This is a genomic window from uncultured Intestinimonas sp. (genome assembly GCF_944387725.1).
In the GTDB taxonomy this organism is placed as follows: Bacteria; Bacillota; Clostridia; order Oscillospirales; family Oscillospiraceae; genus Intestinimonas.
In genome coordinates this window covers 1-53,202 of record NZ_CALXGA010000006.1, presented here as the reverse complement: position 1 = coordinate 53,202, position 53,202 = coordinate 1, and the positions used below count along the sequence as shown (strand labels likewise).

The 53,202-nt window shown below is 65.1% G+C and carries 47 protein-coding genes, 1 pseudogene, 1 riboswitch and 1 other annotated feature; of the genes and pseudogenes, 8 read left to right on the top strand and 40 right to left on the bottom strand.

Translation table 11 applies throughout. The features are described 5' to 3' along the window. Nucleotides 1-361 precede the first annotated feature (361 nt). Nucleotides 362-661, bottom strand: a complete 300-nt coding sequence (locus Q0K09_RS01960) for a hypothetical protein (RefSeq protein ID WP_294472210.1) — start codon at nt 659-661, stop codon at nt 362-364. A 114-nt stretch (nt 662-775) separates the two neighbouring features. Here Q0K09_RS01960 and Q0K09_RS01955 point away from each other — a divergent pair, with 114 nt between their 5' ends. The 4 genes from Q0K09_RS01955 to Q0K09_RS01940 all read left to right on the top strand — a co-directional run bounded on the left by Q0K09_RS01955 (nt 776) and on the right by Q0K09_RS01940 (nt 7,020). Beyond that, the gene (locus Q0K09_RS01955) at nt 776-1,813 is read left to right on the top strand and encodes an ABC transporter substrate-binding protein (protein ID WP_365931192.1); all 1,038 of its coding nucleotides are present in this window, start codon (nt 776-778) and stop codon (nt 1,811-1,813) included. Nucleotides 1,814-1,919: 106 nt separating this feature from the next. Further along, a complete protein-coding gene (locus Q0K09_RS01950) occupies nt 1,920-2,867 on the top strand; it encodes an ABC transporter permease (RefSeq protein WP_294472206.1) in 948 nt (315 codons plus the stop codon). Beyond that, nucleotides 2,860-3,654, top strand: coding sequence for an ABC transporter ATP-binding protein (locus Q0K09_RS01945; protein WP_294472204.1), 795 nt, complete (start codon nt 2,860-2,862; stop codon nt 3,652-3,654). Before Q0K09_RS01950 ends, Q0K09_RS01945 begins: the two co-directional genes overlap by 8 nt. A 372-nt stretch (nt 3,655-4,026) precedes the next feature. Beyond that, the gene (locus Q0K09_RS01940; protein ID WP_294472203.1) at nt 4,027-7,020 is read left to right on the top strand and encodes an S-layer homology domain-containing protein; all 2,994 of its coding nucleotides are present in this window, start codon (nt 4,027-4,029) and stop codon (nt 7,018-7,020) included. A 74-nt stretch (nt 7,021-7,094) separates the two neighbouring features. Here Q0K09_RS01940 and Q0K09_RS01935 read toward each other — a convergent pair whose 3' ends face one another. The 13 genes from Q0K09_RS01935 to Q0K09_RS01875 all read right to left on the bottom strand — a co-directional run bounded on the left by Q0K09_RS01935 (nt 7,095) and on the right by Q0K09_RS01875 (nt 17,397). Further along, entirely contained in the window at nt 7,095-7,544 is a 450-nt protein-coding gene (locus Q0K09_RS01935; protein WP_294472200.1) for a MarR family transcriptional regulator, read from the bottom strand. Between the two features lie 64 nt (nt 7,545-7,608). After that, nucleotides 7,609-8,037: a 3-hydroxyacyl-ACP dehydratase FabZ gene (gene fabZ, locus Q0K09_RS01930; RefSeq protein WP_294472198.1), complete on the bottom strand. Its 429-nt coding sequence runs from the start codon at nt 8,035-8,037 to the stop codon at nt 7,609-7,611. Nucleotides 8,038-8,040: 3 nt separating this feature from the next. Next, a complete protein-coding gene (gene fabF, locus Q0K09_RS01925; RefSeq protein ID WP_294472196.1) occupies nt 8,041-9,282 on the bottom strand; it encodes a beta-ketoacyl-ACP synthase II in 1,242 nt (413 codons plus the stop codon). Between the two features lie 15 nt (nt 9,283-9,297). Then, a complete protein-coding gene (fabG, locus tag Q0K09_RS01920) occupies nt 9,298-10,041 on the bottom strand; it encodes a 3-oxoacyl-[acyl-carrier-protein] reductase (protein WP_294472194.1) in 744 nt (247 codons plus the stop codon). Nucleotides 10,042-10,044: 3 nt separating this feature from the next. After that, nucleotides 10,045-10,974 carry an ACP S-malonyltransferase gene (fabD, locus tag Q0K09_RS01915; RefSeq protein ID WP_294472193.1) on the bottom strand — a complete coding sequence of 310 codons (930 nt, stop codon included), beginning with the start codon at nt 10,972-10,974 and terminating at the stop codon, nt 10,045-10,047. Then, on the bottom strand, nt 10,974-11,912 hold the full coding sequence (locus tag Q0K09_RS01910; protein WP_294472192.1) for a nitronate monooxygenase: 939 nt from the start codon (nt 11,910-11,912) through the stop codon (nt 10,974-10,976). Before Q0K09_RS01910 ends, fabD begins: the two co-directional genes overlap by 1 nt. Nucleotides 11,913-11,994: 82 nt before the next feature. After that, on the bottom strand, nt 11,995-12,936 hold the full coding sequence (locus Q0K09_RS01905; RefSeq protein WP_294472190.1) for a beta-ketoacyl-ACP synthase III: 942 nt from the start codon (nt 12,934-12,936) through the stop codon (nt 11,995-11,997). Next, nucleotides 12,933-13,745: an acetyl-CoA carboxylase carboxyltransferase subunit alpha gene (locus Q0K09_RS01900; protein ID WP_294472188.1), complete on the bottom strand. Its 813-nt coding sequence runs from the start codon at nt 13,743-13,745 to the stop codon at nt 12,933-12,935. Before Q0K09_RS01900 ends, Q0K09_RS01905 begins: the two co-directional genes overlap by 4 nt. Beyond that, entirely contained in the window at nt 13,738-14,625 is an 888-nt protein-coding gene (gene accD / locus Q0K09_RS01895; RefSeq protein ID WP_294472186.1) for an acetyl-CoA carboxylase, carboxyltransferase subunit beta, read from the bottom strand. The genes Q0K09_RS01900 and accD overlap by 8 nt, the downstream gene beginning before the upstream one ends. Then, a complete protein-coding gene (gene accC, locus Q0K09_RS01890) occupies nt 14,622-15,995 on the bottom strand; it encodes an acetyl-CoA carboxylase biotin carboxylase subunit (protein WP_294472184.1) in 1,374 nt (457 codons plus the stop codon). The genes accD and accC overlap by 4 nt, the downstream gene beginning before the upstream one ends. A gap of 4 nt (nt 15,996-15,999) precedes the next feature. Beyond that, nucleotides 16,000-16,428 carry a biotin/lipoyl-containing protein gene (locus Q0K09_RS01885; protein ID WP_294472182.1) on the bottom strand — a complete coding sequence of 143 codons (429 nt, stop codon included), beginning with the start codon at nt 16,426-16,428 and terminating at the stop codon, nt 16,000-16,002. Nucleotides 16,429-16,431: 3 nt separating this feature from the next. After that, nucleotides 16,432-16,662, bottom strand: a complete 231-nt coding sequence (gene acpP, locus Q0K09_RS01880) for an acyl carrier protein (protein ID WP_294472213.1) — start codon at nt 16,660-16,662, stop codon at nt 16,432-16,434. Nucleotides 16,663-17,040: 378 nt separating this feature from the next. After that, nucleotides 17,041-17,397 (bottom strand): hypothetical protein, encoded by a 357-nt coding sequence (locus tag Q0K09_RS01875; RefSeq protein WP_294472180.1) that lies wholly within the window; start codon nt 17,395-17,397, stop codon nt 17,041-17,043. A gap of 390 nt (nt 17,398-17,787) precedes the next feature. Here Q0K09_RS01875 and gltX point away from each other — a divergent pair, with 390 nt between their 5' ends. Continuing rightward, nucleotides 17,788-19,257, top strand: a complete 1,470-nt coding sequence (gene gltX / locus Q0K09_RS01870) for a glutamate--tRNA ligase (RefSeq protein WP_294472211.1) — start codon at nt 17,788-17,790, stop codon at nt 19,255-19,257. Between the two features lie 102 nt (nt 19,258-19,359). Here the strand turns inward: gltX and Q0K09_RS01865 are convergent, their stop codons facing one another. The 23 genes from Q0K09_RS01865 to Q0K09_RS01755 form a co-directional block, all read right to left on the bottom strand. Continuing rightward, entirely contained in the window at nt 19,360-20,703 is a 1,344-nt protein-coding gene (locus Q0K09_RS01865) for a butyryl-CoA:acetate CoA-transferase (RefSeq protein ID WP_294472178.1), read from the bottom strand. 508 nt (nt 20,704-21,211) lie between these two features. Beyond that, nucleotides 21,212-21,538, bottom strand: coding sequence for a phosphoribosyl-ATP diphosphatase (gene hisE / locus Q0K09_RS01860; RefSeq protein ID WP_294472177.1), 327 nt, complete (start codon nt 21,536-21,538; stop codon nt 21,212-21,214). Between the two features lie 5 nt (nt 21,539-21,543). Next, nucleotides 21,544-21,867, bottom strand: coding sequence for a phosphoribosyl-AMP cyclohydrolase (gene hisI / locus Q0K09_RS01855; RefSeq protein ID WP_294472175.1), 324 nt, complete (start codon nt 21,865-21,867; stop codon nt 21,544-21,546). A gap of 61 nt (nt 21,868-21,928) precedes the next feature. Beyond that, nucleotides 21,929-22,705 carry an imidazole glycerol phosphate synthase subunit HisF gene (gene hisF, locus Q0K09_RS01850; protein ID WP_294472173.1) on the bottom strand — a complete coding sequence of 259 codons (777 nt, stop codon included), beginning with the start codon at nt 22,703-22,705 and terminating at the stop codon, nt 21,929-21,931. Next, nucleotides 22,699-23,424, bottom strand: coding sequence for a 1-(5-phosphoribosyl)-5-[(5-phosphoribosylamino)methylideneamino]imidazole-4-carboxamide isomerase (gene hisA, locus Q0K09_RS01845; RefSeq protein WP_294472171.1), 726 nt, complete (start codon nt 23,422-23,424; stop codon nt 22,699-22,701). The genes hisF and hisA overlap by 7 nt, the downstream gene beginning before the upstream one ends. After that, entirely contained in the window at nt 23,421-24,032 is a 612-nt protein-coding gene (gene hisH, locus Q0K09_RS01840; RefSeq protein ID WP_294472168.1) for an imidazole glycerol phosphate synthase subunit HisH, read from the bottom strand. The genes hisA and hisH overlap by 4 nt, the downstream gene beginning before the upstream one ends. After that, the gene (hisB, locus tag Q0K09_RS01835; RefSeq protein ID WP_294472165.1) at nt 24,032-24,643 is read right to left on the bottom strand and encodes an imidazoleglycerol-phosphate dehydratase HisB; all 612 of its coding nucleotides are present in this window, start codon (nt 24,641-24,643) and stop codon (nt 24,032-24,034) included. Before hisB ends, hisH begins: the two co-directional genes overlap by 1 nt. Next, entirely contained in the window at nt 24,643-25,944 is a 1,302-nt protein-coding gene (gene hisD, locus Q0K09_RS01830; protein WP_294472163.1) for a histidinol dehydrogenase, read from the bottom strand. The genes hisB and hisD overlap by 1 nt, the downstream gene beginning before the upstream one ends. Further along, on the bottom strand, nt 25,941-26,585 hold the full coding sequence (hisG, locus tag Q0K09_RS01825; protein WP_294472160.1) for an ATP phosphoribosyltransferase: 645 nt from the start codon (nt 26,583-26,585) through the stop codon (nt 25,941-25,943). The genes hisD and hisG overlap by 4 nt, the downstream gene beginning before the upstream one ends. After that, nucleotides 26,582-27,751, bottom strand: a complete 1,170-nt coding sequence (gene hisZ / locus Q0K09_RS01820; RefSeq protein ID WP_294472158.1) for an ATP phosphoribosyltransferase regulatory subunit — start codon at nt 27,749-27,751, stop codon at nt 26,582-26,584. Before hisZ ends, hisG begins: the two co-directional genes overlap by 4 nt. A gap of 274 nt (nt 27,752-28,025) precedes the next feature. Next, nucleotides 28,026-32,216: a PolC-type DNA polymerase III gene (locus Q0K09_RS01815; RefSeq protein WP_294472155.1), complete on the bottom strand. Its 4,191-nt coding sequence runs from the start codon at nt 32,214-32,216 to the stop codon at nt 28,026-28,028. A gap of 36 nt (nt 32,217-32,252) precedes the next feature. Further along, nucleotides 32,253-33,290, bottom strand: a complete 1,038-nt coding sequence (gene ispG, locus Q0K09_RS01810) for a flavodoxin-dependent (E)-4-hydroxy-3-methylbut-2-enyl-diphosphate synthase (protein WP_294472153.1) — start codon at nt 33,288-33,290, stop codon at nt 32,253-32,255. A 66-nt stretch (nt 33,291-33,356) separates the two neighbouring features. Then, nucleotides 33,357-34,436, bottom strand: coding sequence for a site-2 protease family protein (locus tag Q0K09_RS01805; protein ID WP_294472151.1), 1,080 nt, complete (start codon nt 34,434-34,436; stop codon nt 33,357-33,359). A 12-nt stretch (nt 34,437-34,448) separates the two neighbouring features. After that, nucleotides 34,449-35,591: a 1-deoxy-D-xylulose-5-phosphate reductoisomerase gene (locus Q0K09_RS01800; protein WP_294472148.1), complete on the bottom strand. Its 1,143-nt coding sequence runs from the start codon at nt 35,589-35,591 to the stop codon at nt 34,449-34,451. A 4-nt stretch (nt 35,592-35,595) separates the two neighbouring features. Further along, nucleotides 35,596-36,414, bottom strand: a complete 819-nt coding sequence (locus Q0K09_RS01795) for a phosphatidate cytidylyltransferase (protein WP_294472146.1) — start codon at nt 36,412-36,414, stop codon at nt 35,596-35,598. Nucleotides 36,415-36,418: 4 nt separating this feature from the next. Beyond that, a complete protein-coding gene (gene uppS / locus Q0K09_RS01790; protein ID WP_294472144.1) occupies nt 36,419-37,159 on the bottom strand; it encodes a polyprenyl diphosphate synthase in 741 nt (246 codons plus the stop codon). A 96-nt stretch (nt 37,160-37,255) separates the two neighbouring features. Further along, nucleotides 37,256-37,810, bottom strand: coding sequence for a ribosome recycling factor (gene frr / locus Q0K09_RS01785; RefSeq protein ID WP_294472142.1), 555 nt, complete (start codon nt 37,808-37,810; stop codon nt 37,256-37,258). Between the two features lies 1 nt (nt 37,811). Continuing rightward, nucleotides 37,812-38,534: a UMP kinase gene (pyrH, locus tag Q0K09_RS01780; RefSeq protein WP_294472140.1), complete on the bottom strand. Its 723-nt coding sequence runs from the start codon at nt 38,532-38,534 to the stop codon at nt 37,812-37,814. Nucleotides 38,535-38,660: 126 nt separating this feature from the next. Then, on the bottom strand, nt 38,661-41,297 hold the full coding sequence (locus tag Q0K09_RS01775) for a valine--tRNA ligase (protein WP_294472137.1): 2,637 nt from the start codon (nt 41,295-41,297) through the stop codon (nt 38,661-38,663). Between the two features lie 61 nt (nt 41,298-41,358). Further along, nucleotides 41,359-41,967 (bottom strand): hypothetical protein, encoded by a 609-nt coding sequence (locus Q0K09_RS01770; protein ID WP_294472135.1) that lies wholly within the window; start codon nt 41,965-41,967, stop codon nt 41,359-41,361. A 46-nt stretch (nt 41,968-42,013) separates the two neighbouring features. Continuing rightward, nucleotides 42,014-42,225: a binding site (T-box leader), on the bottom strand. A gap of 82 nt (nt 42,226-42,307) precedes the next feature. Continuing rightward, nucleotides 42,308-43,048, bottom strand: a complete 741-nt coding sequence (locus Q0K09_RS01765; protein WP_294472133.1) for an amino acid ABC transporter ATP-binding protein — start codon at nt 43,046-43,048, stop codon at nt 42,308-42,310. 1 nt (nt 43,049) lies between these two features. Further along, a complete protein-coding gene (locus Q0K09_RS01760) occupies nt 43,050-43,934 on the bottom strand; it encodes an amino acid ABC transporter permease (RefSeq protein WP_294472130.1) in 885 nt (294 codons plus the stop codon). A 23-nt stretch (nt 43,935-43,957) separates the two neighbouring features. Then, nucleotides 43,958-44,875, bottom strand: a complete 918-nt coding sequence (locus tag Q0K09_RS01755; protein ID WP_294472129.1) for a transporter substrate-binding domain-containing protein — start codon at nt 44,873-44,875, stop codon at nt 43,958-43,960. A gap of 122 nt (nt 44,876-44,997) precedes the next feature. Beyond that, nucleotides 44,998-45,169: riboswitch (Lysine riboswitch) on the bottom strand. A 380-nt stretch (nt 45,170-45,549) separates the two neighbouring features. On the opposite strand from Q0K09_RS01755, the gene Q0K09_RS01750 reads away from it, so the two are divergent. From Q0K09_RS01750 to Q0K09_RS01740, 3 genes are all read left to right on the top strand, one after another. Beyond that, complete coding sequence (locus Q0K09_RS01750) at nt 45,550-47,232, top strand: glutamine--tRNA ligase/YqeY domain fusion protein (protein WP_294472127.1); 1,683 nt, start codon at nt 45,550-45,552, stop codon at nt 47,230-47,232. Between the two features lie 42 nt (nt 47,233-47,274). Continuing rightward, entirely contained in the window at nt 47,275-48,303 is a 1,029-nt protein-coding gene (locus Q0K09_RS01745) for an aminotransferase class I/II-fold pyridoxal phosphate-dependent enzyme (protein ID WP_294472125.1), read from the top strand. Nucleotides 48,304-48,408: 105 nt separating this feature from the next. Further along, entirely contained in the window at nt 48,409-49,500 is a 1,092-nt protein-coding gene (locus tag Q0K09_RS01740; protein ID WP_294472123.1) for a ribokinase, read from the top strand. An 87-nt stretch (nt 49,501-49,587) separates the two neighbouring features. On the opposite strand, the gene Q0K09_RS01735 is transcribed toward Q0K09_RS01740, so the two are convergent. The 3 genes and pseudogenes from Q0K09_RS01735 to Q0K09_RS01725 form a co-directional block, all read right to left on the bottom strand. Beyond that, nucleotides 49,588-51,255: a formate--tetrahydrofolate ligase gene (locus tag Q0K09_RS01735; protein ID WP_294472121.1), complete on the bottom strand. Its 1,668-nt coding sequence runs from the start codon at nt 51,253-51,255 to the stop codon at nt 49,588-49,590. A gap of 60 nt (nt 51,256-51,315) precedes the next feature. After that, entirely contained in the window at nt 51,316-52,620 is a 1,305-nt protein-coding gene (locus Q0K09_RS01730) for a hypothetical protein (protein ID WP_294472119.1), read from the bottom strand. 76 nt (nt 52,621-52,696) lie between these two features. Further along, nucleotides 52,697-53,202 (bottom strand): annotated as a pseudogene (locus tag Q0K09_RS01725) (beta-methylgalactoside transporter); the annotation flags it as partial.

Genomic DNA, 53,202 nt, shown 5'->3' with positions numbered 1-53,202 from the left:
TGATGTGATGGGCAATTTATTGGCTGTCGTGGTTCATGCCGCCAATATCCATGATACAAAGGCGGGCAGCTCTGCCGTCAGGCCAGCATACGAAAGGTACCCGTCTATTCAAAAATTCTGCGCAGCTGCTGGGTATCTGGGTACTTTTCTATCTAATTTGAAGGAATAGTTTCAGCTTGATGTTGATATTTCGGAGAAAATTAAGCCTCATCCATGGGAAAAGCTCCCCTGGCGCTGGGTTGTTGCGCGCACGCTGGCATGGCTGGGCCATTCCAGACGTCTCAGCAAAGATTATGTGATCCTCTCCGCTTCTGAAGAGACAATGGTTAAAATCTCTCATATTCATACACTCGCGAAACGCTTATGAATACAGCTTCTTTTTTTGGTTGATTGTAAAATCAAGTTGAACACCGAAAAGAAAAGTCCACAGTGACCTTCCTCCCATGCCTGTTGCGTCTGCCGTCAAAACCTTGTCCCATGCCGGCCTAGGGCTTGTTTGAAAATTGGCGATGTGTCCGGCAGCGAGGGATTTTGGGCCGCTGGCAAGCAATTTTTTCGCAGGAATCCTGGCGGATTGCAAGGAAAAATTGCGCCGTCCAGGGGGCAAAAGCCCCGCCGGTTGGGCATGTTGACATGTTTCAAACAAGCCTAGGATGGACACGCTTCGCTCCCCCATTTTTGGGAAAAGTGCGGATTGACATTGGGTGGAAAAGGTGTATAATACATCTCATGCTTCATTGGAACAAAGTATTAAAGCATCAAAGCATTTGGAAGGATGAATGAAATGAACCGCACCAAGAAACTTTCCGCTCTGCTGACGGCGTCCGCGCTGGCGCTGTCCCTGGCCGCCTGCTCCGGCGGCTCCGCCGAGACTCCCGCCCCTGAGGGCACCGCCCCTGCCGGCTCCACCGCTCCGAACGCCTCCGGAGAGACCTATGTGGTGGGCATCTGCCAGTTGGCCCCCCACAACGCCCTGGACGCCGCCACTCAGGGTTTCAAGGATGCCCTCACCACCCAGTTTGGGGACGCGGTCACCTTCTCCGAGGGCAACGCCGGCGGCGACTCCAACAACTGCATCACCATCATCGACGGCTTCCTGGCGGAGGACGTGGACCTGATCCTGGCCAACGCCACCGCCTCCCTCACCGCCGCCGCTTCCGCCACCGACACCGTGCCCATCCTGGGCACTGCCGTCACCAACTACGGCGTGGCCCTGAACCTGGACAGCACCGAGGACGGCGTCCTGGGCGGCAACATCTCCGGCACCTCCGACCTGGCCCCCCTGGACCAGCAGGCCGAGATGCTTCAGGAGCTCTTCCCCGCCGCCGACTACCCCAATGTGGGCCTGCTCTACTGCTCCGCTGAGCCCAACTCCATCTTCCAGGTGGAGACCATCCAGGGCTACCTGGAGGAGATGGGCTACACCTGCGCCCAGTACGCCTTCACCGATGTCAACGATCTGGCCTCTGTGACCCAGACCGCCTGTGACAGCTCCGATGTCATCTATATCCCCACCGACAACACCGCAGCCAATAACACCGAGACCATCGCCAACGTGGTCATCCCCGCCGGTGTGCCCGTGGTGGCCGGGGAGTCCGGCATCTGCTCCGGCTGCGGCGTGGCCACCCTCTCCATCGACTACTACGAACTGGGCGAAATCACCGGAAACATGGCCGCCCGCATCCTTACCGGCGAGGAGTCGGTCTCCGAGATGGCCATTGCGTACGACACCACCCTCACCAAGCTCTACAACCCCGCCAACTGCGAGGCCCTGGGCATCACCGTTCCCGAGGACTATGAGCCCCTGGCCTGAGACTGCGGAGCGGAAGGAAAACACAAGAAAGACGGGAAAGGGGCTTCCCTTTCCCGTCTATTTTTGCTATACTGTCCTTATCTATTGACTTTTGGAGGCATTAACCATGGACTTTCTCATCCCCCTGCTGCGCTCCATGCCAGGCGCGGTGGGGCAAGGGCTCATCTGGGGCATTATGGCCATCGGCGTCTACCTGACCTACCGCATCCTGGATGTGGCCGATCTGACAGTGGACGGCTCCCTGGCCACCGGCGGCGCCGTCTGCGTGCTGCTGACCGTCAACGGCTGCAACATCTGGGTGGCGGTGCTGTGCGCCATCCTGGCCGGGATGCTGGCCGGGCTGGTCACCGGGCTGTTCCACACCTTCTGCGGCATCCCCGCCATTCTCTCCGGCATTTTGACCCAGCTGGCCCTCTACTCCATCAACCTGCGCATTATGGGCTTCGGCACCGACGCCGGCACCCGGGCCAGCCTGGCGGTGAGCGTCAACGACTTCGACCTGCTGGTCTCCCAGCGGTATGTCCGGGAGATCGCCCTGCGGAACCCCATCCTCCTGCTGCTGGTCCTCACCGCCCTCCTGATCGGGGTGCTCTACTGGTTCTTCGGCACCGAGCTGGGCTCCTCCCTCCGAGCCACAGGCTCCAACCCCAGCATGGCCCAGGCCCAGGGCATTGACACCAAATTCAACAAGGTGCTGGGCCTCATGGTCTCCAATGGGCTGGTGGCCCTCTCCGGGGCCCTTCTGGCCCAGTACCAGGGCAGCTCCACCGCCGACATGGGCCGGGGCGCCATTGTCATCGGCCTGGCCGCCGTCATCATCGGTGAGGTCATCTTCTCCAAGGTCTTCCAAAACTTTGCCCTGAAGCTGCTCTCCGCCGTCATCGGCGCCATCATCTACTATTTGGTCATCCAGTTCGTCCTGCGGCTGGGCCTGGATACCAACGACTTAAAGCTCCTCACCGCCCTGGTGGTGGCCGTCTTCCTGGCCATCCCCTACTGGAAGGGGAAATACTTCTCCAAGCCCGGCCGGAAGGGAGGACGCACCCATGCTTGAGGTCAAACAGGTCTACAAGACTTTCAACCCCGGCACCATCAACGAAAAGACCGCCCTCAACGGCCTCTCCCTCACCCTGGCCGACGGGGATTTTACCACCGTCATCGGCGGCAACGGGGCGGGCAAGTCCACCCTCCTCAACGCCGTGGCGGGGGTGTGGCCGGTGGACGCCGGCACTATCTCCATCGGCGGGGTGGACGTGACCCGGCTGCCGGAGCACAAGCGGGCCCCCTATATCGGCCGGGTCTTCCAGGACCCCATGATGGGCACCGCCGCCACCATGCAGATCGAGGAGAACCTGGCCCTGGCCAAGCGCCGGGGCCGGCCCCGGACCCTCCGGCCCGGCATCACCCGCCCGGAGCGGGAGGAGTACCGGGAGCTGCTGAAAATCCTGGACCTGGGGCTGGAGGAGCGGCTCACCGCCAAGGTGGGACTCCTCTCCGGCGGCCAGCGGCAGGCCCTGACCCTGCTGATGGCCACCCTCCAGAAGCCCAAGCTCCTGCTGCTGGACGAGCACACCGCCGCCCTAGACCCCAAGACCGCCGCCAAGGTTCTGGACGCCACCGAGCGGATTGTCCAGCGGGACAAGCTCACCACCCTGATGATTACCCACAATATGCGGGACGCCATTGTCCACGGCAACCGGCTCATTATGATGTACGAGGGCCGGGTGGTCATCGACGTCTCCGGAGAGGAGAAGCGGAAGCTTACTGTGGAGGCCCTGCTGGATATGTTCAGCAAGGTCTCCGGCTCCGATGAGGCCGATGACACCATGCTTCTCTCCTAGGGCTTGTTTGAAAATTGGCGATGTGTCCGGCAGCGAGGGATTTTGGGCCGCTGGCAAGCAATTTTTTCGCAGGAATCCTGGCGGATTGCAAGGAAAAATTGCGCCGTCCAGGGGGCAAAAGACCCGCCGGTTGGGCATGTTGACATGTTTCAAACAAGCCCTAAATGGAGGTAACCCGCAAATGAAAAGGCAACACCGCACAAAGAGCACCGAACGGCTTTGCACGCCATCTGCTGACCCATTATCTTTGTGTGGTGTTGCCAAAATTTTTAAGAAAATCTTGCAACTTTTGTCACAATTCTCCGTCTAACTTCGTTGTATGATATAGACCGGCCCACGCTTGAGAACTGGAGTTTGGAAGGAGCTTCTGTCATGAAATTGAAAATTTTTTTCTCTGTTTCCATTGCCATCGCGCTTGTCATCCTTGCCGCCCTGATGACCTCCGTTCTGGCGGCCTCCCCCAGCGTTATACCAGACGGCGCTGCGCCGGACGTGCGCACAGAATCCACTTCCACAGGATCTGACGGCGCCACGCCCACACCAACACCAACACCTACACCTACACCAACGCCCACACCTACGCCAACGCCCACACCTGCGCCAACGCCCACGCCTACGCCCACACCTACGCCAACGCCCACACCTGCGCCAACGCCCACACCTGCGCCAACGCCCACGCCTACGCCCACGCCCACACCCACACCCACACCCACACCCACACCCACACCTACGCCAACGCCCACACCTACGCCCACGCCAACGCCCACACCTACGCCCACACCTACGCCAACGCCCACACCTACGCCCACACCGACCCCCACACCCAGCCCGGTCACCGGTCTGACCTTAAACAGCGGCAGCGCCTCCATTTCCGTCAGGGGCACGGTGCAGCTCACCGCCACAGTATCTCCCGACAATGCGGTCAGTAAGACCGTCACCTGGAAATCCTCCAATGAGCGCGTGGCCACAGTGAACGCCAACGGATTGGTCACCGGCGTCACACCGGGCGCCGCTGTGATCACAGCCACATCCTCAGCGGATGCCTCAAAGACGGCTGCGTGCACGGTCACGGTCACGGCCGGCGCCGCCGCCGCCATCCAGAAGTCGGTAAAGGCCGACGGAACCCTGACCCTCAGTGCCAGCGACTTCAACAGTGTCTGCGCCGGCGTGTACGGCGCCAGTCTGGACTATGTACGCTTCAGCAGCAACAGTGTCAGCGCCGGCACCCTCTACTACGGCTACACCCAACAGGACGGGGGCGCTAAAATCGACCCTAACCGGGACTACTCCGCCTCCAGCAGCGCCAGCCGCTGCATCTCGGACATCACATTTGTCCCCGCCGGGCGGGGCGGAGAGACTGCCGCCTTCTCCTACACCGCCACAGACGTCAACGGACAGTCCTACACTGGCCAGCTGGTCATCACCCTGGAGGCCCCCTCCAACGACGTCAAGTATGAGACGGCCAGGAACGAACCGCTGGACTTCGACGCCGCTGACTTCGACGACCTCTGCCGAAGCGCCACCGGCTCCCGGCTGGACTATGTGACCTTCACCCTGCCCAGCTCCTCCCAGGGCGCCCTCTACTTTGACTACGAAGGCAGGAACGAGGAGCGGCTCTCCTCCTCTGACCGCTGCTACGCCAGCGGCGACGATTTTCTGCTGGATGACATCACCTTCGTCCCCAGAAGCGGCTACAGCGGCGCTGTCACCATCCGCTACACCGGCCGCAGCACGGGCCGGGACGACTTCTCCGGAACCGTGACCATCACCGTCACCCGCACCGGCTCCACCCTCCGCTATGAGACCGGCGAGGGGGAGGACCTCACCCTGGACGACAGGGACTTTAACGACTACTGCCTGGACCGCACCGGCTCCAGCCTGGACTATGTGACCTTCACCCAGCCGTCCTCCTCCCGGGGCGCCCTCTACTATGACTATGACTCCCGGGACGAGGAGGTTGTCGCCTCCGGTGACCGCTTCTACCGCACCTCCTCCCCCCGGCTGGACGATGTGACCTTTGTGCCCGGGAGCGGCTACGCCGGCGCTGTCACTGTGGAATTTTCCGGACGCGGCACCAACGGCGACCGCTTTACCGGCACCCTCAGGATTCAGGTGGGGAGCTCCGGGGGCCGCATCGCCTACTCCGCTGACGCCGGAGCCGCCGTGAGCTTCGTCCTCTCCGACTTTGACAGCCTGTGTGAGAACGAAACCGGGGCGCGCATGGACTATGTGACCTTCACCCTGCCCAGCTCCTCCCGGGGCGTCCTCTACTACCAGTACAACGAGAGCGGACAGCGTCAGGCTGCCTCCTCGGACAGGTTCTACCGCTCCGGCACTCCCAATCTGGCCGACGTCTCCTTTGTCCCGGCCAGCGGCCTCACCGGCGCCCTGGAGCTCTCTTTCTCCGGCCGGAGCATAGAAAACGACCGCTTCTCGGGTACGGTGACCATCACCTACGCCCCTGTGAAGGACGCCGCCCCCATCCGCTATACCTCCGACGGCGGGGCGGTGACCTTCCGCTCCAACGACTTTGTCTCCGCCTGCGCCGCCCGGGGAGCCGGGAGCCTGGCGTCTGTGCGGTTCAATCCCCCCTCCTCCGGCGCCCTCTACTATGGCTATCAAGGCCCCGCCTCCTACGGCGGCGTGGTGGTCCCCCTGATTTCCTTCGCCCCGGACGCCGGCGGTACCTCCATCGCCAACGTCACCTATGTGCCTCCGGCCGGCTACTCCGGCACCGCCACCTTGACCTACTCCGGCACCGACAGCCGGGGGCTGGTCTACACCGGCTCTGTCGCCATCACCGTGACCCCAGCCACCACCTCCCAGTTCACCGACATGGGCAATTACAGCTGGGCCGCCGCCTCGGTTAAGTTCCTCTACGACAACGGCATCACCACCGGTACCAGCGCCACCACCTACGGCCCCGCCGGCAACATCATCCGGGGCGACTTCGTGCTGATGCTCTCCCGGGCCTTCCATCTCACCGGCGGCGACCCCTCCAACAGCTTTTCCGATGTGCCAGCCGGCAGCTACTACGCCCAGGCCATTGCCGCGGCCAAGGCCCAGGGCATCGCCCAGGGCGGCGGCGACACCTTTAACCCCACCGGGGCCCTGACCCGGCAGGACGCCATGGTGCTCCTCTACCGCACCCTCAGCCGCACCGGGCAGGCCCTCCCCGACGCCTCCGGCAACTACCTCAGCCGCTTCTCTGACGGCGGAACGGTGGCCGGCTACGCCCAGGGCCCCGTGGCCGCCCTGGTCCAGGCCGGCGTCATCCAGGGGGACACCTCCGGCAGGCTCAACCCCCTGGGCTCCCTGACCCGGGCCGAAATGGCTGTCATCCTCCACCGGGTCCTGACCCTGTAATCCGGCCCAGCCCGGCAAACAGGTAGAGGCCGCCCCCGGCGATTTTCGCCGGGGGCGGCCTTCTTTGTCCTCACTCAGCTTTGCTTGGGCAGGGGAATCTCCGGCATGAGCTCTTCGGAGATGATGGTCAGCATCTCCTCCAGCTTGGCCAGGTCCTCCGGGGAAAAGCGGCGCTGAAGGCGCGCCATTACCTTTCCCAGATAGCGGTAGTTGATGTTGTAATAGTCGATATACTTCTGTGTGACCACCAGATGGTACTCCCGCTTGTCCGATTCGGACTGCTCCTTGCGGACATAGCCCTTTTGAATCAGGTTGTTGATCTTGTAGGCGGCGTTGGGGGCCGAGATGCCCACAAACCGGGAGAACTCGTTGACCGTGGGCTGGCCCAGGGCCGCGATGATCTCCATGCAGAAGGTCTCCACCGTGGTGAGACTGGCCTCCCGCTTCTGGAAGCGGCCGAAGACCGCCCGGTAAAAGTGGAGCTTAAATTTGGTATACACTTGGTTAAATGCCTGTTCCAGCATGGCTTGCCTCCAAAACGGCCCGTCTTCTCTCTCAGAACCCGTGCCCGCCGTTTTGGCGCGGGACTCAGCCGCCCACGGCGAAGGTGAGCTCGCCCTGGGCGGCCACCTTTCCATCCACCTTGGCCACCGCCTTGCCGAAGCCCACGGGGCCCCGCCGGCCGATGAGCTCACAGGAGAGCTCCAGGACATCCCCGGGACGGACCTGCTTCTTAAAGCGGGCGTTCTTGATGCCGCCGAAGAAGGCGATCTTCCCCTGGTTCTCCGGCAGGGAGAGGATGGCCACCGCCCCTACCTGAGCCAGGGCCTCCAGAATGAGGACCCCCGGCATGACGTGGTACTGGGGGAAATGCCCGGCGAAGAAGGGCTCATTGACGGTCACCGCCTTGATGCCCTTGGCCCAGGCGCCCGGCTGGTAGTCGGTGATTTTATCCACCAGCAGAAAGGGGGGGCGATGGGGGAGAATCTCCTGAATCTGATTGGCGTCCAGCTCCACGGCTCAGCCCTCCCATTTCTTCAGCAGAATGCTGGCGTTGTGCCCGCCGAAGCCTAAGGAGTTGGACATGGCATAGCGGATGCCGGCCCCCCGGCCCACGTTGGGCACCACGTCCAGGTCGCACGCCGGGTCGGGGACCTGGTAGCCGATGGTGGCGGGCAGGAAGCCCTCCAAGAGGGCCTGGGCGGTAAAGATGGCCTCCACGGCCCCGGCGGCCCCCAGCATGTGGCCCGTCATGGACTTGGTGGAGCTGATGGCCAGGCGGTAGGCGTGGTCTCCGAAGACCGACTTGACCGCCTCGGTTTCGATGGCGTCGTTCAGGGGGGTGGAGGTTCCATGGGCGTTGATGTAGCCCACCGCCTCCGGCGCCACACCGGCGTCCTCCAGGGCCAGGGACATGGCCTTGGCCCCCTCAGCCCCGCCGGGGGAGGGGGCGGTGATGTGGTAGGCGTCGCAGGTGGCGCCGTAGCCCACCGCCTCCCCCAGGATGGCGGCCCCCCGCTTCCTGGCGTGCTCCAGCTCCTCCAGCACTAGGATGCCGGCCCCTTCGCCCATGACGAAGCCGCTGCGCTCCGCGTCAAAGGGGATGGAGGCCCGCTTGGGGTCGTCGGAGAGGCACAGGGCGTGCATGGAGGTGAAGCCCCCCATGGCCAGCTCGGTGACCACCGCCTCGGCCCCGCCGCACAGGACCACCTCGGCGTAGCCGTCCCGAATCTGCCGCAGGGCGTCTCCCACGGCGTTGGTGCCGCCGGCGCAGGCGGTGGTGGGGCAGGTGGCCATGCCCTTGAGGCCGTATCGAATGGCAATCTGGGCAGCGGCCATATTGCCGATGGACATGGGGATGAAGAAGGGGGAAATCTTGTCATACCCCTTCTGCTCCCCCTTGACGCACTCGTGCTGGAGGGTGTAGAGCCCCCCGATGCCCGCCGAGACGATGAGGGCGCAGCGGTAGGGGTCCTCCTGGGTGAAATCCAGGCCGCTCTGCGCCACGGCCTCCCGGGCGGCGGCCAGAGCGAACTGGGCGAAGCGGTCCACCTTCCGGGCCTCCCGCTTCTCCACATAGTTGGCCGGATCGAAGCCCTTGACCTCCCCTGCCAGCTTGGCCTTCATGTTGGAGGTATCATACAGGGTGATGGGGGCGATGCCGCAGGTCCCGGCCTTTACGGCGGCCCAGCTCTCGGCGGCGGTGAGGCCCACCGGGGTCACCGCGCCCAGGCCGGTGATGACCACACGTCTCTTTTCCATTGCTTCCTTTCCTCCTTAAACCGCCATGCCGCCGTCCACACACAAAACCTGCCCGGTGACATAGGCGGAGTCGTCCCCGGCGAAGAAGGCCACGGCCCGGGCCACGTCCTCGGCCTGGCCCAGGCGGCCCATGGGGATGGAGGCCAGCAGGGCCTCCCGGGCCTTCTCGGGAAGGGCGGCGGTCATATCCGTATCAATAAAGCCGGGGGCCACCGCGTTGACGGTGACGTTCCGGGCGGCCAGCTCCTTGGCCAGGGACTTGGTCAGGCCGATGAGCCCGGCCTTGCTGGCGGCGTAGTTGGCCTGGCCGGCATTGCCCCGAAGGCCCACAATGCTGGAGAGGTTGACGATGCGCCCGTACTTCTGCTTCATCATGGGCCGGTAGACCGCCTTCATGCAGTGGAAGGCCCCCTTTAGGTTGGTGTCCAGCACCGCGTCCCAATCGGCCTCCTTCATGGTGAGCATCAAACCGTCCCGGGTGACCCCGGCGTTGTTCACCAGAATGTCCAGCCGGCCGAACCGGGCCAGGACCTCCTTAACCATGGCCTCGCTCTCGGCGGCGCCGGCCACGTCGGCCTGGATGGCGAATGCCTCCGCCCCCAGGGCCCGACAGGCCTCCACCGTCTCCTGGGCGGCGGCGGCGTTGCCGGCGTAGTTCACCGCCACCCGAGCCCCCTGCCGGGCCAGCTCCAGGCAGACCGCCCGGCCAATGCCCCGGCTGCCTCCGGTGACCAGGGCGCATTTTCCCTGTAAGCTCATGGGTTACGCTCCTTTCAGGGCGGCCACGGCCGCCTCCAGGTCCTCCGCCGTCTCCACGGCGTAGGTGGTGATGCCCTTTTCGGTCTTCTTCACAAAGCCGCTCAGGGCCTTGCCGGGGCCGATCTCCAGGATGGTGTCCACCCCGTGGGCGGCCATGTTGCGGATGGTGTCCTCCATGTGGACGCTGCTCTGGACCTGCCGCACCAGCAGGCTGGGGATGCTGTCCCCCTCCCCCAGCACGTCGCCCTTGCAGTTGAAGAGGACGGGGAACTGCATGGCCCCGAAGTCCACCGTCTGGAACCGCTTGGCCAGGGCCTCCCCGGCGGGGGCCATGAGGGAGGTGTGGAAGGGCCCGCTGACCTTCAGGGGCATCACCCGCTTGGCCCCCGCCTCCTTGGCCAGGCGGCCGGCCTCCTCCACGGCGGCGGCGTCGCCGCCGATGACGATCTGCCCGGGACAGTTCAGGTTGGCGATCTCCGCCACCCCCAGGCGGGAGGCGGCGTCACAGCACTTCTGGAGGGTCGCCCGGTCCAGCATCAGCACGGCGGCCATGGCGCTGGGGCGGTCCTGCACAGCCCCGGCCATGGCCTTCCCCCGGAAGGCCACCAGGTCAATGGCGGTGACCGGGTCAAAGACCCCGGCGGCGCACAGGGCGGAGTACTCCCCCAGGCTCAGCCCCGCAGCCATGGCGGGGCGGACACCCTTTTCATAGAGCACCGCCGTCACCCCGGCGGCAAAGGCCACCATGCAGGGCTGGGTGTACTGGGTCTGGCTCAGGGTCTCTTCGGGCCCCTCAAAGCAGAGCTTTTTCAGGTCAAAGTCCACCGGGGCGCTGTCCAGCACCGCCCGGAAGTTGGGATAGGCCTCGTAGAGGTCCCGGCCCATGCCGGCGTGCTGGGTGCCCTGTCCGGCGTACAGGAAGGCCAGCTTCATCAAAAGCCCTCCTTCTCCAGCGCGGCGAGCCGGGCGGCGCAGCCGCTCCAGAGGTCCTCCAGGATGGCTCGGACGGGGCGGATTTCGTGGAGCATCCCCGCCACCTGGCCGGCCATGAGGCTTCCGGACTTGGTGTCCCCCTCGAAGACGGCCCGCCGGAGGGAGCCCAAGGTGAACTCCTCCAGCTCCATCTTACCGGCCCCGGCCTTCTCCTTGGCGATATAGGCCTTGGCCATGGGGTTTTTCAGAATCCGCACCGGGGTGCCGCCAATGCGCCCGGTGACCACGGTGCCGCTGTCCTTGGCCTTGAGGACGGCCTCCTTGTAGTTGGGGTGGATGGGGCACTCCTCACTCACCAGCAGGCAGGTGCCCACCTGGACGCCACAGGCCCCCAGAGCGAAGGCGGCCAGCATCTGCCGGCCGTCGGCGATGCCTCCGGCGGCCACCACGGGGATGTCCACCGCGTCGCAGACCTGGGGCACCAGGGCCATGGTGGTCAGCTCCCCCACATGGCCCCCGGACTCGGTGCCCTCAGCGATGACGCCGTCGGCCCCCGCCCGGGCCACCAGCTTGGCCAGGGCCGCAACCGACACCACGGGGAAGACCTTGGCCCCCGTCTCCTTCCACATGGGGAGGAAGGAGGCGGGATTGCCGGCCCCGGTGGTGATGAAGGGGACCTTCTCCTCGGCAGCAATCTGGGCCATCTCCTTGGCCTGTGGGTGCATGAGCATGATGTTTACGCCGAAGGGCTTCTGGGTCAGGCTCCGGCACTTGTGGATGTTCTCCCGGAAGGTCTCGGCGTTCATGCCGCCCCCGCCGATGAGGCCCATGCCGCCGGCGTTGGAGACGGCGGCGGCGAACTCGCCGGTGGCGATGTTGGCCATGCCGCCCTGGATAATGGGGAACTCGGTCCCCAGGATCTCATTCAATTTCCTCATGCAAATTATCCTCAATTCTCAGTCCTGGATCATGGGGAACCCGGTCCCCGAAATTTCGTACAATTTCCCCAGCGGGAAACCTTTACCACTCCAGCAGCGCGCCGCCCCAAGTGAGGCCGGCGCCAAAGCCCACCAGCAGGAGCTTCTGTCCCCGCTGGAGCAGGCCCTGCTCCGCCATCTCGTCCAGGGCGATGGGGATGCTGGCGGCGGAGGTGTTGCCGTACTGGGAGATGTTCTGATAGAACCGCTCCCCCGGCACTCCCAGCTTCTTGGCCACATGGTCAATGATCCGCTTGTTGGCCTGGTGGAGGACGAACCAGTCGATATCCTCCAGCCCCAGACCGCTCTTCCGGAGGAGCTCGTGGATGCACCAGGGCACCATCTCCACGGCGAAGCGGAAGGTCTTCTGCCCCTCCATGTGGATATAGGGCTCCTGGGAGCCGCAGCCGCCGATGTAGAGGACGTCGTCGCCCCCCTCGGCGCCCAGGGTGTAGGCGTAGGGGGCGGACTCCTCCAGCTTCACCACCACGGCCCCGGCCCCGTCGCCGAAGATGACGCAGGTCCCCCGGTCCTGGAAGTTCATGACCCGGCTCAGGCTCTCGGCCCCCACCAGGAGGGCGTAGGGCTTGTCGCTCTGGAGCAGCAGGCCCCGGGTCACATGGAGGCCGTAGAGAAAGCCGGAGCACCCGGCGTTGAGGTCAAAATAGGGGATGTGCTTGGGCAGGCCCAGGTCCCGCTGGATGGCGCTGGCCACTGTGGGGGCGACGCTGTCGGCGCTGCAAGTGCACCCCACGCAGGCCCCCAGGTCCTCCGGGGAGATGCCGGCCCGCTCCAGGGCCAGCCGGGCCGCCTCCACCCCCAGGGAGGCCGTGCTCTCCCCCTCGGCGCAGAAGCGCCGGGTCTGGATGCCCGTGCGGGTGCGAATCCACTCGTCGCTGGTGTCCACAAAGGCCCGCAGATCGTCGTTGGTGACCACCTTGGCGGGCAGATGCCGCCCGGTGCCTACAATTTTCAATCCCTTCATGACTTGTCCCTCCCGGTGTACAGGCTTCCCATGCCGCGGAATTTCTCGTACCGCTTCTGGGCGAAATCCCCCTCCCGGACCACCCGGTCCAGGGCCCGGGACAGGGCCCGGTCCACCGCCACGAAGACGGCCTGGGGATTTTCATGGGCCCCGCCGGGGGGCTCTGGAATGACCTCGTCCGCCGCCCCTAAGGCCACCAGGTCCTGAGCGGTGAGCTTCATCACCTCGGCGGCCTGGTCGGCCTTGCCGGAGTCCTTCCAGAGGATGGAGGCGAAACCCTCCGGGGAGAGGACGGAGTAGACGGCGTGCTCCAGCATCAGCACCCGGTTGGCCACAGCCAGGGCCAGTGCCCCGCCGCTGCCCCCCTCGCCGATGACGATGGTGACCACCGGCACGTCCAGGCCGCTCATCATGGCCAGGGTGGAGGCGATGGCCTCCCCCTGCCCCCGGGCCTCGGCCTCCAGGCCGGGATAGGCCCCGGGGGTGTCCACGAAGGTGATGACGGGCCGGCGGAACTTTTCCGCCTGCCGCATCAGGCGCTGGGCCTTGCGGTAGCCCTCGGGGCCGGGCATCCCGAAGTTATAGGTCATGTTCTCCTGGAGGTCCTTCCCCTTTCGGTGGCCCAGGACGGTGACGGGGCGGCCCTTATAGAGGGCCACGCCCCCCAGGATGGCGGGGTCCTCCCGGCACTGCCGGTCCCCCTTCTGGGCAAAGAAGCCGGTGAACAAGGCGGAGATGTAGTCCGCCGTGCCCGGCCGCCCGGCATGGCGGGCGATGGCCACCTTCTGACCGGGGGTGTACTCAGCCATGCTCCTCGCCTCCTCTCTTCTCGTGGAGCTGGAGGAGGAGGGAGAGGGTCTCCCGCATCTGGCCCCGGGGGACGATCTGGTCCACAAAGCCGTGCTCCTCCAGGTATTCGGAGCGCTGGAAGCCCTCCGGCAGGGTCTGGCCGATGGTCTGCTCGATGACCCGGGGCCCGGCAAAGCCGATGAGGGCCCCTGGCTCGGCCAGGGTGACGTCCCCCAGGGAGGCGAAGGAGGCGGTGACGCCACCGGTGGTGGGGTGGGTGAACACAGAGATGTAGAGGCCGCCGTTCCGGGAAAAGCGGGCCAGGGCGGCGCTGGTCTTGGCCATCTGCATCAGGGAGAGGATGCCCTCCTGCATCCGGGCTCCGCCGCTGGCGGTGAAGATGATGAGGGGGAGCTTGGCCCGGTCCGCGTACTCCACCGCCCGGGTGACCTTCTCCCCCACGGCCACCCCCATGCTGCCCATGAGAAAGCGGCTGTCCATCACGGCGAAGACGGCCATCCGGCCGTCCAGCTTGCCCCGGGCGGTGACCACCCCCTCGGTGAGCCCGGTGCTCTTCCGGGCCGCCTGGAGCTTGTCGTCATAGCCGGGGAATTTCAGCGCGTTGGGAGCCGACAGCTTCTCGTCCAACTCCCGGAAGCTCTTGGAGTCCAAGAGCATACTCAGCCGCAGGTAGGCCCCCACCGGGTGGTGGTAGCCGCACTTGGGGCAGACGTAGAGGGTGCGGGCCAGCTCGGTCTTGGGCACCATGGCGCCGCAGTCGGGGCACTTGCCGAAGACCGCCTTGCCGATATGCTTGCGGGGAACGTCGCTCTCCTTCCCCTCCCGGCGCGCCTTAAGCTGGATCATCCGCTCCCGCCGCTGACGAAAGGAATCTATCATTTCATGCCCTCACAGTCCCATCGGAGGAGCTCCTCCATATGCTGCTCTAAAAATCCGGTGTCATACCGGCCCTTGATGAAATCGGGCTGGTAGAGAATCAGGTGGCACAGGTCCGCCGTGGTGGGGAAGCCCTCGATGATGAGTTCCTCCAGGGCCCGGCGCATTTTCCGCAGGGTCTCCAGCCGGGTGGGGGCGTGGACCACCACCTTGGCCGCCAGGGAGTCGTACCAGGGGGAGAGCTCACAGCCGTTGAAGAGGGCGGTGTCCACCCGCACCCCCGGCCCGCCGGGGAGGTGGAGGAAGTCCACCCGGCCCGGGGCGGGGCGGAAGCCCTCCCGGGGGTCCTCGGCGTTGATCCGGCACTCCATGGCGCAGCCGTCCTGGCGGACGGCTTCCTGGTGGACCGACAGGGGCAGGCCCGCGGCGATGCGGATCTGCTCCCGGATGAGGTCCAGGCCGGTGACGAACTCGGTGACCGGGTGCTCCACCTGAATCCGGGTGTTCATCTCAATAAAGTAGAAGGAGCCGTCATGGGCCAGGACGAACTCCACCGTCCCGGCGCTCTGGTATCCGGCGGCCTTGGCCGCCCGGACCGCCGCCTCCCCCATGGCCCGGCGCAGGTCCTCGCTCAGGGCCCGGGAGGGGGACTCCTCGATGAGCTTCTGGTTTTTCCGCTGGATGGAGCAGTCCCGTTCCCCCAGGTGGACCACGTTCCCCTGGCTGTCGGCCAAAATCTGGAACTCAATGTGCCGGGGGTGGAGGATGAGCTTCTCCACATAGAGCTCCCCGTCTCCGAAGCAGGCCACGGCCTCCGCCTGGGCGGCGGCGTAAAGGCCGGGCAGTTCCTCAGGGGCGTCTACCCGGCGCATACCGCGCCCGCCTCCGCCGGAGCTGGCCTTCAGGAGGACGGGGTATCCGATGGTTTCGGCGATCTCGGCGGCCTCCTCCGGGCCGGACACCGGCCCCTCGGAGCCCGGGACCACTGGGACGCCGTGGTCCCGCATCAGGGCCCGGGCCGCCGCCTTGTTGCCCATCTGGCGGATGACGCCGCCGGAGGGCCCGATGAATTTCAGCCCGCACTGCCGGCACAGATCGGCAAACTCCGGATTTTCCGAGAGGAAGCCGTAGCCGGGGTGGATGGCGTCACAGCCGGTCTCCAGGGCGGCGGTGAGGAGGGCGGACATGTTGAGATAGCTGTCCGCCGCCTTGGGCGGGCCGATGCACACGGCCTCGGTGGCCAGCTTGACGTGTAGGGCGTCGGCGTCGGCGGTGGAGTAGACCGCCACCGTCTCCACCTCCAGCTCCCGGCAGGTGCGGATGACCCGCACGGCGATCTCGCCCCGGTTGGCAATCAGGATCCGATGGAACATAGGCTTACAGCTCCCTCACCCGGAAGAGCGGGGCGTCGAAGCCCATCAGCTCCCCGTCCCTGGCCAGGACCTCCAGAATCACGCAGTCTATGGGGGCGGGCACCTCGCTCATCATTTTCATGGCCTCCAGCACGCATAGGGTCTGTCCCTTTTTCACCGTGTCCCCCACAGAGACAAAGGGGGGCTCTCCGGGGGCGGGGGCGGCGTAGAAGGTCCCCACCAGGGGGGCCTTCACCTCCACGCCCTCTGGCTCCGCAGAGGGGGCCGCCGCAGACGCGGGGACAGCGGCAGCCGGAACGGCCGCCGCGCCTCCGGCGGGGACGGCGCACCCCTTCTCCAGCTTCAGCCGCAGGTCCCCCAGCTCCAGCTTCAGGGAGGTGGCCGTGGAGGCGTCGAACCGCTCCAGCAGGGTCAGAATCTCAGACAGCTCCATAGCTTACTCCTGATGGGCCTCCAGATAGCGGACAATGTCCCCCACCGTCTTCATGTTCTGGAGCTCCTCATCGTCGATGGAAAAGCCCAGGGCGTCCTCCAGCGCCATGTTCAGCTCCACAGCGTCCAGAGAGTCGGCCTCCAGGTCCTCCACCAGGCGGGCGTCCATGGTCACGGCCTCGGCGTCGCAGCTCAGGGTATCCACGATGACATTTTTCACTTGCTCAAACATGATTTGGTTCTCCTTTCAGCTCTGCGCTCAAAAAAGTCAGTTCGATTATTTTAATTAAAAAAATTTAACTAAAATAATTTACCGCCATTCTACCAGATTTCTAGGAAATGTCAACCGTTATCTTGCACAATTTACGGGTTCTGTTCGTTTTCTCCCCGGCCCCGCCGTCAAAACCGCCATATTCCGCACCCTTTCCCAAAAAAACGGGGAAAATCAGGACGGGTGCGCCCGCCGGCCCAGGGCAGCAGCATTTAAGAACGTAAGAGGATATCACATTTACTTTATGATTCAATAAATTTCCAAACGTCTTCTGTGAGCAGCACATCAAGAGAGTGAATTTGCCCGGATAATATGCGATCTGTAAGCATATTAGGCCGTAAATCACAGTAGTAAACGCCGTCTAATTGGATTTCGTTTAATCGTATAACCCTTAAAGTGCCCCGTTAAGAACGTAGTGTGAACGCCAAAATGCGGTTCTCTGCCTTTCCTTTGTACACCTTTCAGAAAAATTGCAAAGTGTGGTGTAGCTGCATTTGTGAGGCGGTTGTATAAAAATTTATCGAGAAAAATTTTATCCAGACGATCTTTGCTTGATGTTTTTACTGATCCAACAGCCCGTACTTGACCTTGGCTTTCAACAATCAAATCATGTTGATAGGCCATTTTAAAGGGTTCTTCGCCATCTGCTATCACTGGAACGGATACCACTCCATCATGATATTCCTCCACGCTTGCCATATGGAAAATTATATTTTATTGCAGCATAGCTTTTCTCCTTTTACAATGCGCAATGCGCCCTGCCGTATTCACCAAGGCGACGGCATTTAAGAATTAAGGCAAAGCAAGGAGGATATGCAGGAAGGCCTCTGGGTTGAGCGCCGCACGAAAGCGTTTTTTCTGGATACCGATCCGTGGACCCACATCTGTATTTTTACACAGGTTCAGAGCGGCTTTTCGCAGGATATTCATGTTCAGCGGAGAATTATCCTTTATTCTATCTTCTCACTTTTCAAATGCTGTTGCCCTCCGCCGGCGGTCCCTTGCTTGACAACGCCCCGCTGTGTGTTACAATGGGGGGACAACTTGAATTTGGAGGAATGGACTTTGGACAGACAGTGGTTTGACGGCATGGAGGCCCGCATTCCCAGGGGCGGCGTCCGCACCCGCTTCGCCCCCTCCCCCACGGGCTATATGCACATCGGCAACCTCCGCACCGCCCTCTACACCTGGCTCATCGCCCGGAACGCCGGGGGCGCCTTCATCCTGCGGATTGAGGATACCGACCAGGAGCGGCTGGTGGAGGGGGCCGCAGAGGTCATCTACCGCACCCTGCGCGGCTGCGGCCTGGACTGGGAGGAGGGCCCCGACAAGGGCGGCCCCGTGGGGCCCTATATCCAGACGGAGCGCCGGGACCTCTACGGGAAGTACGCCCAACTCCTGCTGGAGACCGGCCACGCCTACCGCTGCTTCTGCACCAGGGAGCGGCTGGATGCCCTCCACGGGGAAAACAGGGGCTATGACGGACACTGCCGGGACCTCTCCCAGGGGGAGATCGACGAAAAGCTGGCCGCCGGGGTCCCCTACGTCATCCGGCAGAAGATCCCCCGCACCGGGCAGACCACCTTCCACGACATAGTCTTCGGGGACATCACCGTGGAGAACGACAGCCTGGACGACCAGGTCCTCATCAAGTCCGACGGCCTGCCCACCTACAACTTCGCCAACGTGGTGGACGACCACCTCATGGGCATCACCCATGTGGTCCGGGGCTCGGAATACCTCTCCTCCGCCCCCAAGTACGACCTCCTCTACCAGGCCTTCGGCTGGGAGGTGCCCACCTATATCCACTGCTCCCCCGTCATGCGCGACCAGCACAACAAGATGTCCAAGCGCAAGGGGGACCCCTCCTACGAGGACCTGCTGGCCATGGGCTTCCTCTCTGAGGCCATTGTGAACTATGTGGCCCTGCTGGGCTGGTCCCCCCGGGGGGCCTACGCCGAGCGGGAGTTCTTCACCCTCCCGGAGCTCGCCCAGGTCTTCGACATCGGCGGCATCTCCAAGTCCCCCGCCATCTTCGACCTGGAAAAGCTCACCTACTTCAACGCCCACTACCTCCGGGCCCTCTCCCCCGAGGCATTCCACCAGGCGGCTCTGCCCTACCTCCGCCAGGCGGTGAAAAACCCCGCCCTCTCCACTCAGGAGATCGCCGGGCTCCTCCAGGCCCGGTGTGAAAGGCTCACCGGCATCCCGGAGAAGGTGGACTTCTTCGACGCCCTGCCGGCGTACGGCGTGGACCTCTACACCAACAAGAAGTCCAAGACCAACCCGGAGATCTCCCGGCGGATGCTGGAGGCCGCCCTCCCCGCCCTAGAGGGGCTGTCGGACTGGACGCCCGAGGCCATCCACGGCGCCCTGACCTCCCTGGCCGAGTCCCTGGGGGTGAAAAACGCCACCCTCATGTGGCCGGTGCGCATCGCCGTGGCCGGCAAGGCCGTGACCCCCGGCGGCGCGGTGGAGCTGTGCCACATCCTGGGCCGGGAGGAGACCCTCCGGCGGCTGCGGCTGGGGCTGGACAAGCTCTCCCAGGCCGGCGGGTGACCCCTCTCCAGACACGAACAGAAGCGCTCCCCTGTCCGGGGCGGTCCGCTGTGGGGCCGCTCTCAGACAGGGGAGCGCTTTCTCGTTGTATGGAAGCAGGCGTCAGCGCTTGTTGGAGGCCCGCCAGATGCCCATCTTGCCGGCGGCGGCAATCAGCTCCTCCCGGCAGTCTGGGTGGGCCAGGCCGATGATTTGCTCGGCCCGCTGCCAGGTGTTCAGGCCCTTGAGGTTCACAATGCCGTTCTCGGTGACAATATAGTGGACACAGGAGCGGGGGTCGGTGACAATGGAGCCGTTGGTCAGGGTGGGGACGATGTTGCTCCGCAGGGAGCCGTCCTTGGCGGTGGAGGCGGAGGCCATGCAGATAAAGCTCTTGCCCCCCTTGGAGAGGTAGGCCCCCATGACGAAGTCCAGCTGTCCACCGGTGCCGGAGATGTGCTTGAGCCCGGCGCTCTCTGCGTTGACCTGGCCGAAGAGGTCCATATTGACGGCGTTGTTGATGGAGATGAAGTTGTCGATCTGGGCCAGAATTCGGACGTCGTTGGTGTAGTCCACCGGGGCGCCCATCACGTCGGGGTTGCGGTCGATGTAGTCATAGAGCTTCTGGGTGCCGGCGGCAAAGGCGAAGACCTGCCGGCCCCGGTCCAGGGCCTTGCGGCGGCCGGTGATTTTCCCGGCCTTGGCGATGTCCACAAAGGCATCCACATACATCTCAGTGTGGACGCTCAGGTCCTTCAGGTCGGACTGGGCGATCATGGTGCCGATGGTGTTTGGCATACCGCCAATGCCCATCTGGAGGCAGGCGCCGTCGGGAATCTCCCGGACCACCAGCCCGGCCACCGCCTTGTCCACCTCGGTGGGGGCGCCGCCGCCGCCAAGCTGGGCCACCGAGGGGTTCTCCCCCTCCACCACCATGTCCACATCCCTGATGTTGATCTCGCTGCCGGTGAGGCCGTAGACCCAGGGCAGATTCTGGTTGACCTCCACAATCACGCACTTGGCCTTTTCCAACAGGTCCGCCAGATGGGAGGTGGAGACGCCGAAGTTGAAGTTGCCGTGGGCGTCCATGGGGGTGGTCTGGAGCATCACCACGTCCACCGGGTCCAGGTGCTCCCGGTAGTAGCGGGGCAGCTCGGAATAGCGCAGGGGGGTGAAGTAGCCCATGCCCTTGGCCATGATCTTCCTGTCCACACCGGAGCAGTGCCAGGAGTTCCAGGTGAAGTGGTCCCCGGCGTCCTCGGCCTTGCAGATTTCAGGCATCCACATGGTGACGCCGCCCCGAACCTTCACGTCGGTGAGCTCCGAAGCGCGGGCGGCCAGGGCCTTGTCCAGGGCTGCGGGGTGGTTGACACACCAGGCGTAGTCCACCCAGTCGCCGGATTTGACCACCTTCACCGCCTCTTCAGCCGTGGTGAGCTTCTTCTGATATTCCGCTTGGTAGTCCATGTTCCATTTCTCCTTTTTCCGCAAACAATGCGTCACTGGGGCAAGCCCATTTTGCTGTGATAGCTTTCATCATAGCGGGTTCTTTCCCCCTATGTCAAGGAAAAACCGAACATTTTTGCATTTTTTATAGGCGGGCTGCCGATGGAACGGCAGGGGGATATCTATCGAAAGCCCCAGGGCTTGCTTGAAAAATAGCAATGTGCCCAGCGGCGAGGGATTTTGGCCCGCTGGCAAGCAATTTTTTCGCGGGAATCCTGACGGATTTCAAGGAAAAATTGCGCTGTCCAGCGGACGAAAGCCCCGCCGGTTGGGCATGTTGATGATTTTCAAACAAGCCCAGGGCTTTAGGGCTTGTTTGAAAATTGGCGATGTGTCCAGCAGCGAGGGATTTTGGGCCTCTGGCAAGCAATTTTTTCGCAGGAATCCTGGCGGATTTCAAGGAAAAATTGCGCCGTCCAGGGGACAAAAGACCCGCCGGTTGGGCATGTTGACATTTTTCAAACAAGCCCTAGGTCATGTGGTCGCTCTGGTGGAACTGCTTCAGGTTTCCAATCTTCTGGCTCCTGCGGTCCAGCTCCTCCAGCACGGCCTCCAGGGGGATGTTCTGGTCCACCATCATCACCGTCAGATGGTAGATGAGGTCGGAGATCTCCCCCACGGTGTCCGCCTGGCTCCCGTTTTTGGCGGCGATGATGGTCTCGCTGCACTCCTCGCCCACTTTCTTGAGAATCTTGTCCAGGCCCTTGTCCAGCAGGTAGCAGGTGTAGGAGCCCTCCTGGGGGTGCTCCCGCCGGTCCTGTACCACGGCGTAAAGGCGCTTGAGGGTTTCGTCCATGGTCGTTATTCCTCCACAATGGTGTTGAAAAAACAGCTCCGGGCCCCGGTGTGGCAGGTGGGGCCGTCGGGCCGGCAGAGATAGAGCAGGGTGTCGGCGTCACAGTCAGTGAGCACCTTCTTCACATGGAGAAAGTGCCCCGAGGTCTCCCCCTTGTTCCAGAGCTTCTGCCGGCTGCGGCTCCAGAACCAGGCGGTCCTGGTCTCCAGGGTGCGCTCCACCGCCTCCCGGTTGGTGAAGCCCAGCATCAGCACCTCCCGGGTCTCCTCGTCCTGAATGATGACGGGGATTAGGCTGTCCTTTTGAAAAAGCTGGTCTAAATCAAACATAATTTCTCCTTCCCGCCTTGGGCCGGTGGGAACATCGGACCGGCCTTCCGCCGGGCCGCGCTCAGATCTGCGCCCCGGCCCGGCAGCGCACCGGGATGCCCCGGTCCCGGAGGTAGTCCTTCACCTGGGGCACGGTCAGCTCCCCGAAGTGGAAGAGGGAGGCCGCCAGGGCGGCGTCACAGCCGGTCTCCTGAAAAACCTGGGCGAAGTCCGCCAGGCTGCCGCAGCCACCCGAGGCGATGACTGGAATGGGGACGGCCTGGGCCAGCGCCCGGGTCATGGCCAGGTCAAAGCCTGCCTTGGTGCCGTCGGCGTCCATGGAGGTCAGGAGAATTTCCCCCGCCCCCAGGCGGGCCCCTTCCCGGGCCCATTCCACCGCGTCCAGTCCGGTGGGAGTCCGGCCCCCGGCCACCACCACCTCATAGCTGCCGTCCCCCCGGGCCCGGGCGTCAATGGCCAGCACCACACACTGGGAGCCGAACCGCTCCGCCGCCCGGGCAATCAGGGTCTTGTCGGCCACCGCCGCCGAGTTCACCGAGATTTTGTCGGCCCCCGCCCGGAGGAGCTGCCGGAAATCCTCCAGGGTGCGGATGCCGCCCCCTACCGTCAGGGGAACGAAAACCTGTTCAGCGGTGCGCTCCACCACGTCGGCCACCGTGGCCCGGCCGTCGCTGGTGGCGGTGATGTCCAGGAAGACGATCTCGTCGGCCCCCTGGGCGGAGTAGAACCGGGCCAGCTCCACCGGGTCCCCGGCGTCCCGGATGTTCACAAAGTTGACTCCCTTTACCACCCGGCCGTCCCGGACGTCCAGGCAGGGGATAATCCGTTTGGCTAACACTGTGCTCCCGCCTCCTTGATGGCCTCCGCCAGATCCAGGGTCCCGGCGTAGTAGGCTTTGCCGATGATGGCCCCGTAGAGCCCCATGTCCCGCAGGCGCTTGACGTCGTCCAGGGTGGTGACCCCCCCGGAGGCCACAATCCGGCAGCCCACCGCCTCCTGGAGGGCGGCGAGCTGATCGTAGGAGGGCCCCGAGAGCATCCCGTCGGCGGCGATGTCGGTGAAGATCAGCGTCTGGACCCCTCTGGCCTCCATCTGCCGGGCAAAGTCCAGACAATCCAGGCCGGAGTCGGCCTCCCAGCCAGCGGTGCGGACCCGCCCATTGAGGCAGTCGATGCCCACCGCCACCCGGCCGGCCCCCCACTGGGCGACGGCGTAGTCCACCATCTCCGGGCAGGTCACGGCGGCGGAGCCCACCACCGCCCGGGCAACGCCGGCCTCCATCACGGTGATGAGATCGGGTGCCGATTTGATGCCGCCCCCCAGCTCCACCTGGAGGCCAGACTGGGTAATGACCTCAAAAATCTGGGAAAAATTCCTTCGGACCCCGTCCCGGGCCCCGTCCAGGTCCACCATGTGGACCCACCGGGCCCCGGCGCCGGCGAAGCGCCGGGCGGTCTCCAGGGCCCCGGCGGCCACCTGGTGGACGGTGCCGAAATCCCCCTTGCGGAGACGGACGCAGCGTCCGTCCTTCATGTCGATGGCAGGCAATAGGATCATCTGTTCAGCTCCCCAAAGTTTCTCAGAATTTGCAGCCCCACCTCGCCGCTCTTCTCCGGGTGGAACTGACAGCCGTAGACCCCGTCCCGGCCCACCGCCGCCGCCACCGAGGGGCCGTAGTCAGTGCGGGCGATGACGTCCCGCTCGTCGGCGGCCACGCCGCAGTAGGTGTGGACGAAGTAGACCCAGGCGCCCGCCTCCAGCCCCCGAAAGAGGGGGGATTGGTTCTGGAAGGTCAGGCTGTTCCAGCCGATGTGGGGCAGCTTGTATTCGGTCTCCATGCGCTTCACACGGCCGGGAATCAGCCCCAGGCCCTTGGAGGGGCGGATCTCCTCGCTCTCGTCAAAGAGAAGCTGCATCCCCAGGCAGATGCCCAGGATGGGCTTGCGCCCGGCCTGGGCCAGCAGGACCCGGTCCAGACCGGTGGTCCGCAGCTTCTCCGCCGCGTCGGGGAAGGCCCCCACGCCGGGGAGGAGAATGGCGTCGGCCCGCTCCATCTCCCCGGGGTCTCCGGTGACGGCGGTGGGCAGGCCCAGATAGTGCATAGCGTTGGTGACGCTCTTTAGGTTCCCTACGCCGTAGTCCACAATGGCAGTCCGGCGAACCATTACAGCACCCCCTTGGTAGAGACGGCGCCCCCGCCCTCCACCCGGAGGGCCTCCTTCAGGGCCTGGCCCAGGGACTTAAAGAGGGCCTCGGTGATGTGGTGGGCATTTTTTCCATAAAAACACTTCATATGTAAGGTGAGCCCGCCGTGCACCGCGAAGGCCCGCAGAAACTCTTCGGTGAGACAGGCGTCGTAAGTCCCCATGACCGGCTGGGGCATGGGGGCGTCAAAGACCAGATAGGGCCGGTTAGAGCAGTCCAGGGCGGTAAAGGCCAGAGCCTCGTCCATGGGCACATAGGCGCTGCCAAAGCGCCGGATGCCCTTCCGGTCCCCCAGGGAGGCCCGGAGGGCCTGGCCCAGGACAATGCCCACGTCCTCCACAGTGTGGTGGCCGTCCACCTCCAGGTCCCCCTTGGCCTCCAGCTCCAGCCCCAGGCCGCCATAGAAGGCCAAAGCGGTGAGCATGTGGTCAAAAAAGCCGATGCCGGTGGAGACCTGGACCTCTCCCCCGTCCAGGCAAAGCTTGGCGCGGATCTGAGTTTCCTTCGTTCTGCGCTCAATGGAATAGGCCCGGAGGGGAGTCTCCCCCGCCCGGTACACATGGCTGTCCATTAAAATCCCTCCTTGTCCGGCCCGTCCCCCTCAAACCGCACCCTGATGGCATTGGCGTGGGCCGTCAGGTGCTCCGCCTCCGCCAAGGTAATGATCTCCTCCCGGACGGGGGCCAGGGAGGCGCGGTCGTACTGGATGACGCTCATGGTCTTGAGAAAACTGTCCACGCTCAGGGGGGAGAAGAACCGGGCAGTGCCCGAGGTGGGCAGCACATGGTCCGGTCCCGCCAGATAGTCCCCCAGGGGCTCCGGGGACCAGGCCCCCAGGAAGACGGCCCCGGCGTTCTTCACCCTGGGCAGCAGGGCCCGGGGGTCGGCGGTGACGATCTCTAGGTGCTCCGGGGCGATCTCGTTCGCCAGGTCCAGGGCCCCTTCCAGGTCCCGGCAGACGATGGCGCAGCCGAAGTCCCGGAGGGAGGCCTCGATGATCTCGGAGCGGCCCAGATAGCCGGTCTGCCGGACCATCTCGGCGTCCACCGCCTGGGCCAGGGCCTGGGAGGTGGTGAGGAGCACCGCCGAGGCCAGCTTGTCGTGCTCGGCCTGACTGAGGAGGTCGGCGGCTACATATTTGGCCCGGGCTGTCTCATCGGCGATGACCAGCACCTCCGAGGGGCCGGCCACCATGTCGATGTCCAGGGCGCCGTAGGCCATGCGTTTGGCGGCGGCCACATAGGCGTTGCCGGGGCCCACCAGCTTATCCACCTGGGGGATGAAGCCCGCCCCGTAGGTCAGGGCGGCCACCGCCTGGGCCCCTCCCACGGCGATCACCCGGTCCACCCCGGCGATTTTGGCGGCGGCCAGCACCGCATCGTTGAGGTTTTCGGTGGGCGGGGTCACCATGACGATCTCCTCCACCCCCGCCACCTTAGCGGGGACGGCGTTCATCAACACCGAGGATGGGTAGGCCGCCGTGCCGCCGGGCACATAGACGCCCACCCGGGTGAGGCCCCGGACCACCCGGCCCACCACACCCCCGTCGGGGGAGGTCCACGCCTGGCTTTTCACCAGTAGTTTCTCGTTGTAGTCCCGGATGTTGGCCGCCGCGTGCTCCAGGGCGGCGGTAAGGGCCCGGGGGCAGCGGGCATAGGCCGCCTCCAGGTCCCCCTGGGAGAGCTCGTAGGGCTCCCTGTGGTCGAACTGGAGGGAGTACGCCCGCACCGCGTCAAAGCCCCGCTCCCGCACGCCCTCCATGACGGCGGAGACCGCCCGCTGAATGTCGGCCCCCACCTGGGCCGCACGGGCCCGCATGGCGGCGATGCGCCGGCGCTCCGCCTGTCCGTCCGCTTGGATGATTTCAATCATGACCGTCTCTCCAATTCCCGCTCACAGCGGCTGATAAAGTCGTCGATGGCCTCCTTGTGGAGCTTCATGCCGGCGATGTTGACAATGAGCCGGGCACTGACCTGGGCCACGTCCTCGATGGGCGTCAGGCCGTTGGCCTTCAGGGTGGCTCCTGTCTCCACAATGTCCACAATGGCGTCGGCCAAATCCAGGATGGGGGCCAGCTCCACCGAGCCTTCAATCTTAATGATGGACACGTCCATGCCCTTCCCCTCGAAGAAGGTCCGGGCCACGTTGGGATATTTGGTGGCGATGCGCCGGGTCTTGTAGGTGCCGTAGAAATCGGCGCCCTCCTTCACCGCCAGGGCAAAGCGGCATTTGCCGAAGCCCAGGTCCAGCACCTCGTAAAAGGACCGGCCCTGCTCCAGGATGGTATCCTTGCCCACGATGCCCAGGCTGCAGACCCCGTGCTCCACATAGGTGATGACATCGGGGGCCTTGGCCAGCACCGCGTCCAGAGGGTAGTTGGGGACGGAATGGATGAGCCTCCGGCCGGGGTTCTGGATGGGGGTGCAGTCCAGGCCCATGGCCTGGAAGAGCTCCACCGACTGGTCCTGGAGCCGCCCCTTGGTCAGGGCAATCCGCAGTCTTTCACCGCTCACAGCGCCTCCCTCCTCTCTGTGCCGTCCTCCAGCATCAAAACCTCCCGGGCCCCCTTCTCCCGGGCCAGGGCCAGGGTCTCCTCCAGGGTGTCACAGGGGGAGAGCTCCCAGGTCCCCGGGGCCTGGCCGTCCACCGCCGCCAGGGCCTGGGCCAGGGCCCCGGGGCCGAAGTGGACCAGCCCCTCCAGCTGGGGCGGTTCCCAGCCGGGGAGGCAGCCCGCCACCGCGTCCACATCCACGGCAAAGCCGGTGGCCGGGGCAGGGCGGCCGAAGGCCTCCACCAGCTTGTCGTACCGTCCTCCGGAGAGGACGGCGTCCCCCGCCCCCTCCACATAGCCCCGAAAGACCACCCCGGTGTAGTAGTCGATCTGGTGGACCATCCCCAGGTCGAAGCGCAGGTGCTCCCCATAGCCCGCCCGGCACAGCTCCCCATAGAGCTGCCGCAGGTAGACCAGCACGGCGCTCCCCCCGGCCAGGGCCTCGGCCTCGTCCAGGACCTCCGCCCCGCCGAAGAGCCGGGAGAGCCGCCGGAGGGCCTTGCAGGCCCCCTGACCGGCGTAGGGCTCCAGCAGGTCGTTGAGGGCGGCGAAGTTCTTGCCCTCGATGAGGGCGCGCATCCGCTCGATGACCTGGGACGGCATGTCCACCCGCCCCGCCAGGTCCCGGAAGAAGCCGGCGTGGCCCAGCTCAATGTGGAAGCGCTCCACTCCACAGGCGCGCAGGGCGTCCACCGCCAGGGCCACCATCTCCAGGTCGGCCTTCCGGCCGGCGGCCCCCAGGAGCTCCACCCCGCACTGGGCGATCTCGCTGCTGCCCCCCGTGTGGGCCTGGCCGGAGCGGAAGACCGTCTGGTCGTAGTAGAGCCGCTGGGGCAGGGGCAGGGCCTTGAGCTTGGTGGCCGCCACCCGGGCGATGGGGGTGGTGCAGTCGGGCCGCATCACCATAATCTTGCCGGAGCGGTCGATAATTTTGAGCATGCTCTCCTGGGGCATGGGGTTGCCCGACCGGAGGAAGAGGTCGTAGAACTCCACCTCCGGCGTGCTAACCTCGGCGTAGCCCCTGCGCTGGAAGAGGCCGGTCAGGGCCGACTGGACCTGCCGCCGCTCCCGGCACTCGGCAAAGAGCCGGTCCCGGGTGCCCTCCGGGGTGTTGATGGTATAGGCCAAGGGGTTGGCCCCCCCTTTCTATAGAAAAATGACTTTCATATATTAGCACGCTACTATGCTAAAGTCAAGAGAGTTCCTCAGGCTTTTTCCAGGGCAAGCCCCAAGGAAAAGAGCCCTGTCCCGGGGGACAGGGCTCTGCGCATACCGCTTCCAGGGGCAGAGAGGGGCGCGCCGCTTTCTGTTCCTTTCCTTCTGCGTCCATGGTAACACGTTTTCCGCGGAAATACAAGGGGCGGCGGAAATCCAATTCTTTTCTCCGGGGCGGTCCGCCCCGTCAGAAGCCGTCGAAGAGGGTCATCTGGCTGGTGTCGGGCAGTCCGGCCAGAGCGCCGCAGTCCTTCAAAAGCTGGATGTGGGCCTTGGTCACCTTGGGGCAGTCGGCGGAGAACTCCTCCACCGAGAGGTACTCCTTGCCCCTGCGCTGCTCCACAATGGACGCCGCCGCCGTCTCCCCCAGGCCGGGGATGGCAAGGAAGGGAGGCAGCAGGGCCTTCTTGTCCTCGTCCACCCGGAAGCGCACCGCGTCGGAGCGGTAGAGGTCCATCTGCTCAAAGGTGAAGCCCCGGATGTAAAACTCATAGACTACCTCCAGGGTGGTGAGCATGTCCTGCTCCACAGCGGTGGCCTCCTTGTCTTTGGCCCGGATTTCGTCCATCTTGGCCCTGGCCCGCTCCAGACCCCGGCACATGACGGAGGCGTCGAAGGCCTTGGCCCGGATGGAGAAGTAAGCGGCGTAGAAGGCCAGGGGCCGGTGGACCTTGAACCAGGCGATGCGGAAGGCCATCATCACATAGGCCACGGCGTGGGCCTTGGGGAAGAGGTAGGCGATCTTCTTGCAGGAGCCGATGTACCACTCGGGGACCCCCAGGGCGCGCATCTCGTCCTCCGCCCCCTCGGGGAGGCCGCGGCCCTTTCGGACGGCCTCCATGATCTTGAAGGCCCGCTTTTCGTTCATGCCCTTGGAGATGAGGTAGATCATGATGTCGTCCCGGCAGCCGATGGCCTGTCCCACGGTGGCGGTTCCGGAGAGGATCAGGTCCCGGGCGTTGCCCAGCCACACATCTGTGCCGTGGGAGAAGCCGGACAGCCGCACCAGGATGTCGAACTCCGCCGGCTTGGTCTCCTCCAGCATCCCCCGGACGAAGCTGGTACCGAACTCCGGGATGGCGGCAGCCCCGGTGGGGCCCAGAACCTTGTCCCCCTCGTAGCCCAGGACCTGGGAGGAGATGAAGATGGAGCGGGTGTCCGGGTCGTCCAGGGGGATGGTCTTGGCGTCCACCCCGGTGAGGTCCTCCATCATGCGGATCATGGAGGGGTCGTCGTGGCCCAGCATGTCCAGCTTTAAGAGGTTGGACTCCATGGCGTGGTATTCAAAGTGGGTGGTGATGATGTCGGTGTCGGTGTCGTCGGCGGGGTGCTGCACGGGGCAAAAGTCGTAAATCTCCTTGTCCTGGGGGATGACCACCATGCCGCCGGGGTGCTGGCCGGTGGTGCGCTTGACCCCGGTGCAGCCCTTGGCCAGCCGGAGCATCTCCGCCCGGGTGGCCGTCTTCCCCCGCTCCTCCATGTACTTTTTCACATAGCCGAAGGCGGTCTTTTCCGCCACGGTACCGATGGTCCCCGCCCGGAAGACGTGGGAGTCCCCGAAAAGCTCGAATGTGTGCTTATGGGCGCTGGACTGGTACTCGCCGGAGAAGTTCAAGTCGATGTCGGGGACCTTGTCGCCGCCGAAGCCCAGGAAGGTCTCGAAGGGGATGTTGAAGCCGTCCTTCTCATATTTGCTCCCGCAGACGGGGCAGAGGGCGTCGGGCATGTCGGCGCCGCAGCCCGCCCCCAGGGTCTTTGCCGTGTCAAAGTCGGAGTGCTTGCAGTTGGGGCAGCGGTAGTGGGGGGGCAGGGCGTTGACCTCGGTGATGCCCGACAGAAAGGCCACGATAGAGGAGCCCACGGAGCCCCGGGAGCCCACCAGGTAGCCGTGGTCCAGGGAGTCCTGGACCAGCTTTTGGGCCGACATGTAGATCACGTCGTAGTGGCGCATGAGGATGTCGTGGAGCTCGGCCTCGATGCGCTGGGTGACGATGGCGGGGGGCTCCTCCCCGTAGAGCCGCTTGGCCTTCCCCCACACCAGGCGCTTGAGCTCCCCCTCGGAGTCCTCCAGCTTGGGGGCGAAGAGGCCGTTGGGCAGGGGGTTTAAATCCCCGCACCAGGCGGCGATGAGGCGGGTGTTGTCCACCACCACCTCCCGGGCGGTCTCCTCCCCCAGGTAGGCAAACTCCCGGAGCATCTCGTCGGTGGTGCGGAAGTAGAGGGGGTTGGGGGCGTCGGCGTCCTCAAAGCCCTTGGTGTTCAGGAGGATGTGGCGGTAAATCTCGTCCTCCGGGTCCAGGAAGTGGACGTCCCCGGTGGCCACCACCGGCTTGCCCAGCTCATGGGCCAGCTCCACGATGGTGTGGTTGAAGTCCCGGAGCTCCTCCTCGTTCCGGGCGATGGTCCGGCCGCTCTTGTCGGGGCGGAGCATGTAGGCGTTGTTGCTGATGGGCTGAATCTCCAGGTAATCGTACCAGGAGGCGATGCGCTTGAGCTCGGCCCAGGAGCTGCGGCGAACCACCGCCTGGAAGAGCTCCCCCGCCTCGCAGGCCGAGCCCAGAAGAAGGCCCTCCCGGTTGGCGTCGATGAGGCTCTTGGGCATCACCGGGTACTGCTTGCGCTGAAAGTGCTCCAGATGGGCCTTGGACACCAGCTTGTAGAGGTTCCGCAGGCCGGTCTGGTTCCGGGCCAGGACGATGAGGTGCCGGGCCCGGCGCTTGCCCTTGCGCTTCTGGTTCTGGGCGGCCGCCCAGCGGTTGATGGCGCCCAGGGAGTGGATGTCGTGCTCCTCCTCCAGCCGTTTAAAGAAGGGGACCAGCATATAGGCCACGGTGGAGGCGTCGTCGGTGGCCCGGTGGTGGTGAAAGGAGGGGAGCCCTAGGTGCCCGGCCACCAGGTCCAGCTTGTGCCTAGACAGGTTGGGCAGGAGGGCCTGGGCCAGGGGTAAGGTGTCCACCGCCGTGGCCTCCAGGGAGAGGCCCATGCGGCGGCAGCCCTCGGAGAGGAAGCCCACGTCAAAGCCGGCGTTGTGGGCGGCCAGAGGGCGTCCGTGGATGAAGTCCAGAAACTGCCGGAGGGCCTCGGCCTGGCCGGGGGCCCCCTTCACCATGTCGCCGGTGATGCCGGTGAGCTGGCTCACCTCATAGGGGATGGGCCGCCCCGGGTCCACAAAGGTGGAGAAGACCTCGTCGGTGACCTTCCCGTCCCGGTAGACCACCGCGCCGATTTCGATGATGACGTCCTTCCGGGCGTCCAGGCCGGTGGTCTCCAGGTCGAAGCAGACATATTCCCCGTGGAAACCGGCGTCCAGGTCCCCCCGGACGGCGGGCATATCGTCCACATCATTAACGAAGTAGGCCTCCACCCCGAAGATCATCTGGATGCCCGCCTTTTTGGCGGCGGAGTAGGCGGCGGGGAAATCGTGGCAGACCCCGTGGTCGGTGATGGCGATGGCGGGGTGGCCCCAGGCCGCCGCCCGCTGAATCACCGCCTTGATGTCGGTGACGGCGTCCATGGCGGACATCTTTGTGTGGAGGTGGAGCTCCACCCGCTTGTCCCCCTCCGCCGCGTCCTTCCGGGGCTCCGGGGGCTTGCCCTGGGCGATGCCCGTGGGCTCAATCTGGAGCTCCCCCTGGTAGGGGCTCACCCGGCCCTGGACGATGAGGCGGCTCCCCTCCTTCAGGGCGCCGGCCAGCTGTTTTCCCTCGTCCCCCACCAGAAACTTGGCCACCCGGACCGAGTTGGTCCGGTCGGTGAGGTCAAAGCGGACCATCCAGGCCCCCCGCTTCTTCATCTCCACATGGTCCACGGCAAAGACCTCCCCCTCCACCGTCACCATCTCCGAGTCCAGAGTCAGGTCCTTTAAGGGGATCTTGGGGAACTTCTTCATGATCTTCCCGAAGAGGAGGCTGCCGCCCCCCTTCTCCTTCTTCTCCGCCGGGACAGGGGGCTTGAGGTGCTTAAGGGTCTCCTGGCGGATGCGCTCGGTCCGGCGGAAGACCGCCATGGGGTCCTCCACCATCGGATCCGCCTCCGCCGGGGGCGGAAACGGGGCCTCTGGCTCCGGGGGCATGTCGGCCTCGGTGGGCAGGGGGGGCAGCTCCTCCAAAAGCTCCAGGGGCGGTTCCTGGTTCAGAGGGGCGCAGAAGCGCAGCTCCATCCGCCCCAGGCGGTAGGCTGCGGTCAGCTCCCCCTCCAGCCGGAGGCGCAGGGGCTCGTCCAGGCAGACGGGGCCCTCCACCTCGGCCAGAACCGTCCGGGCCCCCCGCTGGATCACCGCCGAGCGAACCAGCAGCCCCTCCAGGGCGGGCAGGATCTCCCCCGCCGGCGTCCAATCGGAAAAGAGAGATAGAAATGGGATTTTATGTTGCTCCGGCATAGGCCGGCGCCTCCTTCCAGAACGTTCAGAGATGGGTTACAGGGTTTGGATGAGCTGGAAAAGCTCCTCCACCAGGGCCTCCTGGGGGACCTTCTTCACGATTTCCCCCTTGTGGAACAGCAGGCCCGTGCCGTCTCCCCCGGCGATGCCCACATCGGCGGCGGAGGCCTCCCCGGGGCCGTTGACCACGCAGCCCATGACGGCCACGGTGATGGGCTTGTCCACCGCCTGGAGGCGGCGCTCCACCTCCTCGGCCAGGCCGATGAGGTCGATGCGGGTGCGGCCGCAGGTGGGGCAGGCGATGAGGTTGGGCCCCTCCCGCCGGAGGCCCAGAGCCCGGAGGATGTCCCGGGCGGCATAGACCTCCTCCACCGGGTCGGCGGAGAGGGAGACCCGGAGGGTGTCCCCGATGCCGAAGCCCAGAAGGCCCCCGATGCCGATGGCCGATTTGAGGGTCCCCATCCGCCGGGTCCCCGTCTCGGTGACCCCCAGGTGGAGGGGATAGTCACAGCGCTCCGACATCAGGCGGTAGGCCGCCATGGTGGTCCGCACGTCGGAGGACTTCAGAGAGACGCAGATGTCGTCAAAATCGAATTGATGTAAGAGGGCGATGTGGCCCAAGGCCGACTCCACCAGGGCCTCCGGCGCCGCGCCGCCGTATTTGGCCAGAATGGGCTTTTCCAGGGAGCCGCCGTTGACCCCAATGCGGATGGGGACCCCCCTGGCCCGGCAGGCCCCGGCCACCGCCTTCACCCGGTCGGCCCCGCCGATGTTGCCGGGGTTGATGCGGATTTTATCCGCCCCCGCCGCCACCGCCTCCAGGGCCAGCCGGTAATCGAAGTGGATGTCGGCCACAAGGGGGATGGAGATGCGCTCCCTGATGGCCCCCAGGGCCCGGGCCGCCGCCAGGTCGGGGACGGCCACCCGGACGATCTGGCACCCCGCCTGGGTTAGCCGCTGGATCTGGGCTGCTGTGACCTCCACGTCGCCGGTGGGGGTATTGCACATGGACTGGATGGTGACGGGGGCCCCTCCGCCGACGGGGACGCCCCCCACAAGAATCTGTCTGGTCATAGTCTCCCTCCTCTGGAGATAAGGCTCCACCGGCGGAGGGGACGCCTCCCCTCCGCCGGCACACGGTCAAATAATCAGCTTCACAATGTCGTTGAAGGCCACCACGGCCATGAGGGCCAGCAGGCAGACAAAGCCCGCGGCATTGATATAGCCCTCATACTTGGGGTTGAGCCGCCGGCGGGTCAGGAGGGTAAAGATCCCGTTCACCGCCAGGAAGAAGATGCGCCCCCCGTCCAGGGCGGGGATGGGCAGCAGATTCATCACCGCCAGATTGATGGCAATGAGGGCGATGAAATCCAGGATGTTCACCAGCACCCCGTAGAGCCCCGCCGCCGCCGCGCCTGCCTGGCCCACCTCTCCGGCCATGGCCACGATGCCAATGGGGCCGGACATATCCCGGATCCCCACCGCGCCTGTGAAGAGGTCCCCCAGACTCATCCACACCAGGCGCACATAGTCGATGGACTGGTACCAGGCGCTGCTCAGGGTCTCCAGGGGCCCGGACGCCTGGGGCTGGCCCAGGTAGATGCCCCGCCTTTGGACTGTCTCTCCGGTGGCCTCGTCGGTCAGAGTCCGGTAAGGGAGGGAGAGAATCCCCAGGTCCACCACCCGGCCCTCCCGGAGGACCTCCACCTCCACCGTCTCCCCCGCCCGGCTCAGGTAGAGGAGGGCGTCGGACTGGAAGTAAATCCGGTGGCCGTCCACCCGGTAAAACTGGTCCCCGGGCTGCAGGCCGGTCTCCGCGAGGTCCTCCGCCCCGGCCATAAAGCCGGTGACCACCGGCAGCGAGGGGGTCCCGGCCACGGCGAAGAGCAGGAGGATGAGCCAAAAGCCCGCCGCAAAGTTCATGAAGGGGCCGGCCACCAGGATGAGGAGCTTCTTCCAGGCGGGCTTGGCGTAGAAGGAGCGGGGGTCCCCGGAGTCCTCCTCCTCCCCCTCCATGGCGCAGAAGCCGCCGATGGGGAGGGCCCGGAGGGAGTAGGCGGTCTCCCCCCTGGTCCGGGAGAGGAGCAGGGGGCCCATGCCGATGGCAAACTCGTTGACCCGGACCCCCAGGGACTTGGCGGCCAGGAAGTGTCCGAACTCGTGGATGGCAATGAGAAATCCGAAGAGCAGGATGGTGAGGACGATAGAAAGGATGGTCATAGGCACCTCAACTCAAAGATCGGTCACAAGGGCGCGGGCGGCCTGGTCGGCCCCCAGCACCTCCGTAAGGCCGGGCTTCTGGACCGCCGGCAGGCGCTCCAGGGCCAGGGCAACTCGCTGAGCGATGCCGGGGAAGGAGAGCTTCCCCGCCAGGAAGAGGCCCACCGCCGCCTCATTGGCCCCGTTGAGGACCGCCGTGGCCGTGCCGCCGGTCCGGGCGGCCTCCAGGGCCAGACCCAGGCAGGGGAAGGCATCCAGGTCCGGGGCCTGGAAGGTGAGGCTGGGGCACTCCAGCAGGTTCAGGGGCCGGACGGGCCCGGGGGTCCGCTCCGGCCAGGTGAGCGCGTACTGGATGGGCAGGCGCATGTCCGCCGCCCCCAGCTGGGCCAGTACCGCGTAATCACAGTATTCCACCAGGGAGTGAATGATACTCTCCCGGTGGATGACCACGGAAATTTTCTCCGGCGGCATGTGGTAGAGGCGCATGGCCTCGATGTACTCCAGGCCCTTGTTCATCAGGGTGGCCGAGTCCACGGAAATCTTGGCCCCCATGGACCAGTTGGGATGCTTCAGGGCCTGGGCCGGCGTGACTTCGGCCAGGGCCTCCCGGCTCCAGCCGAAGAAGGGCCCCCCGGAGGCGGTGAGGATGAGGCGGCGCACCTCCCCCCGGTCCCGGCACCCCTGGAGGCACTGGAAGAGGGCCGAGTGCTCCGAGTCCACCGGGAGGATCTCCGCCCCGTACTCCTCCGCCTGGTCCATCACCAGCTCCCCGGCGCACACCAGGGTCTCCTTGTTGGCCAGGGCGATGCGCTTGCCCGCCCGGACGGCGGCCAGGGTGGGCTCCAGCCCCGCAATCCCCACCACGGCGGTGACCACCGTATCGGCGGCGGGCAGGGCGGCCGCCTCCAGCAGCCCCTCGGGCCCGGCGGCCACCCGGACCGGGGTGTCGGCCAGCCGGACTTTCAGGTCCGCCGCGGCGGCGGGGCCGGCGCAGACCGCCAGCTCCGGCCGGAAGCGCCGGGCCTGTTCCTCCAGCAGGGCTGCGTTTTGGTGGGCGGTGAGGGCGGCCACCGGAAGGTCCAGGGCCTGGGCCACCTCCAAAGTCTGCCGGCCGATGGAGCCGGTGGAGCCCAGAATCGACAGGGTTCTGCGCACAGCCTTACACCTCCCAGATGGCGGGTAGATAGTGGATGAGAATTTCAATCAGGGGGGCGCAGAAGATCACGCTGTCAAAGCGGTCCAGCACCCCGCCGTGGCCGGGGAAGATGTTGCCGAAGTCCTTGAGTCCGTACTGCCGCTTGATATAGGAGAAGGACAGGTCCCCCAGCTGGGAGACCAGGCTCCCCAGGGCCCCGTAGAGGGCGAAGCGGGGATAGCTCACTCCCAGGCCGAAGCCCAGATCCATCACCGCGCCGTAGACCAGGCAGCAGGCGATGGCCCCCAGGAAGCCCCCTACAGCCCCCTCCACCGTCTTCTTGGGGGAGAGCTCCGGGGCCAGCTTGTGTTTGCCGAAGGCCATGCCAGCGAAGAGGGCAAAGGCGTCGCTGGTGAAGGCGGCCACCAGTGGGATGAGGATGAGGTGCTTTCCCAGGGCCAGACTATCCAGCCGCACAAAGGAGGAGAGGAAGTAGGGAATGAGCATGGCGAAGAAGAAGGAGCCCCCCATCTTCTCCAGGGTGACGGTGTAGCGGCTGGAGATAGCCGTCAGGAAGATCAGCACGAAGTAGAGGAAGATGCCCACCAGGGCCGAGCGCATCCCCTCCCCGATGAAGACCCAGAAGGGGATGACGCCGGAGAGGACAATGGAGAGCCCGGAGATCTTCGGATTCTTCACAAAGCCCGTGGACCAGAGCACCTCATGGAGGGCAATCATGGACAGGAGGGAGATCATAATGGGCAGAAAGATCGGGGGCAGCAGAAAGAACACCACAAAGATCAGCGGGATGCACACCACCGCCACCAGGATACGTTTTCCCATGGTTTTAAATGCCTCCAAACCGGCGGGAGCGGCCCTGATAGGCCGCCAGGGCCCTGTGGAGCTCTTCCTTGGAAAAGTCGGGCCAGAGCACGTCGGTAAAATAGAATTCAGCATAGGCCGCCTGCCACAGCAGAAAGTTGGAGATCCGCACCTCTCCGCTGGGCCGGATGACCAGGTCGGGGTCGGGGACGCCGGCGGAGTACAGGTAGCCCCCGAAGGCCGCCTCGGTGAGGTGGTTGGGATCGGCCCGGCCCTCCAGGCAGTCCAGGGCAAAGGCCCGGGCCCCCCGGAGGAGCTCGTCCCGGCCCCCGTAGTTCAGGCAGATGTTCACCTGACAGCCCTCATAGCGCTGGGAGATCTCCTCCGTCTCCCGGCACAGCTCCCGGAGCTCCTGGCTCAGGGGGCTTAAATCCCCAAAAAAGCGCATCTTCACCCGGTCCCGCTCCATGCGGCCGATGGCCTCCATCAGGTACTTCTTCAAAAGACCCATGATAGCGGAGACCTCCTCCGCCGGGCGCTTCCAGTTCTCGGTGGAGAAGGCGTAGACCGTCAGGTACGCAAGGCCGATCTCCTTGCAGTAGGTGGCGATGGCGCGGAAATTCTCCGCGCCGGCGGCGTGACCGGCAGTGCGGGGCAGGCCCCGGCGCTTGGCCCACCGGCCGTTGCCGTCCATAATGATGGCCACATGGCGGGGCAGGCGGGTAAAGTCCACCTCCGCCGGGGGCTTCTTCTTCCAAAGGGCCATACGCGCCTCCTCAGGTTCAGACAGGAATCGCGGGGACAGAAAGCGTGCGGGGCGTGTCAAACGCCCCGCACTGCGGTGGGATTGCGCTCCGGGCTTTTATACGGCCATGAGCTCCTTTTCCTTCTTGGCCGCCAGCTCGTCGAGCTCCTTGCAGCGCTTGTCGGTCAGGTCCTGGAGCTCCTTCTCAAAGTCCTTGCAGTCGTCCTCGGTGATCTCGGACTTCTTTTGCAGGGCCTTGAGCTTATCCATGGCCTCCCGGCGGACGTTGCGGATAGCCACCTTGCCGTTCTCGGCGTATTTCCGCACCTGCTTGGTGAGCTCCTTACGGCGCTCCTCGGTGAGCTGGGGGAAGTTCAGGCGGATGGAGGAGCCGTCGTTCTGGGGGTTGATGCCCAGGTCGGAGGCCTGGATGGCCTTCTCGATGGCCTTGAGGACGGAGCCGTCCCAGGGCTTAATGAGGAGGCTCCTGGGGTCGGGGGAGGAAATGGCGGCCACCTGGTTGATGGGGGTGGGGCTGCCGTAGTAGTCCACCGTGATTTTGTCCAGCACGGCGGCATTGGCCCGGCCGGCCCGGACAGCCGCGAAGTCGGAGATGACCACGTCCACGGTCTTCTGCATCTTCACGCTGTACTCCTTGAGAATCTCGTTCATCTCATTTCTCCTCCTTGACGATGGTGCCGATTTTCTCGCCCATGACCACCCGGTAGATGTTCTCCGGGTCCCTGAGGGCAAAGAGAATCACGGGAATTTTGTTGTCCATGGAAAGGGAGGTGGCGGTGGTGTCCATCACCTCCAGGTGCTGGGTCAGTACGTCGTCGTAGCTGATGCTGTCGTACTTGACGGCGTTAGGGTCCTTCCGGGGGTCGGCGCTGTAGACGCCGTCGATGTTCTTGGCCAGCAAAATGGCGTCGGCGTCGATCTCGGCCGCCCGGAGCACCGCGGCGGTATCAGTGGAGAAGAAGGGGTTGCCGGTGCCGCAGCCGAAGATGACCACTCTCCCCTTCTCCATATGGCGGATGGCCCGGGAGCGGATGTAGGGCTCGGCCACCGCCCGCATCTCGATGGCGGTCTGAACCCGGACGTCCACCCCCTTCTGCTCCAGCACGTCGGCCAGGGCCAGGGCGTTGATGGCGGTGGCCAGCATCCCCATATGGTCGGCCCGGGTGCGCTCCATCCGGCCGCCCCCGTCCTTCACGCCCCGCCAGAAGTTGCCGCCGCCCACCACGATGCCCATCTGCACCCCGGCCTGACAGCACTTCCGGATGACGTCGCAGACCTCGCCGATGACGTCGAAGTCCAGCCCCCGGCTGGCGTCTCCCGCCAGGGCTTCGCCGCTGACCTTCAGCAGCACCCGCTTATACCGCAGCTCAGGCATATCCATGTCCCCTTCCCTTGTCACAGTTCTGTCCCTCCATTTTAATATAAGTTTTCCCTTTTGCATAGAGGTCAGAACAGTTTTTTTACAATTTGTTTTCAGACCCGGCGGCCGGAGCCGCGCCGCCTACTTCATGGCGGCCAGCTGCTCCTCCAGCCCGGCAATGAGTGCAGCGAGCTTTTCGGCCCGCTCCCGCTCGGCCTGGACCACGTTGGCCGGGGCCTTGTTGACAAAGCCGGGGTTCTGGAGCTTGGTCTGGAGCTTGTCCCGCTCGGCCAGCTGCTTGCCCAGCTCCTTCTCCAATCGGGCCTTCTCCTTCTCCAGGTCCACCAGCTCGGCCAGGGGCATGGAGATGCGGGCAGAGGGGGTGAGGACGGTGACCTCCCCTTTGTCTCCCTCCTGGGCTCCGGACAGGCCGGTGATGGTGACCTCGCTGCCGTAGGCCAGGCGCTTGAGGAAGGGAATCCCGGCGTGGAAGACCTCCTGCTCCAGGGTGGCCACAGTGAGCCGGGCCTTTCTGGAGGGGGGCACGTTCATCTCGGCCCGGCGGGTCCGCACCGCCCCGATGGCCTCCATGATGAGCTCCATGGCCTTCTCCTCCTCCGGGAAGTCCAGGCGCACATGGTGCTCCGGCCAGGGCTGGAGCATCAGGTAGTCCCCTTCGTGGGGCAGGGCCTGCCAAATCTCCTCGGTGAGGAAGGGCATGAAGGGGTGGAGGAGCTTGAGGATGCCGGTGAGGACGTAGCAGAGGACCTGCTGAGCCCGGACCTTGGCCTCCGGGTCCTCCCCCTGGAGCCGGGACTTGGTGAGCTCGATATACCAGTCGCAGTAGTCGTCCCAGATGAAGTCGTAGACCTTCTGGGCGGCCACCCCCAGCTCGAACTTCTCCAGGTTCTCGGTGACCTCCGGGATCACCCGGTTGAGCTTGGAGAGAATCCACTTGTCCTCCAGCTCCAGCTTCTCCGGCAGCTCGCATCGATCAATGGTCAGGTTCATCATCAGGAAGCGGGAGGCGTTCCAGATTTTGTTGGCGAAGTTCCGCATGGCCTCGCACCGCTCGGTGTAGAAGCGCATGTCGTTGCCCGGGGAGTTGCCGGTGACCAGGTTGAAGCGCAGGGCGTCGGCGCCGTACTGCTGGGCGATCTCCAGGGGGTCGATGCCGTTACCCAGGGACTTGGACATCTTCCGGCCCTTGTCGTCCCGGACCAGGCCGTGGATAAAGACGGTGTGGAAGGGCGGCTTGCCGGTGTGCTCACAGCCGGAGAAGATCATCCGGGCCACCCAGAAGAAGATGATGTCGTAGCCGGTGACCAGCACATCGGTGGGGTAGAAATATTTGTAGTCCTCGGTCTCCTCCGGCCAGCCCAGGGTGGAGAATGGCCACAGGGCAGAGGAGAACCAGGTGTCCAGCACGTCCTCCTCCTGAACGATGTGCGCACTGTGGCAGTGCTCACACTCGGTGGGGCCGGTCTCGCTGACGGTGATCCCGCCGCAGTCCTGGCAGGTCCAGGCGGGAATCCGGTGGCCCCACCAGAGCTGCCGGGAGATGCACCAGTCGTGGACGTTCTCCATCCAGTTGGTGTAGATTTTGGAGAAGCGGTCGGGGACGAACTTGACCTCCCCGTCCCGGACCACCCGGAGGGCCTCCCGGGCCAGGGGCTCCATCTTCACAAACCACTGGGCGGAGATCAAGGGCTCCACATCGCTGTGGCAGCGGTAGCAGGTGCCCACATTGTGCTGGTGGGGCTCCACCTTCACCAGGTATCCCCCCGCCTCCAGGTCAGCCACAATGGCCTTCCGCGCCTCGCAGCGGTCCATACCGGAGTACCGGCCGTAGCCCTCCGCCACCTTGCCGTTGTCGTCCAGGACCCGGATGGTCTCCAGGTTGTGCCGGAGGCCCACCTCAAAGTCGTTGGGGTCGTGGGCGGGGGTCATCTTCACGCAGCCGGTGCCGAAGGCCGTGTCCACATAGGCGTCGGCCACGATGGGGAGCTCCCGGCCCACCAGGGGGAGGACGCAGGTCTTGCCCACCAGATCGGTGTAGCGTTCGTCTTCTGGGTTTACCGCCACGCCGGTGTCCCCCAGCATGGTCTCCGGCCGGGTGGTAGCCACCACTACATACCGGCCCTCCTCCCCCTGGATGGGATAGCGGATGTGCCAGAGACTGCCGGGCTTGTCCTGATACTCTACCTCGGCGTCGGAGAGGGCGGTGACGCAGTGGGGGCACCAGTTGATGATCCGGGAGCCCTTATAAATGAGCCCCTTCTGGTAGAGGGAGACAAAGACGTGCCGCACGGCGGCGGAGAGGCCCTCATCCATGGTGAACCGGGCCCGGGACCAGTCGCAGGAGGCCCCCAGCTTCTTCTGCTGCTCCACAATGCGGTTTCCGTACTGGCTCTTCCAGGCCCATACCCGCTCCAGGAACTTCTCCCGGCCCAGGTCGTAGCGGGTGAGGCCCTCATGCTTCCGCAGCTCCTCCTCCACCTTAATCTGGGTGGCGATGCCGGCGTGGTCGGTGCCGGGGACCCACAGGGCGGCGTAGCCCTGCATCCGCTTGAAGCGGATGAGGATGTCCTGGAGGGCGCAGTCCATGGCGTGGCCCATGTGGAGCTGTCCGGTGACGTTGGGGGGCGGCATGACGATGGTAAAGGGCTTCTTGTCCGGGTCCCGGCGGCCCACAAAGCAGCCGTTCTTCTCCCACATCTCATAGATGCGCCCCTCTGCCTCCTGGGGCTCATAGACCTTTGGCAATTCTCGGTTCATGGGTTGAAACTCCTTTCCTTGCGGCGCTGCTGCATCCAGCCCAAGGGGGATGCAGCAGAGATTATTTCAGCAGGGCCTGCATGTGTTTGGTGTTCAGCGGGTGATAAATGGCCTTCCGGCCGCATTTCTCCTCCAGAAAAGCGATAAGCGCCTCCGGCGTCCCCTGGGTCAGGTCGGCCTTGGCAAAGCAGGCGCCCCCCGCCGTTTTGCTGCCCAGGAGCACATAGTCCTCCGAGACAAAGAGGCCGCTGACGTCGCCGTAGGAGAAGAGCCGCCGCTCCTCCTGGTCGCTGCCGGGCAGGAGGGAATCGGGGGCCCGCAGGGTGCAGCCCTCCTGGTCGAACTCCAGCAGGAGCTCCGTATCTGCGTCCTCAGGGGCGACGGGGTGGCTCCGGGCAGTGCGGATAAAGGCCCTGGTGCTCCGGCCCTGGAGCTGCCCGGCGGCGTACCAGACCAGCACTGCGGCGGCCAGCACCAGGAGGAGGCCGGCGGGGCCGCTCCAGTCCTGGGTCACGGCCAGCACCACCGCCGCCGCGGCCAGCATCAGAGGACCTCCCACCTTGATTTTAAAGAAGAGGCTTGCCCGCTCCTGGGCCCGGCGGAACAGGAAAAACTGCTCGGTGCAGCGGCTGAAGCGATCCCCGGTGGTCTTGACGGTAAACAGGGGCATGGTTGTCGTTCCTCCTTACACAAAAAAACGCCCCGGGACCTCTCGGTCTCAGGGCGGATGACTCCGCGGTACCACCTGAATTCGGACGCTGTGCGTCCGCGCTCTTGTCCCGGTAACGGCGGGAGGCCGGCGGGGCCTAATCTGGGTTCAGCCCGCAGCTCTGGGACCACCTTCCCCGCGTCCCTTGGAAAGCCTTGCACCAAACCGGCTTCTCTCTGGACCAGACACGCGGGTACTCCTTCCCTTCTCAGCCTTTGACCTGTTCAGTATATGCAATTTCCCCGGAAAAGTCAACAAAAAAATCCGCCCCCGCCCCAACAGGGGTGGAGGCGGTGTTGCCTTAATTTTCCCGGAAGCGGGAGAGAAATTCCCTGGTACGCTGCTGTTTGGGGTTGGAAAAGACCTCCTTGGGGGCTCCCTCCTCGCAGATAACCCCCTCGGACATGTAGACCACATGGTTGGACACGTCCCGGGCGAAGGCCATCTCGTGGGTGACCACCAGCATGGTCATGCCCCCGTCGGCCAGGGAGCGCATGACCTCCAGCACCTCCCCCACCATCTCTGGGTCCAGGGCCGAGGTGGGCTCGTCGAAGAGGAGGACCTCCGGCTCCATAGCCAGGGCCCGGGCGATGGCCACCCGCTGCTTCTGGCCGCCGGAGATCTGCCGGGGCTTGGCGTTGATGTAGGGGGCCATGCCCACCTGCTCCAGATACTTCATGGCGTTGGCACGGGCCTCCTGGGCGTTCTTTTTCAGCACCTTGGTCTGCCCCACCATGCAGTTTTGAAGCACCGTCATGTTGTTGAAGAGGTTGAAGGACTGGAAGACCATGCCCACCTTGGTCCGGTAGGCGTTGGGGTTGACCTTGCCGCCGGTGACGCTCTCCCCGTGGAAGATGATCTCTCCGCTGGTTGGGGTCTCCAGGAGATTGATGCACCGCAGGAGGGTAGACTTACCGGAACCCGAGGCCCCAATGATGCTGGTCACGTCCCCGGGCCGGACGGTGAAGTCGATATCCTTGAGCACCTGGTTGCTGCCAAAGGTCTTGGAGAGGTGCCGGACCTCTAAAATGGCGTCGCTCATGTCAGCGGTCCCCCCTTGTCCGTCCGTGCTTGAGTTCCTGCCGGATGCGTTCCCGCTGCTCCTTGCTGTGCTCGTCGAAGGGGGTACCCCGGTCGGGGTGGCTGTAGGTGCCGGCGGCCAGGACCAGCGAGTCGCCCTGGACCAGCTCGTAGCTGTCGGAGCCGTCCAGCACCTTCTCCAGCAGCCGCAGCAGGAAGGAGGCGGTGAGGGTCATGCACAGGTATCCGATCATCTCAATGGCGGCGGAGGGGAAGTACATGTTGTTGACCCCCACGATGTTCCGGTGCTGGGCAAAGAAGTCGAAGAAACCGATGATGAACATCACCGAGGTGTCCTTGATATTGATGATGAAGTTGTTGCCGATCTGGGGCAGAATGTTTCGGATGGCCTGGGGCAGGATGACGCTGGTCATGGTCTGGAAGTGGTTCATACCGATGGCCTTGGCCCCATCGGTCTGGCCGGGGTCAATGGAGATGATGCCGCCCCGGACGCTCTCGGCCATATAAGCCCCGGTGTTGATGGAGACCACGATGAGCGAGGCGGCCCAGATGCCCGGAATCCCCCGAAAAGCCACGGCGTTGTCGGTAAAGTAGGGCAGGCCGTAGTAGATGAACACCGCCTGGAGCACCATGGGGGTGCCCCGGAAGACCTCCACATAGACCCGGACGATCACCCGGAGGAGTTTTAGGAAGAAGCGCTTGACAGCGTGGTCCTGGCGGCTGTGGGGGATGGTGTTGAGCACTCCGCAGAGAAAGCCGATGAGGCAGCCCACCAGAGTAGCCGTCACCGCCAGGATCAGGGTGTTGAGAATGCCGTTGAGATAGCGGGAGGCATAGGTCCCCCAGAGCAGGGCGATGTCGGCCCCCAGCTCCGCGAATTTATCCATGCCGGAGTGGCTCCTTTCTACCGTCAGACAGCGGGCTGGATGGCAATGGCCTCGTCCATCATGGCATTGAAGTCATCCTCGGTCATGGTGGAGAACACATCGTTCATGGCCGTCTGGAGCTCGGTGTTGCCCTTTCGGACGGATACGCCGATGTTCACGTTCTCCGCCCGCTCTTCCTCGCTGGCGAACTGGAAGTCGCCGTCCGTGCCGGAGAAGTTGAGAACCACAAGGCCGGGGTTCTTGGCCGCAGCCCCGTTGGCGGTGGGCAGGTCAGTGCAGATGAAGTCCACGGTGCCGCTCTCCAGGGCCATAATCATGGCCGGGGCGGTATCGGCGGGGGGCTGGATGTCAGCGCCCTCGATCTGGGGCAGGCAGGAATCATACCAGATGGTGCCGGACTGGGCGGTGCAGGTGCCGCTGAGATCGGAGATGCTGGTGGCGGAAGCGTTGGGGCTGTCCGCAGTGGTGACGCAGACAATGGTGGCATAATAGTAGGGCCCGGCCATATCCACCTCGGCCATACGCTCGGCGGTCATGGACTGGCCGGCGATGGCCACGTCAATGGTTCCGGCGGCCAGGGCCGGAGAGAGTCCGCCCCACTCCAGGGCCATGACCTCCAGCTCCCAGCCGTAGGCGTCGCAAATCTTCTGGGCCATCATCACGTCGTAGCCGTTGGCGTAGGAGCCGGGATTGTTGACAATGGGCACGGCCCCGTTGGAATCATCCACCTGAGTCCAGTTATAGGGGGCGTAGGCGCACTCCATGCCCACGGTGAGGACGCCGTCCTCCACGCCGGAGAGCACGGCGCCGGCGGTCGCGGCGGGGGCGGAGGCTGTGGGGGTGGCGCTCTCAGGGGCGGGGGTCTCGGCGCTCCCGCCGCCGCAGGCGGCCAGGGTCACGGCCATGGTCGCGGCCAGGAGCAGGCTGGGCAGTCTCTTCATTGCAATCATCTTTCCTTTCCTGTGTGTCGGATGGGCGCCGGAAGGGCGCTGGAACATCAAAAACGACCGCGGCGCGGCGCCGGCGGTCGTTTTCCAAACATCCCCATTGAGTGGAACCGGAAAAGAACGATAGCACTCCACGCAACGTGACAGTCGGCGGGATATTCTCCCACCGCCCAACAGCCCGCCCCTCAACCTGACGGCCATTTCGGCGAAGCCCCCTTTCCCTCCGCGTCACCGGCCGTCGAGCGCCTCGGCAGGGGTACTGATGGTCTTCGCGCCTCTATCATCTTTGATTGGGTGTGATTCTATCACGATTTCCGGTGCTTGTCAACATATCCTGCGGTTTTTCCGCAACAAACGTCTGAGTAAATAAATTGTAAGCAACCGCCCCTATTCTGACTTGATAAACAAGAAATGGAATTTACGTTATGGCCCAGTTCGCAATCAATTTTCAGATAGTCAAGAATTTAGAAAATATTTTGCCGGTTGATAAAAACGAATCTGCTCTCTTCCGGGGGTGAATTCCTTCCTGCGTTTGTCGCGGCCGCTTTTCATCCAGGCGTTGCAATTTTTCGCCCTTTGGGGTAAAATGGTGTGCAACGCCTCCGCCGCAGACAGCGGGCGGAGGGGCGCGGCAGACGCCGCGAGATGACGAAGGAGTGAAAGACCACATGCCAGAAGCCCTCAACCCCACCATGACCCAGAACTTTATCCACGATTTTATCGACGAGGACCTGGCCCCGGGGGGGCAGTTCCAGGGCATGACCGTCCACACCCGGTTCCCTCCGGAGCCCAACGGCTACCTCCACATTGGCCACGCCAAGGCCATTTTCATCGACTTTGGCACCGCCGAGAAGTACGGCGGCCTGTGCAACCTCCGCATGGACGACACCAATCCCACCAAGGAGGATGTGGAATATGTGGAGGCCATCCAGGAGGACATCCACTGGCTGGGCTATGACTGGGGGGACCGCTTTTTCTACGCCTCCGACTATTTTGAGCGGATGTACGGCTATGCCGTGGAGCTCATCCAAAAGGGCCTGGCCTACGTCTGTGCGCTCACCCCGGAGGAGTTCAAGGCGTACCGGGGGGACGTGAACACCCCCGCCCGCTCCCCCTGGCGGGACCGGCCCGCAGAGGAGTCCCTGGACCTCTTCGCCCGGATGCGCGCCGGGGAGTTCCCCAACGGTAAATACACCCTCCGGGCCAAAATCGACCTGGCCTCTGGCAACTTCAACATGCGGGACCCGGTGCTCTACCGCATCAACCACATGCGCCACCACCGCCAGGGAGACAAGTGGTGCATCTACCCCATGTATGACTTCGCCCACCCCCTGGAGGACGCCATCGAGGGGATCACCCACTCCCTGTGCTCCCTGGAGTTCGAGGATCACCGCCCCCTTTACGACTGGGTCATTGCCAACTGCTCGGCGCCCTCCAAGCCCCGGCAGATCGAGTTTGCCCGGCTGGGCATCAACTACACCGTCATGAGCAAGCGTAAGCTCCGCCAGCTGGTGGAGGAGGGCCGGGTCTCCGGCTGGGACGACCCCCGGATGCCCACCCTCTGCGGCCTGCGCCGCCGGGGCTACACCCCCCGGTCCATTCGGAACTTCTCCGAGCGCAACGGCGTCAGCAAGGCTGCCTCCACCGTGGAGTATGCCTTCCTGGAGCACTGCCTTCGGGAGGACCTGAACGAGACCGCCCAGCGGGTTATGGCGGTGCTCCGCCCGGTGAAGCTCACCATCACCAACTACCCCGAGGGCCAGAGCGAGACCTTCCAGGTGGAAAATAACCCCAACCGGCCCGAGGACGGCGTCCGGGCGGTCGCCTTCTCCCGGACCCTCTATGTGGAAGCCGAGGACTTTCTGGAGGCCCCGGTGCCCAAATATAAGCGCCTCTATCCCGGCGGCCCCGAGTGCCGTCTGAAGGGGGCCTATCTGGTGAAGTGCACCGGCTGTATCAAGGATGAGGCGGGCCGTGTCACCGAGATTCTGGCCGAGTACGACCCGGACAGCCGGGGGGGCGACCCAGCCGACGGCCGGAAGGTAAAAGGGGCCACCCTCCACTGGGTGGACGCCGCCACCGCTGTGGAGGCCGAGGTCCGGCTCTACGACAATCTCTTTTCCGACGCCGACCCCGACGCCGGGGACAAGAACTTCCTGGACTGCCTGAACCCCAACTCCCTGGAAATCCTTTCCGGGGCCAAGGTGGAGCGGAGCCTGGCCCAGGCCCAGGCCCCCGCCTCCTACCAGTTCCTGCGGCAGGGCTACTTCTGTGTGGATAACCGGGACTCCACGCCGGAGCACCTGGTCTTCAACCGCTCTGTGAGCCTGAAGGACTCCTTCAAGTTCTGACGGCCCGCCTGTGTCCCAATCCTTGAAAACGAGGTGGTTCCCATGTACCTCTTCCGCAACGACTACTCCTTCGGCGCCCCTCCCCAGGTCCTGGCCGCCCTGGGGGAGACCAGCCTGGAGGGCAACGTAGGCTACGGCGAGGACGGCTACTGCCGCCGGGCGGAGGCTTTGCTGCTGGACCTGTGCCAGTGCCCGGAGGGGAAAGTGGAGTTCCTCACCGGCGGCACCCAGGTCAACGCGGTGGCCATGGCCGCCTTCCTGCGCCCCTGGGAGGGGGTCCTCACTGCGGACTCCTCCCACCTCAACGGACACGAGGCCGGGGCGGTGGAGGCCGCCGGCCACAAGCTGCTGCTGGCGCCCGCCGGACCAGACGGCAAGCTCCGGCCGGAGCTGCTTCTCCCGATTCTGGAGGAGCACCAGAACCCCCACACCGTCAAGCCCCGGGTGGTGGAGGTGGCCGACGCCACCGAGAGCGGCGGCGTCTACACCCGGGCCGAGCTCTCCGCCCTCTCCGCCTTCTGCCGGGACAACGGTCTGCTGCTGTATGTGGACGGGGCCCGGCTGGGGGCCGCCCTCACCTCCCCCCAGAGCGATCTCACCCTGCCGGACCTGGCCCGGCTGGCCGACGCCTTTACCATCGGCGGCACCAAGAACGGCGCCCTCATGGGGGAGGCCCTGGTGCTGGCCAACCCGGCCCTCCAGCCCGACTTCTTCCGCATTAAGAAGCAGATGGGGGGCGTGCTGGCCAAGGGCTGGCTGCTGGGGGCACAGTTCGAGGCCCTGTTCCGGGACGGCCTCTACTTCGAGCTGGCCCGCCGCGGCAACGCCATGGCCGCCCGGCTCCAGGCCGGCCTGAAGGCCCTGGACTGGCAGCTGTGGGTGGACTCCCCCACCAATCAGATTTTCCTGGTGGTGGACCAGGTCCGGCGCTCCGCCCTTCAGGCGATCTGCGCCTTTGAGGACTGGCGCCCCGCCCGGGAGAGCGGCCACACCGTCATCCGGCTGGTCACCTGCTTTGCCACCACTCCGGAGGACGTGGACGGCTTCCTGACCGCCGCCGCCCGGCTGTAAACGCCCCATCAAAAACGCCCAGCCGTTGATTTGGCTGGGCGTCTGCATCTTCCGCCCCAATGGGTACGGCAGGTGAATCCGCTTCGTTGAAAGGAGTTCTTACCCATGCTGAAAAAGCCCCGCATCCTGGTGGTGGGCAGCCTCTCTATGGACCTCACCGCCTCCGCCCGCCGTGCCCCCGGCGCCGGGGAGACCGTCATCGGCCTCTCCTTCTCCACCGCCCCCGGGGGCAAGGGGGCCAACCAGGCCGTCCAGTGCGCCCGTCTGGGGGCCCGCACCACCTTTGTGGGCCAGGTGGGAGCCGACCCCTTCGGGTCCTCCCTGCTGGAAACCGTGGAGGCCCAGGGGGTGGATACCTCCCACGTCACCGTGGACCCAAGCGCCCCCACCGGGGTGGCCCAGATTCTGCTGGAGATCACGGACCAGGGCGCCCAGAACCGCATCACTGCCTGCCCCGGCGCCAATTTTACCCTGACGGTGGACCAGGTGTCCTGGCTGGAGGGCGCCATTGGGGACTACGACATGGTGCTGCTCCAGTTCGAGCTGCCCATGGCGGTCAATGAGGCGGTGGCCGGCTGGGCCAGGGCCGCCGGCGTCCCGGTGATGGTCAACCCGGCCCCGGCGGCCCCCCTCTCGCCCGCCCTGACGGCCTGCGCCACCTACCTCTCCCCCAACGAGTACGAGGCCGCCGCCCTCTCCGGCCTCCCCATCCGCTCGGACGCCGCCGGGTTCTCTCTGGAGGATGTGGCGGCGGCGGCCATGGACCTCCGGGCCCAGGGGGCGGCTTATGTGCTGGTGACGTTGGGGGAGCACGGCGCTGTGCTGGCGGGGCCGGAGGGCCTCCAGCAGACCCCCTGCGTCCGTATGCCCCAGGTGGCCGACCCCACCGCCGCCGGGGACTCCTTCGTGGCGGCCTTCTGCACCGGGCTGTGCGCCGGGCTCTCCCAGGGAGAGGCGCTGACCTTTGCCAGCCATGCCGCCGCCCTCACTGTCTCCCGGTCCGGGGCCATGCCCAGCCTGCCCACCGCGGCCCAGGTCCAGACCCTCCTGCGGGAGCGGGGCTGCTCCGCCTTCGACCCCGGCCTGCTGGACGCGCTGGCCGGAAATCCTCCAGCGCGGCCTAGGGCTTGTTTGAAACATGTCAACATGCCCAATCAGCGGGGCTTTTGCCCCCTGGACGGCGCAATTTTTCCTTGAAATCCGCCAGGATTCCTGCGAAAAAATTGCTTGCCAGCGGCCCAAAATCCCTCGCTGCTGGACACATCGCCAATTTTCAAACAAGCCCTAAAAGAGCCCCGTGATTTTTCCGTTCTCGTCCACGTCGATGTTCTCGGCGGCGGGGACCTTGGGGAGACCGGGCATGGTCATGATGTCCCCGGTGAGGGCCACCACGAAGCCGGCCCCGGCGGAGACCTTCACCTTCCGCACGGTGATGCGGAAGCCGGAGGGGGCCCCCAGCTTGGCGGGGTCGTCGGAGAGGGAGTACTGGGTCTTGGCCATGCACACGGGGAGGTCTCCATAGCCCAGCTCGGTGAGCCGCTGGAGCTCCTTGGCGGCGGCGGGGGCGAAGTCCACCCCGTCGGCTCCGTAAACCTTCTGGGCAATGGCCTGGATCTTCTCCGCCAGGGGGGCGGAGGACTCGTAGGCAAAGCGGAAGTCCTTTTTCCCCTCGTCGATGATCCGCAGGACCTCCTGGGCCAGGGCCTCGCCCCCCTGTCCCCCCTTGCCCCAGACCTCGCTGAGGGCCACCCGGACCCCGAAGCGGCCGCAGGCCTCCCGAATCCTCTGGAGCTCAGCCTCGGTGTCGCTGTCAAAGCGGTTGATGGCCACCACGGCGGGCAGGCCGAAGACCTGGGTGATGTTCTCCGCATGCTTGAGGAGGTTGGGCAGGCCCTTCTCCAGGGCCTCCAGGTTTTCCCGGCCCAGACCGTCCTTGGGGCAGCCCCCGTGGTGCTTCAGGGCCCGGACCGTGGCCACGATAACCACCGCGTCGGGGGCGAGGCCGGCGGCCCGGCACTTGATATCCAAAAACTTCTCCGCCCCCAGGTCGGCCCCGAAGCCGGCCTCGGTGACCACATAGTCCCCCAGCTTCAGCGCCGTGTCGGTGGCCGACACCGAGTTGCAGCCGTGGGCGATGTTGGCGAAGGGCCCGCCGTGGATGAGGGCGGGGGTGTGCTCCAGGGTCTGAACCAGGTTGGGGCGGATGGCGTCCTTCAAAAGGGCGGTCATGGCCCCCTGGGCCTTCAGATCGGAGCAGTACACCGGCTCCCCGAAGCGGTTGTAGGCCACCACCATCCGGCCCAGCCGGGCCTTTAGGTCCATGAGGCCGGAGGCCAGGCACAGCACGGCCATAATCTCCGAGGCCACGGTGATGTCGAAGCCGTCCTCCCGGGGGACGCCGTCTACCTTTCCCCCCAGGCCGCAGACGATGTTCCGAAGCTGCCGGTCGTTCATGTCCACGCACCGCCGCCAGGTGACCCGGCGCACGTCGATGTCCAGGGCGTTGCCCTGCTGGATGTGATTGTCCAGCATAGCGGCCAGGAGGTTGTTGGCCGCCCCGATGGCGTGGAAGTCCCCGGTGAAGTGGAGGTTGATGTCCTCCATGGGCACCACCTGGGCGTAGCCGCCCCCGGCGGCGCCCCCCTTCACCCCGAAGACCGGACCCAGGGAGGGCTCCCGCAGGGCCAGAATCACATGCTTGCCCAGCCGGTGGAGGGCGTCGGACAGGCCCACGCTGGTGGTGGTCTTGCCCTCCCCCGCCGGGGTGGGGTTGATGGCGGTGACCAGGATGAGCTTCCCCTTCCGGGGGGCATCCCGGAGGGCCAAGGTGTCTACCTTGGCCTTATAACGGCCGTAGTACTCCAGCAGGTCCTCCCCCAGGCCGGCCTGGGCGGCGATCTGGGCGATGGGCAGCAGCTCCGCCGCCTGGGCAATTTCGATGTCAGTCTTCATAACACGGCGTCTCCTCTCTCTATATAATATCTATCTCTATTTTTGGTGGTGCGGAGGCCCTCAGAGGTTCAGCAGGGCAGCCGCTGCGGTGCCGATGAGGTTGGCGTCGGCCACCTTCCGGAAGGCGTAGTGCCGGCCCAGGACGCCGGTGAAGTATTCGGCGCACAGCCGCTCCAGCTTGCCCCGGAAGAGGTGGCCCTTGTAGAAGGTGGAGCCCTCCGCCACGATGCAGACGGGGCGGTGGATGTGGGTTCCGGCCCCGGTCTGGAGGAGGATGCCCCCCAGGTTGGCGCACACCAGCCGGGCCGAGCGCTCCACGGCCCGGTCGATGACGGTGTAGACGGCCTCCCGGTCGGCCTCCGTCCGGCAGGCAGAAGCCAGAAGGCCGTCCCCGTAGGGGCGGGCGCTGAAGGCGTCGGCCTGCACCGAGGTCAGCCCCGCCAGCCCCTGGAGGAAGGCGGAGAGTTTTGGGGAGAAGAGGCCCTCCTCCGCACCCTGGCGCAGGGCGTAGTAGATGACCTCCCCCTGGTAGCGGCCAGAGACCATCTTCTCATAGCGGCACAGCCCCGGGTCCACGCTCTGGGCGTCCAGGCGGCGGTCAAATTCACTCTGGGGGGCTCCGTCAAAGCGGGCCGCCTCCATGTTGATGAGCATGGTGTCCCGGGCCCAGGGGGCGGCGACCTTGGCCAGCTTTTCCCGGTCCTCGGCGTAGCAGGTGTTGACCCCGGTTCCGTAGATGAGACCGATGAAGCCGTCAAAGACCTCCTCTCCCAGGGCGGCTACGCCCCCCAGCAGGGCCGCCACCGTGTCGTTGAGCACCGCGAAGGTGACGCCGGGGGCCCCCTTCTCCGCCAGGGCGGCGGAGAGGTCCCGGCCCAGCTCCCTCCCCTCGGCCCCCTCCACCTGGACCTGCTTGGAGAAGCGCAGGACCCGGCCGTCCCGGTTGGGGAGAATCTCGGCGGCGTAGGAGAAGCACAGCCCCACCCGGCGGCTGCGGCCGGTCAGAGGCAGCACCGCCTCCGCCACCTGGTCTACAAATTCCGCCCAGGTGATGGGCCCCTGGGAGCCGGGCATGGGGAAGACCCGCAGCTCCTGGACCTCCGGCCCCTGGGCGCCTAGGGAGACCAGGGCGATGCGGAAGTTGGTGCCGCCGGCGTCGATGACAATGGCGGGCTGGTTTCGGGGGACCTCCCCCTGGGGGGAGAGATAGGTGGGGAGCATCAGCATGTGGGCGTCCGGGTCCCCCCGGAGGCCCTTTTCCATGTCGGCCTGGAAGGCCTGGGCGCACCGGTCCAGGTCCACCCGGCCCGGGTCCATACCGTAGGCCCCCAAAAAGGCGTCCACGCGCCTGGTCACATCTGTCATAAGCATTCTTCCTCTCTAGTTGGTAGAGAAAATGGGGCGGGTCACGGCCCGCCCCATTTCCATTTTACCTGATTTTTTACTTCTTGGCAAGGTATTTCCGCATATCCAGGGCGCAGGCGAAGAGGATAATAGCGCCCTTGATGAGGTACTGGTAGTTCTGGTCGATGCCGGCGAAGGTCAGGCCTACGAAGATGAGCCGCAGCATGATGACGCCGATGATAATGCCGCTGATCTTGCCGATGCCGCCCACGAAGGAGACGCCGCCGATGACGCAGGCCGCGATAGCGTCCAGCTCGTAGTTGAGGCCGGTGTTGGCGTTGTTGGCGGCCACACGGGCCCCCTCGATGAAGCCGGTCCAGCCGTACATGGCCCCGGCCAGGGCGAAGACCAGGATGGTGGTCACCAGCACGTTGACGCCGGACACCCGGGCGGCCTCCTCATTGGAGCCCAGGGCAAACATGTTCTTGCCGAAGGTGGTCTTGTTCCAGATGAACCACATGATGGCGGCCAGAAGGATGGAGTAGAGCACATAGCGGGGGATGGGGACGCTGGCCCCGTTACCGGCGGGGATGGAGAAGAGGG

Bases quoted from the DNA above. Each gene is read 5' to 3' on its own strand.
- Q0K09_RS01955 (WP_365931192.1), top strand. From the start codon at position 776: ATGAATGAAATGAACCGCACCAAGAAACTTTCCGCTCTGCTGACGGCG.
- Q0K09_RS01950 (WP_294472206.1), top strand. From the start codon at position 1,920: ATGGACTTTCTCATCCCCCTGCTGCGCTCCATGCCAGGCGCGGTGGGG.
- Q0K09_RS01945 (WP_294472204.1), top strand. From the start codon at position 2,860: ATGCTTGAGGTCAAACAGGTCTACAAGACTTTCAACCCCGGCACCATC.
- Q0K09_RS01940 (WP_294472203.1), top strand. From the start codon at position 4,027: ATGAAATTGAAAATTTTTTTCTCTGTTTCCATTGCCATCGCGCTTGTC.
- Q0K09_RS01935 (WP_294472200.1), bottom strand. From the start codon at position 7,544: ATGCTGGAACAGGCATTTAACCAAGTGTATACCAAATTTAAGCTCCAC.
- fabF (WP_294472196.1), bottom strand. From the start codon at position 9,282: ATGGAAAAGAGACGTGTGGTCATCACCGGCCTGGGCGCGGTGACCCCG.
- fabG (WP_294472194.1), bottom strand. From the start codon at position 10,041: ATGAGCTTACAGGGAAAATGCGCCCTGGTCACCGGAGGCAGCCGGGGC.
- fabD (WP_294472193.1), bottom strand. From the start codon at position 10,974: ATGAAGCTGGCCTTCCTGTACGCCGGACAGGGCACCCAGCACGCCGGC.
- Q0K09_RS01910 (WP_294472192.1), bottom strand. From the start codon at position 11,912: ATGAGGAAATTGAATGAGATCCTGGGGACCGAGTTCCCCATTATCCAG.
- Q0K09_RS01905 (WP_294472190.1), bottom strand. From the start codon at position 12,936: ATGAAGGGATTGAAAATTGTAGGCACCGGGCGGCATCTGCCCGCCAAG.
- Q0K09_RS01900 (WP_294472188.1), bottom strand. From the start codon at position 13,745: ATGGCTGAGTACACCCCCGGTCAGAAGGTGGCCATCGCCCGCCATGCC.
- accD (WP_294472186.1), bottom strand. From the start codon at position 14,625: ATGATAGATTCCTTTCGTCAGCGGCGGGAGCGGATGATCCAGCTTAAG.
- accC (WP_294472184.1), bottom strand. From the start codon at position 15,995: ATGTTCCATCGGATCCTGATTGCCAACCGGGGCGAGATCGCCGTGCGG.
- Q0K09_RS01885 (WP_294472182.1), bottom strand. From the start codon at position 16,428: ATGGAGCTGTCTGAGATTCTGACCCTGCTGGAGCGGTTCGACGCCTCC.
- Q0K09_RS01875 (WP_294472180.1), bottom strand. From the start codon at position 17,397: ATGGCAAGCGTGGAGGAATATCATGATGGAGTGGTATCCGTTCCAGTG.
- gltX (WP_294472211.1), top strand. From the start codon at position 17,788: ATGGAGGCCCGCATTCCCAGGGGCGGCGTCCGCACCCGCTTCGCCCCC.
- Q0K09_RS01865 (WP_294472178.1), bottom strand. From the start codon at position 20,703: ATGGACTACCAAGCGGAATATCAGAAGAAGCTCACCACGGCTGAAGAG.
- hisE (WP_294472177.1), bottom strand. From the start codon at position 21,538: ATGGACGAAACCCTCAAGCGCCTTTACGCCGTGGTACAGGACCGGCGG.
- hisI (WP_294472175.1), bottom strand. From the start codon at position 21,867: ATGTTTGATTTAGACCAGCTTTTTCAAAAGGACAGCCTAATCCCCGTC.
- hisA (WP_294472171.1), bottom strand. From the start codon at position 23,424: ATGATCCTATTGCCTGCCATCGACATGAAGGACGGACGCTGCGTCCGT.
- hisH (WP_294472168.1), bottom strand. From the start codon at position 24,032: ATGGTTCGCCGGACTGCCATTGTGGACTACGGCGTAGGGAACCTAAAG.
- hisB (WP_294472165.1), bottom strand. From the start codon at position 24,643: ATGGACAGCCATGTGTACCGGGCGGGGGAGACTCCCCTCCGGGCCTAT.
- hisD (WP_294472163.1), bottom strand. From the start codon at position 25,944: ATGATTGAAATCATCCAAGCGGACGGACAGGCGGAGCGCCGGCGCATC.
- Q0K09_RS01815 (WP_294472155.1), bottom strand. From the start codon at position 32,216: ATGCCGGAGCAACATAAAATCCCATTTCTATCTCTCTTTTCCGATTGG.
- ispG (WP_294472153.1), bottom strand. From the start codon at position 33,290: ATGACCAGACAGATTCTTGTGGGGGGCGTCCCCGTCGGCGGAGGGGCC.
- Q0K09_RS01805 (WP_294472151.1), bottom strand. From the start codon at position 34,436: ATGACCATCCTTTCTATCGTCCTCACCATCCTGCTCTTCGGATTTCTC.
- Q0K09_RS01795 (WP_294472146.1), bottom strand. From the start codon at position 36,414: ATGGGAAAACGTATCCTGGTGGCGGTGGTGTGCATCCCGCTGATCTTT.
- uppS (WP_294472144.1), bottom strand. From the start codon at position 37,159: ATGGCCCTTTGGAAGAAGAAGCCCCCGGCGGAGGTGGACTTTACCCGC.
- frr (WP_294472142.1), bottom strand. From the start codon at position 37,810: ATGAACGAGATTCTCAAGGAGTACAGCGTGAAGATGCAGAAGACCGTG.
- pyrH (WP_294472140.1), bottom strand. From the start codon at position 38,534: ATGCCTGAGCTGCGGTATAAGCGGGTGCTGCTGAAGGTCAGCGGCGAA.
- Q0K09_RS01775 (WP_294472137.1), bottom strand. From the start codon at position 41,297: ATGAACCGAGAATTGCCAAAGGTCTATGAGCCCCAGGAGGCAGAGGGG.
- Q0K09_RS01770 (WP_294472135.1), bottom strand. From the start codon at position 41,967: ATGCCCCTGTTTACCGTCAAGACCACCGGGGATCGCTTCAGCCGCTGC.
- Q0K09_RS01765 (WP_294472133.1), bottom strand. From the start codon at position 43,048: ATGAGCGACGCCATTTTAGAGGTCCGGCACCTCTCCAAGACCTTTGGC.
- Q0K09_RS01760 (WP_294472130.1), bottom strand. From the start codon at position 43,934: ATGGATAAATTCGCGGAGCTGGGGGCCGACATCGCCCTGCTCTGGGGG.
- Q0K09_RS01755 (WP_294472129.1), bottom strand. From the start codon at position 44,875: ATGAAGAGACTGCCCAGCCTGCTCCTGGCCGCGACCATGGCCGTGACC.
- Q0K09_RS01750 (WP_294472127.1), top strand. From the start codon at position 45,550: ATGCCAGAAGCCCTCAACCCCACCATGACCCAGAACTTTATCCACGAT.
- Q0K09_RS01745 (WP_294472125.1), top strand. From the start codon at position 47,275: ATGTACCTCTTCCGCAACGACTACTCCTTCGGCGCCCCTCCCCAGGTC.
- Q0K09_RS01740 (WP_294472123.1), top strand. From the start codon at position 48,409: ATGCTGAAAAAGCCCCGCATCCTGGTGGTGGGCAGCCTCTCTATGGAC.
- Q0K09_RS01735 (WP_294472121.1), bottom strand. From the start codon at position 51,255: ATGAAGACTGACATCGAAATTGCCCAGGCGGCGGAGCTGCTGCCCATC.
- Q0K09_RS01730 (WP_294472119.1), bottom strand. From the start codon at position 52,620: ATGACAGATGTGACCAGGCGCGTGGACGCCTTTTTGGGGGCCTACGGT.